Source organism: Sphingobacterium humi, assembly GCF_009768885.1.
GTDB lineage: Bacteria > Bacteroidota > Bacteroidia > Sphingobacteriales > Sphingobacteriaceae > Sphingobacterium > Sphingobacterium humi.
In genome coordinates this window covers 576714-627855 of sequence record NZ_WSQA01000001.1, presented here as the reverse complement: position 1 = coordinate 627855, position 51142 = coordinate 576714, and the positions used below count along the sequence as shown (strand labels likewise).

The following is a 51142-nucleotide window of genomic DNA, read 5'->3' as shown; positions in this document are numbered from 1 at the left end:
CTCTTCCCATTCCGAACAGAGAAGTTAAGCCCGCCAGAGCCGATGGTATTGCCGTAACAGGTGGGAGAGTAGGTCGGCGCCTATTTTTATACGAAAAGCCCGTGATCATTGATCATGGGTTTTTTTGGTTATAAGAAGTTAGGTGATAATATTTGAAAGTGCTGTCATCTTGCTGTCATCGTGTTGTCATCACTTTGTCATGGTGAGCGGAGTCGAACCACGAACCACGAACGACTGGTACGTCAATGCAATCAGCAATACTTAATACACTTGTTAGCGATACTTTTAACAATTATGCTGTTGATAATCAAATGCTTTGCGATTGCGACGGCATTGACGTACCAGTCGTTCGACTCCGCTCACGATGACAATACTTGCCGCAACGATGAACAAAGCGTGCCGAAGTTTACTAGCAAAGCTTAACAAGCAATGCCACTTTATGTCATCACCTTCCAATAAATTTTGCAAACATTTTAACCCCTCACGATGACAGCACGATGACAAACACGATGACAAACACGATGACAGCACGTGGCAACAAAATAAAAAAAACGGCCCACTATAGGTCTAACTACTAACTACTAAATACCATCTACTCCCCACTTCCCCTAGCAATTTTAATTTCAATTAATTACCTTTGTACCCGCATGGCAACTCAATTAGATAACGGTATTAAACCCTATAACCATTATGGGGCTTATTTGAAGGAAAAGTATAACGGGCAGAAGGTTTTTAAAGTTATCGTTGATGGTAATTTTACCTGTCCCAATCGGGATGGATCTAAAGGCTATGGCGGTTGTACTTATTGCAATGTAGATTCTTTTACGCCGGATACGGCGCGTAAAATCCCTTCTATTCGGGAGCAAGTTGAAAACGGTATCGAGCGTGCTAGAAATAGCTATGGCGCCGAGAAGTTTATCATTTACTTCCAACCAAATACCAACACTTATGCACCTACGCATCTCTTAAAGATGATGTATGATGAAGCCCTCAGCATTTGTCCGGAACATACTTTAGGACTTTCCGTTGGTACACGCCCAGATTGTTTGGATTTCGAGAAGATTGCCCTTTTGGAAAGCTATACCGACAGGTACGATGTAGACCTAGAAATGGGCATGGAGTCAATTTATAATGATACCTTAGAGCGTATCAACCGGGGATGCTCGCACGATGAGTTTCTTTCCACCATGAAAATGTTGGAAAACACCTCCTTGGAGCTATGTGTGCATACCATCTTTGGCTTCCCTTGGGAGTCGGAGGAAATGATGCTGCGATACGCCGATGAAATCAACAAGCATCCGCAGATTAAATTTGTGAAATTACACCACCTGCATATCGTCGAGGGATCGATTATGGGGGTAAAATATAAACGCGAGCCTTTCCATCTATTTACGATTGAAGAGTATACGGAGTTCCTAAGTAAGTTTATTCCCTTATTACGTCCGGATATTATTATCCAGCGGATCTTTGGGATTGCCGATCGGGAATTATTGATTGCACCGAATTGGGGTTTCCCGAAATCGGGCATTCAAACAAAGATCGATAAAGGATTGGAAGAAAGGGGCGTGAAACAAGGATCGGCCTATTTGCCAATCTAGGATAAAACAAGAAGAGGAAGCTATTGGCTTCCTCTTCTTGTTTTAGCTATCTTTCTACGATCGACTTGAGGTCGGCCGGGGAGTAGTTTATTGATTTTAGGGTTTTATCATCGCCTTCGCGGAAGACTAAGAATTTCCCATCGATTTCCTTATAATAAGAAGATACCCCTTTCTCCTGGTAATGGGCCTGCGTGGCTTCAGCTTCTTCCACTGTTTTACAGGCTTTGCTCATGTTCGAGCGTTGAACCTCGTTAAACAGATCATTGAATTTTTCCGCCAATCCGAATTCTAGGATAGCACCGGATAGTACATATTGAATATCGGCTAAGGCATCAGCAATTTCTACGATATCTTTCGCATCAATAGCTTCCTGAAGCTCTTTAAGCTCTTCAGCAATTAGGGATACGCGAAGATTGCAACGGTTTTCAGCGGGAATACGAGGGGAATCTAAGATCGGGTGTTGAAAGGTTTTGTGAAACTCAGCAACCGATGTTAAACACTTAGGGTCTGTCATAATGCTTTTTAATTTTGTTAAAATTACGAAACTATACCTACATAAAAAAGACGCGCTAGGCGTCTTCTTCTTATTTCATCAAATGTTTCAATTGAATAATCTCTTTATCCTCCAGGTATCTCCAACGGCCACGTGGAAGGTCTTTCTTCGTTAGGTTCGCATACACTACGCGGTCTAGTTTAATAACCTCATAGCCTAAGGATTCGAAGATACGACGCACGATACGGTTTTTGCCGCTGTGGATCTGGATGCCTACCTCACGTTTAGAGGCACCTACCACAAAGCTGATGTCATCGGGTTTGATGAAACCGTCTTCCAATTCCAATCCAAATTGGATTTTATTGAAATCGCCTTGGGTTAAGTTCTTGCTCAATTCTACTTGGTAGATTTTGCTGATGTTATTACGTGGGTGTGAAAGTTTTTCAGCCAGGTTGCCATCGTTGGTCAATAACAAGAGCCCTGTTGTATTTCTATCTAAACGTCCGATCGGGTAGATGCGCTCTTTGGTAGCTTTGGATACCAATTGCATCACGGTTTTACGCTCTTGCGGATCGTCGGTTGTAGTAATATAGTCTTTTGGTTTGTTCAATAGCACATAAACCATTTTCTCGCGCTTCAAACGCTCGTTGTTGTAGCGGATTTCATCAACTGCAGGATCTACTTTGGAACCTAATTCGGTTACCACTTCACCATTCACTGATATTACGCCGGATTCAATCAGCTCATCAGCTTTACGACGTGAACAAATACCTGCATTCGCGATATAACGGTTCAAACGGATTAAACCATCATCGTTCGCTGGTGCTTGTTGTTTCTTTTCGCTATAAGGTTTTCTGCTTCTGCCATCAGTACGGAAATCGCGGGATTCACGGCGATCACCAAAGTTGCGCTCTTGACCTTCTTCAGAACGACGGAATGGGCGTTTGTCACCGAATCCACGGTCGTCATTGCTTCCGAAACGAGGTTTTCCAAATTTACGGTCGCCTTGTGGCTTTCCGAATTTGCCATCACGTTGGTTTCTGTCGAAATGACCATCACGGGATGAAGAACGATCGAACTTACCGTCTCTGGATGATGAGCGGTCAAATTTACCATCGCGAGATGGACGCTCGAATTGGCCATCACGAGCTCCTCTATCGAATTTATTATCTCTGGAGGATGAACGGTCGAACTTACCGTCTCTAGAAGAAGAGCGGTCAAATTTACCATCTCTGGAAGAGGAACGGTCGAATTTACCATCTCTAGATGAAGAGCGGTCGAATTTGTTATCGCCAAATCGGTTGTCGGATCTTCCCTCACGTGGGAATCGCTCTGATTTGTCTTCGCGGGAAGATGATTTGTCGAACTTATTGAAATTGCGGTCTTGGTCAGGTCTACCTGATTTTGAATCTCGGGAGCTGTTAAAAGATGATCTTTTCCCACCTCTGAAGCTGTCTGAGTTGCTTCTTTGTCTTTTGGAGTTGTCCTCTCGACTGTTCCTGTTGCTACTGAATGGCATAATTTTATAAAAAATTGAGCCACAAAGATAGGTAAATTTTTAATACAGCGTCATGTATTTGTATTTTCTACAGCTAATGTTAGATTAATCAGACATTTAGCGCTGTTTTCGCACTTCAAGACTTGACGCTTGTACGATCCTTGTAACGAAGACCGTAGCTAAAGTCTATCCTTTATGTTACAAAACAGGGAGTCTGAGGATATCCATCTCTATCGTGTTTAAACAGCGATAATTTAGGCTTTTAACTTTTCTTAACGATGGTTGACTTGCTAACTATTTGGTTTAAAGCCCTGTAAAGTGTACCTTTGGAGCTTGTTTTTTAACCAAGCTATTTTTTGATCGATTTTTAATCGTGGATAGGGTAGCAGTAAGGGAATGAATGATAAAAAAAAGAGTGTTATGTAGCAGTGTGATTTTGACAGTATTTATCTTGTCAAACTTATACTCAAGCCCCCAACCAGAATCACTGGCTGACCCTTTTAGAAAGGCTCTTGACCAGTCCATGATCTCGAATGTGCATAGTAACATCGAGACGGCAAAAAAGAATTCCAAGGATGATTTTTATAGTCAATTCTCCTTTGCCAACGAAAGTATTCCTCATGAGCAGGGTTTTGTCAGAAAACGATTAGACAAATACCTCGGTAAATTCGCTTATTTAAAGCGCCCTTCTCATCAAATTCACAAGAAAGCGGATCAATTACTTCCACGAATCGCTAAAATCCTCAAGAGCTACGGTATTCCTGAAGACTTCAAGTATATTGCTGTCGTAGAGAGCAGCTTGAACCCGCAGACCACTTCCCATAAGGGAGCCGGAGGGTATTGGCAATTTATGCCGGCAACGGCACGTTTATACGGGCTACGTGTAAACGGAAATATTGACGAGCGTCTTGATTTAATTAAATCCACACATGCTGCAGCGAAATATCTTAAATCGCTACACAAAGAGTTCGGCGATTGGACCCTTGCTGCTGCTGCCTATAATGTGGGTGGAGGAAGTCTGCGTTCTTCATTAAGAAGACAAAAGAAAGACAACTATTACGACCTGCGTCTGAATGCAGAAACAGCATCGTATGTTTACAAAATCATTTCCATGAAGTCCATTTTGGAAAACAGTTAATTGGGGAGAACCCTCTTTATCACATGGTAAATTATTAAAAGAGCTATTCATCGGAATGGCTCTTTTTTATTGCACTAAACCGTCCCTTTCCCAAAAGCGGCATTTATTTCTTTTTCTGATAATCCACTAAACTAGCCAATTAACTTTTTAACTTGCTTTATTTTAGCTATTTAGCCTTGAACCTTTCTCAAAAATTATTGTTAATATTAAGTGATTAACCCGGGAAAACCTGTTTTCCCTATACTATGAAGAACATTACAGCTAAACAAGTCCTATGCTTGTGCGGCATTACTAACTGATTTAAATAATTTAATAGCCTTAAAATATGATGGATATCACATTTTCTTGCTTCGTTTTATCATTAGAATGTCATGCTGATACCAGTACCTTTGAATCAGGTTAACTTAATATAAAGAATAATGCAGGTAGAGCAATTTAGTTATGACAATAAGATTGTCAGAGATTTTGGAATCGCAACTGTAATTTGGGGGATCATCGGCATGACGGTCGGGCTTATCGCAGCACTTCAGCTGGTATGGCCGGAAATGAACTTTGCCACCCAATTTACAACATTTGGTCGGATCAGACCCTTGCATACCAATGCGGTGATTTTTGCCTTCGTAGGAAATGCCATCTTTATGGGGGCATATTACTCGATGCAGCGCGTATTGAAAGCAAGAATGTTCAGTGATTTACTGAGTAAAATCCATTTTTGGGGATGGCAATTAATCATTGTCGCCTCGGCAATTACCCTTCCGCTAGGTTTAACAAGCTCCCACGAATATGCGGAGATGGAATGGCCAATCGATATCGGGATTGCAGTAATCTGGGTCGTTTTCGGTATCAACATGTTTGGTACTATCATCAAACGTAGAGAAAGACATATGTATGTAGCCGTATGGTTCTACATTGCCACTTTCGTTACGGTAGCTGTTTTACATATTGTAAACTCCATCCAGATGCCAGTAAGCCTTTGGAAAAGTTACTATGTGTATGCCGGCGTTCAGGATGCCTTGGTGCAATGGTGGTATGGCCACAACGCGGTGGCTTTCTTCTTAACCACTCCATTCTTAGGGATGATGTATTACTTCCTTCCGAAAATGGCGAATCGCCCTGTTTATTCCTATAAATTAAGTATTCTACACTTCTGGTCTTTGATCTTTATCTATATCTGGGCCGGACCTCACCACTTATTATATACCTCATTACCGAGTTGGGTACAGTCTTTAGGGGTGGTATTCTCCATCATGCTGATCGCGCCATCTTGGGGAGGTATGATCAACGGTCTATTGACCCTACGTGGTGCCTGGGATAAAGTGCGTACCGAGCCTACCTTGAAATTCATGGTGGTTGCTTTAACCTGTTATGGTATGGCAACATTTGAAGGCCCTATGCTATCTTTGAAACAAGTAAATGCCATTGCCCACTTTACCGACTGGATTCCAGCACACGTGCATGTGGGTGCCTTAGGATGGAACGGCTTCATGGCCTTCGCCATTCTGTACTGGTTAATCCCTAGAATTTACAAAACAGAATTATTCTCGAAAAAATTAGCCACTACCCACTTCTGGATCGGCACCTTAGGCATCTTATTCTACGCAATCCCGATGTACTGGGCAGCGGTAGTACAAGGTTTAATGTGGAAAGAGTTTACTCCAGAAGGCGTATTGCAATACCCTAACTTCTTAGCAACCACCTTGGAGATTTTACCAATGCACATGATGCGTGCTACGGGTGGTGCCTTATACCTATCGGGTGTAATCTTAATGACCTACAACTTAATTAAAACTATTAAGCAAGGGGAATTAGTTCCAAACGAGGCTGCAGAAGCCCCAGCATTAGAACCTATCAAAACTTTAGAGCGTTCTCAACACCGTCGCTTAGAGCGTAAGCCGGTATTGTTCCTGGTATTATCTTTAATCGCTATCCTCGTTGGAGGTATTGTGGAGATGATCCCAACCTTTACGGTGAGCAGTAACGTGCCGAAAATTAGCTCGGTAAAACCATACACTGCTTTAGAATTACAAGGGCGTGATTTATACATCCGTGAGGGCTGTGTGAACTGTCACTCCCAGACGATCCGTCCATTCCGTTCTGAAACGGCGCGCTATGGGGAATACTCGAAAGCTGGAGAGTTTGTTTATGACCGTCCATTCTTATGGGGATCGAAACGTACCGGACCAGATTTGCACCGTATCGGTGGTAAATATCCACACAAATGGCACTTCGACCATATGTTAGATCCAACGATCACTTCCCCAGGAAGTATCATGCCACAGTATCCATGGTTAATTTCTCAGAAGATTGACTACAAATACTTGTCAAGCAAAATGAAGGTGATGCGTAATCTAGGTGTTCCTTATACAGATGATGAAATCTTCAATGCGGTAGACCATGCCAAAGCACAGGCGGCAACTATTGTGAAAGATTTGGAAGCCAACCAAGTAGAGGTTGAAGCGAATAAGGAAATCATCGCCATGATTGCCTACTTACAACGCTTGGGAACGGACATTAAAGCGGCTCCGGAAGCGGAAAGAACAACTGGTGGTAGCAACTAATCGCAAACATAAAAAACAACAAGATTATGTTTAAGCAAATAACAAACTTACATGGTGATGAAATCTACTTGATTATCTCCCTATGTTTCTTCCTCGGATTCTTTATCCTGGTGGGTATCATGCTGTTCATGATGAAAAAGAACTTCGTGGATTACATGAAAAGCTTACCCTTGGAAGACTCCAAAAAAGAATTAGATAAATTACCCGAATAGATAAATATTATGAACTCTATGCTATTATTAGATACTGCTGAAGCAACTGCTACAGTAACACAACAAACATTGGGGACGGGAAATTTATACAACGATATTTTCTATATCATCGTATTTCTAGTACTGGTTGCTGTGTTGTTCGCAGCCATTACCATCAACAAGGCTTTGCGTACCATGCTAAATGTGACCATGCCGGAGGTGATGAAGGAAGAACAGCGCCTAGCAGCCGAGCGGAAGCAACACCGTCAGGGCTCCTGGAAAAGAGCCTGGAATTACATCATGGGCTTGAAACCTATCGAACAGGAGAAGGATATGATGATCGAGGACCACGAATACGATGGTATCGCTGAGTTAAATAACCCGATCCCGGTATGGTTCAACGCCTTATTCTACTCCAGTGTGGTATTCGCTGTGGTCTATTTATTAATCTACCATGTATTTGGTATCGGATTAAACCAAGACCAAGAGTACGATAGAGAGATGGCACAGGCGGAAATCGAAAAACAAGAATTCCTGTCCAAATCTGCCAACTTATTCGATGAAACTACCGTAGAAATCGATGAAACCGGAACCCTAGCCACCAATGGTAAAGCCATCTTTACGGCCAACTGTTCGGCCTGTCACGGCCAAACCGGCGAAGGAACCATCGGTCCGAACTTAACCGATAGACATTGGATTCACGGTGGTGAGATTAAAGACATCTTTAAAACTGTAAAATACGGGGTGCCAGAAAAAGGGATGGTGCCTTGGGAACAAACATTAACGCCTGCCCAAATTGCAGAAGTAAGTAACTACATCATTACCCTAAGGGATACAAAACCAGCCAATCCGAAGGCTGCCGAAGGGATAGAAGTAGCCGCTTACGAATCGGAAGGCGGCGCAGCTGGAGCTCCTGCAGATAGCACGGCAACAGCACAATAAACATCTATAAAAACATCACATCATGGAAATAGCAGTTAAGGGGAGCGGGCAACAGAAACAACCAGATAAATCGAAAAGAAAATGGATATATGCAAAGAAACCAGCAGGGAAGCTATTTAATTATCGACAGGTTGTAGGCTACTCTTTACTGCTATTTCTTTTTACCGGGCCATTTATTAAAATTGATGGCAACCCCTTCTTGATGTTCAACATCGTGGAGCGTAAATTCTCCATCTTTGGCAATATCTTCTATCCACAAGATCTGCATATCTTCTTATTCGGTATGCTGATCATAATGGTCTGTATTGTCTTATTTACGGCCGTCTATGGTCGGGTGTGGTGCGGATGGACCTGTCCGCAAACCATCTTCATGGAGCTGATCTTCCGCCGTATTGAATATTGGATCGAAGGCGATTGGACCAAACAAAAGAAACTAAACGAAGGTCCAGATACCGATGCCAAGGCCTGGAAAAAGCTGCTCAAGCATGCCTTGTTTATTTTGGTCTCCTTCATGATCTCCAACCTCTTTCTGGCTTACATTATCGGGGTGGATGCCTTGTTCAAGATTATGACCGATCCTGTCAATCAGCACATCGTCGGTTTTATCTCCATCTGGGCTTTTACCTTTGTGTTCTACTTTGTATTCGCCTATGTACGTGAGATTGTCTGTACCCGGATTTGTCCTTACGGACGCTTACAAGGTGTATTGTTAGACGACAACTCCGTTACAGTTGCCTATCATGCCGCTCGTGGGGAACCTCGTGGGAAGCTGCGTAAAAACAGCACCGAACCCCTAGGCGATTGTATCGACTGTAATCTATGTGTACATGTTTGTCCTACCGGTATTGATATTCGTAAAGGAACGCAGTTAGAATGCGTATCTTGTACGGCATGTATCGATGCCTGCGATGCTGTGATGGATAAAATCAATAAGCCGAAACGTCTTATCGGATTTTATACCCTAGCAGAAGCCGAAGGAAAGGAGACCATACAAAAAGGCAAAAAAAGAAATACCCGCGCTATCGTATATAGTGGTATCCTTGTCGTTTTGATGAGTATATTTGTTGCGATGATCTTTAGCCGTACCGATGTCGATGGACGCTTGCTACGGGCCAAGGGTAGTACTTACCAATTCCGGGATGATGGAACCGTCACGAACCTGTATTCCTTAGAGTTGATTAATAAAACAAATAAAGATATTGACTACGTGTTGGAATGTGAAGATCCGGCAATCAAGATTCAAGTGGTAAACCCAATCAGCCATTTAGCGCGTGAGGGAAGTGCCAAATTAAGCTTGTTCTTAATTGCAGATAAAGCACATATCAAAGAATATAAAACAAACTTAAAATTGAATGTTGTGGCCGGAGGAGAAGTCATTGAAACCATGAAAACTACCTTTATTGCGCCACCTGCAAAATAAGGAACGATGAACTGGGGATATAGAATTGTATTTGGCTTAGCCGCATTTATGCTGTTTATAATCGGGTCGACGATTTACATGGTCAGCAAGAATAAGGATACCTTGGAAGAGGACGATTATTACGAGCAAAGTTTGCACTACGATGAAACCTATAACAAGAAAGAAAGCTTGCTGCACGACCATGCCAAGCCGCAGGTACGCGTAGATCAAGACACCTTGTATATTCAATTTACAACGAAAAACAACAGTGGCAAGTTGAACTTCAAACGTCCTGATGAGGGGAACCTGGATATTTCTATTCCTTTCAGTACCGCGACAGAGAAATTCAATTTACCCATTAGTACCTTTAAAAAAGGAAACTGGAACTTAGAAATCGATTGGAAGAACGGTGCTAATTCCTATCTTTCCGATCATTCTGTATATCGGCAATAAATATGACTTACCATTATTTAGCATTCTTTATGGGCCTGCTGGGCAGCATTCATTGTGCGGTAATGTGTGGCCCCTTATTAATTGCGGTGCAGGGCGGACAAAGCATCAGCTGGAAAACCACCCTGAATAAACTGCTCTATCAATCGGGACGAATCTTAACCTACGGTCTGTTGGGTTTAGTATTAGGGCTTATTGGTAGTGCCGCCAGCATTCAAGGTTGGCAGCAGTTCTTTAGCCTCTTTACCGGCATTATCCTGTTGGTCATTGGCCTGTTTTACATGTTTGGCAAGCAGTCTAGCCAATTGGCGGCATTTCAAACCAAAGCCATTCAACCCTTTGCCAAGTTTATGGGCAAATGGCTCTATCGCCCCGGCGGTAGTTTTATTGCTGGTATTTTAAACGGTGTCCTTCCATGTGGTATGGTCTATATGGCCTTAGCCTCGGCGGTTAATGCCAGTTCCTTGCAAAATAGCTTCCTGTTTATGGTTCTATTCGGCTTAGGCACTCTGCCTTTGCTGTTGGTCTTTTCCTTTGCAGCAAACTTCCCACGTCGCCTCTTCAAAAAAGGATTTTCAACCGTGCTGCCCGTGTTATTTATTTTGATGGGCGTATGGTTTATTCTGCGCGGTGCCAATTTAGACATCCCTTACTTAAGTCCGCTATTGCAAATAGATGGCGCCATGAACTGCGCCTAGGTCCTGCAAAACCCTCCCTCATAAGGCTTAGTGAAAGCTATTCCCTAGCGAATATTTGGGCTATTCAACTTTGTTTTCTATCTTGTCCTTATCCTTTCCAAACATTTAATCCATTCTTGGGTTATTAAGCATTGGAGACTTTTTAGATGATGCACCATACACTATGAACGAATACCTGCAACCCGTTATACAATTTCTCGAACAATGGGGATGGATTCCTTCCAGTATCATCTACATCGCTGTTATCATCACCATCTTAATTGAAAATCGCAATCCCACCAAAACCATGTCTTGGGTTATGGTTATTGTCTTTCTACCTGTTGTTGGTATTATTTTGTACTACCTCTTCGGGCAGAAGTTCTCCAAGGTGAAGAAGCTCAAGCGCATCAATAAGGAACAATCTCTACGCCTGAAGAAGGAGTTTCAGCGGCTGGAGCCCCTGATGCGTTGGTCTATCCAAAATATACAGAGCAAGATTGGCGATTTCTCGCGGGTGTTTTCCTATTTAAAGAACGAACGATTATCCTCACCAACCCTAAACAACGACGTTACCCTCTTGGTGAACGGCGAGGAGAAATTTCAGCATTTCCTCGAATCCTTAACAGCGGCTACCCATTCCATCCATATGGAATACTATATTTTCGATGTAGATGAAATCGGAACCAAGGTATTGGATATTTTGGAGGCCAAAGCCAATGCCGGAGTAAAGGTGCGATTGATTGTCGATAGCTTTGGTTCACCCGGCCTGGTGCGCCATATGCGCCGCCGGCGCAAGGAAACGAAAATTGAGTTTCAGGCCTTCCTGCCCGTAACATTTACGTCCCTAGCCAATAGCAATTACCGGAACCACCGCAAAATAGCCGTTATCGATGGCTATATCGCCTATGTTGGGGGAATCAATATTTCCGACCGCTATATCAACCCAAATCGATTTGGCCTTTACTGGCGAGATACTTCCGTAAAGATTGTCGGCAATGCGGGAACCATGTTTCAGATTAGCTTCTGGAATTCCTGGAACCAAACCGATGGCGAACCTTTTAATTTAGAAGAAGGCTACCTGCGCGATATGCCTGTTGTGGCCGAACAACTGAGTGCCGTGGCCCTCGCTTCCAGCGACCCCGGATCCATTGGCCCCTTCAATATGGAAGCCCTGCTCATTAGCATTGGCGAGGCCAATGAAAGCATTAAGCTCTGTACGCCTTATTTTATTCCCTCCGAAGAGCTTTCTACTGCCCTGAAAACGGCAGCAGCAGCAGGGGTGAAGGTGGAGCTCATGATTCCTGCAACCTCCGATTCCTGGATTGTGCACCATGCCTCCTTCTCCTTCCTAAAACCACTTCTGGAGCGCGGCGTACATGTTTACTTCTATGAAAAAGGATTTCTACACGCCAAGACCACCGTTATTGATGGCAAGATTGCCTATGTAGGCACGGTGAACCTGGACTTCCGCAGTTTTTATATCAATTACGAAGTGGCGGCTGTTATTTCCAACAAAAGCTTCTGTAAACAGATGGAAGAACAGTTTGAAATCGATAAAACGGCATGCAGCATCATCACCCTGAAAGACTGGAAAAGTAGGAAGCCCTGGAAGCGCGGCATGGACTCTATTTGCCGTTTGTTGGCGCCATTGCTATAGCCAAATATCTGTTAAATTTCCCCATTCTTCGCTTTCTTCCCCAAAAATTAGATATATTTATCTTTTTGATAAATTGATCCATCGATGAATATAATGAATCGCATACTCTTCTCCATTATTACCTTTTTTACGCTATTTTCCATCGCTCATGCTCAAGAAAAACCTGCCATACCGGTAAATACGGCTGTAGAAAATGTACAGAAGTTCTTTACCGTCTATCCCGTAGAAAAGATACACCTGCATTTCGATAAACCTTATTACGCCGTAGGCGACACCCTATGGTTCAAAACCTACCTCAATACCAACCTTTTTAATTACGATCCTTCCAAGGTGGCCTATGTGGAAATCTTAAACAGTAAAGACTCCCTGATGCAGACCTTACGGATTCCCTTAGCGCAAGGGGCCGGAAAAGGACAGTTGGTATTAGATCCACAGTTTTGGTCGCAAGACAATTATCGGTTCCGTGCTTATACCAAATGGATGATGAACTTCGATATGGGCTACTTCTTTAATAAGGTAGTCACTATTGGCGATGCCATCAATAAGAAGCTTGGTACAGATATCACCTTTGAGCCGGATGGCAATAAAACAAAGGCCGTTATGCAGTTTAGAAACCGGAACGGCGAGCTCTTGAGTCGCAAGAAATTATCCTGGGAGGCCAATGATGGTTGGGATCCTTTCGATAAAGGAAAAGGAGAAACCGATGCCTTAGGCCGAGTTACCCTGAACCTGTCGACCAAGGAAAAGGAGAAATTCAAAAACGGAAGGTTAGTCGTGAAACTGGAAGATGGCGAAACCCTGGTAGGGCAATATCCATTGCGGAATGCCATCTGGGAAACCGATGTGCAGTTTTTCCCGGAAGGCGGAGACCTCATCGCCGGTATTGCGAAGAAAGTAGCATTTAAAGCCGTAAGTTCCACGGGAGTCGGACTGCGCGTCAAAGGCAAAGTAATCGATAGTAAAAAACAAGAAGTAGCAAGCTTTGAAGATTTAGGCTTAGGCATGGGTGCATTCTCCATGGTGCCTGTAGCCGGAGAAACCTACAAGGCACAGGTAACCTTTGAAAATGGCCAACAGCAAACGGTAGACCTGCCAGCGGTTGCCGATGAAAAGGTGAATATTGTCTATGTAAAACAAGAAGGCGATTTTATGAACCTAGGCATCGTGACAAACGATAGCTATTTCCAAAAAATACAAAATAAACCCTTTTATGTATTCGGTCAGTTAAACGGCCACCTTATATATGCCGCACAAGCGTCTATGAAAAGTGCTGCTGTTTCTATCCGCATTCCAATAAAAGAATTGCCGAACGGCATTGTACAGCTGTCTTTATTGACACCTGATGGGCAACCCTTATCTGAACGCCTAGTCTTTGTACAGCCGCAAAAACTAATCGATATTCAGGTCGCTACAGACAAGGATGCGTACAGCCGTAAAGACTTAGTAAAAATGAAGCTGAAGGTAAATAACCCGATTGATAGCTCCATCTCTAACCTTTCTGTCGCCGTAATCGATGAAAGTAAGGTGCCTTATAACGACGATAACGACAGAACCATTGTCAGCAGCATGCTGTTAACATCCGATCTTAAGGGCTATGTTGAAAAACCAAATTACTATTTCAACCCAAAACATGAAAACCGCCTGGAGGCGCTGGATGCCTTAATGATGACCCAGGGATACCGTCGTTTTGATTATAAAGAATTGGTGCAAGGCAAATTGCCTGCCTTGCGTTTTATGCCGGAATTAGGCATTAGCTTGTCTGGGGTACTGCGCCAGAATACAGGACGACCGCAAGCAAATGGCGGACTCTTCCTCACCATACCCGGGGCTGCCATTAAAAAAGATACTTACACCGATAAAAACGGCGTGTTTAAATTCGAAAACCTCGTGTTTACTGACTCCTTAAAGGCCACCATCAATGCCCGTGGAAATGATAACTTCCGCAGCTTGGTCATTAATATGGATCAAACCTTCTACCCGGAGATCGACCAGAACAGTCCTTACTTCGGATCGGCTGTGCAGAACATAGACCAAGGGTTGGCCGCCTACCTAGATAACAGTAAGAAGGAATTCCGTACCTCTATATTGATCGATGAGGTTGTGGTTACCGCTACGGTAGAGAAGAAGCAAACCAGTAAAGACTTCTCCGCACTATCGGGCTTATCCATGCCGGAACATCGTATTGAAGGCAGCCGTTTAGCGGGCTGTAATGTGTTGAGCATGTGCTTGAATACCTTATTGACCGGAATTACCTACGATGTAAATACCCAAAAGTATTACATCACCCGTAACTATAACCAGGGTAGCCGCGTACCGGTACAGTTTTTCTTGAACGGGATGCCGATTGATGAACCTGCCTTGAACGCCATTAACGTGCCTGAGATTGAGGGTATCGAGATTTTCTTGCGCGATGATTTAGGAACCGTGCGAAATGTGTATCAGAACGACGGGGTGGTATCCATTATCACCAAGAAAGAGAAGAAACAACCACGCATGACAGCCGCACAGATTGAAGCCATGTTGCCGAAATCGAATGTGGTAGACCTTTATCCGTTGGGCTATGTGAAAGAGAAGAAATTCTACGTACCTAAATATGCGACGCCGGATAGCAAAAATATTAACGATTACCGCACAACCATTTATTGGAACCCGGATATTCAGCTAAATAAAAATGGCGAAATCGACTTGGAATACTATAATGCCGATGGCCAAGGAAAATATAAAGTTGTCGTAGAAGGAAACGATGTACAGGGTAATGTAGGCCGACAGGTCTTCTATTATCAGGTGAAGTAAGCCAAAGACAGGAATAGGAAGAGAGGTTGTATCAACTAGTTGATGCAGCCTCTTTTTTTGTCTTTACTTATTTCTAATATTTAATATCACCGCCAATAATATCATAAAAATCCCCAGCAGCGCGTATTCACTAAAGGTTTCTTGAAAGAGGAAATACCCAAAAACCAGCGCATAGATTACGCCCAAATAATTTAAACTGGCCACCTTTGCCAAATTAGCGCGTTGGTAAGAAAGCGTCATATAATACTGGGCTATTTGGGTAAAGATACCAATCAACAATAACAGCAACCAGTCCCAACCTTGGGGCGTTGTCCAATGCATAATGCTGTAGGCACCAACAAAGGGCAGGGTGATTAAAGGGAAATAAAAGATAATCACCAAGGGATGCTCTGAAGTTTTAAGCTTGGCAATAATATTATAGGCCAGGCCGGCAAATAGGGCAGCTGTTAAGCCAATTATCAAGTCGAGGGTTGAAATACGAGGGTCGAAACCTTTCAGCATAATCACGCCGGCAATGGCCAGGGCGAAGTACAGGTATCGAATAGGTTTAATAGTCTGCTTGACGATAAAAATACCCAACAAAGCCGTGAAAAAAGGAGAGAGGTAATTGATGGTGACAGCGGAAGCCAGCGGAATATGTTGCAGGGTGTAAAACGATCCCACCAAGCCAATACAACCGGCGATTCCCCGTAAAATAAGCAGACGTTTATTATTTCCAAATACTGGAATACGATCGCGCTTCAGGATAATATAGGAAGCAACCAGGCTGAAAACGGAGCGGAAGAAAACGACTTCTACCGTGGGGAGGTGGGCCACATATTTCACACATACATTCATCAGGGCAAAAAATAGCCCTGCTAAAAGCATATATTTAATACTTTCCTTTTCTTCCACTACTGCACGGGTTCATTGTGTTTTTTTACGACTTCACGAATTCCTGTTTCCGGATCGATTTCTAATTCCGTCTGTTTCACCAATACGGCATATGAAGAAGGCTGGATGCCTTTCCCATATTTAACCGCATATTCCTTCGTAAACTCGGCACCAAAATACAGAATAGCAGCCGAATAATAAACCCAAGCCAGTAGGATGATAATAGAACCTGCCGCGCCATAAGAAGAGGCCGTCATGTTCTGGCTCAAATAGAGCGAGATGCCATATTTGCCCAGCATAAATAACAGGGCAGTAAATAAGGCGCCGCCCAATATGTCTTTAAAGCGGACCTTGGCATCCGGAAGAAAGGCATAGATAATACCAAATAGCGTACTGATCACCAGAAAGGTAATGCTGGTGTTTACCCAATCGATCAAGCTGATATCCCAATTATCCATAAATTGGTTGAAATAATCGGTCATGATGCCAATCAAACTACTGATAATAAGGGAGGCCATCAACAGAAAAACCAAACCTAAGATCATGGAAAAGGAAATTAGGCGGTTGATGATGATTTTTAACCAGCCTTTTTTAGGTTTTGGTTTCACCTTCCAGATGCTATTGATGGAGTTTTGAATATCCACAAAAATAGTTGTAGAGGTGAAAATTAAGGTCGCCGTACCAATAATGATTCCGATGTTAGATTTACTATCTAGGGATAGCTTTTGAACGGTAGACTCGAGTGTGGCGGCCAGATCCCGACCCAAGATTTGGCTCAGCTCATCCATCACCTGCTCACGGGCACCCTCTGAACCATCTAAGTGGTTGCCGTAAAAAAAACCTAAGGTCCATGTTAATATCAATAACAATGGACCTATGGAAAATACGGTATAATACGCCAAGGAAGCACTAAGCTTCATGCAATTATCTTCGATAAAACCATTTGCTGCATTAACTAATAATCCCCAAAAGTCCTTTAGTTTGGTCCAAACAGTGTTTATCATAGACGTATTTATTCTGAATATATTTCTTTTATCAATTCTTCGTTTTTCTGGAGGATGACTTTACGTTTTAAACTGAGCTTAGGTGTCAGTTCGCCGTTATCAATGGTCCATTCCTTGGCCAGGAGTTTAAATTTCTTCACTTGCTCCCAATGTCCAAAGTTAGCCATTGCTTGCGATATTATTTGCTCATATTTCGCTAAAATCTCTTTCTCCTGAATCGCCTGTTCTTTGGAACTGTATGGAATTCCTTTATAATTCGCATACTTCTCCAGCTCTTCAAATGCCGGCACAATAATCGCTGCCGGGAAGCGTTGGTTTTCACCAATCACCATCACCTGCGCTATTAACGTCGATTCCATCAATTTGTTTTCCAAAACCTGTGGCGCCACATATTTACCGCCTGCGGTTTTAAACATTTCTTTCTTACGGTCGGTAATGCGAAGGAAGCCATCCGGTGTCAATTCACCAATATCTCCCGTATGCAAGTAGCCTTCAGCATCGAAAGCCTCCTTGGTAGCTTCGTCGTTTTTATAATAGCCGCTAGTTACGCTAGGGCCTTTCACCATAATCTCGCCATCTTTGGCAATCTTAACGTCCAGGTTCTTCAGCACACGACCCACGGTGCCAAATTTCACATCTTCTTCCTTCCAGGAGTTTACAGCGATCACTGGCGAGGTTTCTGTTAAGCCATAGCCTTCCAATACTTTGATGCCTGCTGCCCAGAATACACGTGCCAAGCGCTCTTGCAGCGCAGCACCACCGGAAATAATAATCTTAATATTACCACCCAAAGCTTCCTGCCATTTCGAGAAGATAAGCTTGCGGGCAATGCCCAATTTGAAATTGTAGAACGCTGAGTTTTTCTTCGGCTCCTGGTATTTTAAACCCAGATCCAACGCCCAGAAGAATAGGGATTTTTTAATGCCAGTCAGGTCCTTGCCTTTGGCCACCACCTTGTCATACACCTTCTCCAATACACGTGGAACAGTGGTGAATAAGTCGGGCTTCACCTCATTGATGTCTACCACAATATTATCTAAGTTCTCGGCATAGTAGATTTGCACCCCACACGCGAAGTACATATACACCACCATGCGTTCGAAGATATGGCATAGCGGCAAAAAGCTTAAGGCCTTTTTATATTCAGAAGTAAGCAGGTGCTTACAGGCTTCCACATTGCTGATGATGTTCAGGTGCGATAGATATACGCCTTTCGGCTTGCCTGTGGTTCCGGAAGTATAGATTAAGGTCAATAAATCCTCCGATTGTACTGCATCCCGGTAAGGGGTTAAGTCAACTTCTTGGCCTTGACCAAGGTCTATTAATTCTTTGTAGGAGGTACGCCCGTTAAGGTCGTCGAAGGTATAACTTGCTACCTTCAGGTCGTTCTCTTCCATGGCATGATCTGCCTTTTTCGCCAACTCCTCATTGCTCACAAACAGCATCTTCACATCCGCATCGTTCATGATGTAAATCAAATCTTGATTCGAAAGGGTAGGGTATAAAGGTACGGTGGCAATGCCCAATTGATTACAGGCAAAATCGGTTATATTCCATTCCGGCCGGTTCCCCGACATAATTGCAACACGATCTCCTTTTTTCAGTCCCTTGGCCAACAAACCCTTGCTCAGGTTGTTCACCGAGTCCAAAAACTCATCGGTCGAGTAAGTCTTCCAGGAATCGCCTTTACGCCCGGCAACCATGATGTCCTTGGCGTGTTGTTCCTTATAATTTAATAGAATATCAAATAATCTAGTGAAGTTTTTCATTTTGTTTCTCCCCTTTAAATAACAGTTTACTAAGTTCAATAATTTAGGTTATACCTAAGTTATCAATTTTTAGCTAAAAACTATGCGTGCAGAATAATATTTGTTGTAATTTTTATGGCATCTTACTTAAAGTCAAGAAGATACAATAACCGCAAATTCAGCAGGATGCTTTGTTCATTGCTAAAGATAATATAGCATAATTATTGGAAAACTGGAAGAGATTTTAAATTTTAATGGGGAAGGGTGGGGTGAAAAATAGTAAGTGGGGGGCAGTAGGTTGTTATCAATTGTCATCATTTTGTCATCGATCTGTCATCGTGAGGGGGTAAAATGTTTGCAAAATTTATTGGAAGGTGATGACATGAAGTAGCATTGCTTACAAACTACGGCACGCTATGCTGCTAAACTGCGGCACGCTTTGTGTCGCGTTGTGGCCAGGGTTGTCATGGTGAGCGGAGTCGAACCATTGGTGCGTCAATGCAATCAGCAACATCTATCACACTTGTTAACAGTTAGTTACAACAACATGTCATTGGTAGCGGAGTCGAACGACTGGTGCGTCAGTGCAATCAAACATGCCTAATACACCTATTAACAACATGTTTTAAAAGTATTTCATTGTTGATTGCACTGACGTACCAGTCGTTCGTCCTTCGACTTCGCTCAGGATGACAGCACGACAAGCTCTGTCCCCCCCTCACTCTCCCCCCTTTCTCCTCCCTTTCACTCCCCTTTCACTCCCCTTTCATGCCCCTTTGCAAAGGCTGTTGAAAAGTGAATAAAAAGGTTCTTAAATAAGGTTAAATATGTCCTGCTTCAAAGCAGGGTATGCCCAAATCCAAGCCAGTTGTTTTGGGTCTATTTTCCAAGCACTTAGCGCTATTCTTTAAAGGAATTCTTTATCTTATATACCTAAATGAAGTTTTTACCGTTTAAAAATTAATGTTACATTTGAAGGATTTGATATTTTACATTTTATGAAGAAAACAATACAATTTACATGCGTTCTTTTATTATGCTTATTTGCCGGTATTCACACGGCAGAAGCGCAATTGCCAACTACACATGCTATTGGTGCTCGTTTCGGGTCGGCAACAGGGGTTACTTACCGCTATAGCCTAAACCAAACGAATGCCGTAGAAGGTATTTTAAGCGTACAAAGCAATTCCAAATACAGCAGATTTCGTTTAGTGGGTTTATATGAATACCATATGCCGATTGCAAATGACTTCTCTTGGTTTTGGGGTTTCGGGGGTAGTGTGGGTTCCTATTCTGGAAAAGCCTATACCGATGATAAAGGAAACCGTTTTGATAAGTATTCTGAGCTTGCCTTAAGTGTGGATGGTATTGCTGGGGTGGAATATAAAATCCCTTCGGCGCCAATTGCCTTATCATTAGACATTAAACCATACTTTGATTTCTTGCAAAGTTCTGGATTTAAAATTTTCGATACGTTCGGGTTTTCCGTTCGCTATACGTTTTAAGTAGTACAGGAAACGAATAGAAAAATAAAAAGGGATAGCTGCCTTGGCAGCTATCCCTTTTTTTATGGACTAGTGGGGTACGTGCTTTTACGTCAATAACAAGTATTGCTTGTTATTTTTTAGTTTTTCTGAAAAAAGGCGTTTAGAGAATAATTAAATTAGCTTCAAAATGTTGTAGTATGCCAAAGATATCCATTCAAATAGATCCTTATTTTATTGATTTTATGGAAAGAAAAATAGCAGATGGATCTTATAAAGATACAGAGGAAATAATTAGTGCTGGTCTACGCCTGATAGAAAAAGAAGAAGATAAAATCAATGCATTAAGAAATGCAATTCGAGAAGGAGAAGAATCGGGAATCGCAAAAGATTTTGACGCTGATTCTTACTTGGCTTTATTAAAGACGTTATAATTTTTTAGGCGCTGAGATGGATTTGCCGCAGCACCTAAAAAAATAATTCTTCCTTAATTCCCTTCCTTTAAGCTCAACCAGCGATTGCCTAATCGGCGTTGTTCCTCGCTAGCATTCGCTAAGCGTTCAATAGCATAAGATACTTTATCACTTGCGCGTAGGGTTACGGTCAATTCCCGCATCAGGCCTTCTCTCGACACCAATAGCGTTAATCCATCGCCAATTAGAGAGGCGCTAATGGCCAAATCAAGTTCTCGTCCTTGCGGATCTAAGCGACTGCCATTCACAGCAACAATCTCATCGTCTACATTTAATCCATCTATCCAAGCTGCGGAATTGCGGTCGATGTTTTTGATGATGGTGCGACCATCGTGGTGGGTCACCTTGATGCCTAAACTTGGGGTTTGGCTTTGCGCATTCTGATCGATAAACTGATAGCCTACCAAATTGAAATACGCATTGTAATCTAGTTCTTCGCAGGTATATACTGCCTCAAAGATTGCCTTCAGATTGGTTTGGGTTACTTCCTCGGCTAGGGCTTGGAATTCCTGCTCATTGATGCCGCGGTTCTCGATGAGGTAGAACTGATTGTAGGCCGCACGCAGCACATCATCTAAGCAATAGCTACCTTGGCTTTGCACAATGATGCTGATATCGATCATACAGGCCAGCATAGCCCCTTTGTTATAGTAGGAAATGCTGGAATTTGGCGAGTTCTCATCCGGGCGATACTGCTTAATCCAGGTATCAAAACTGGAGAGCCCTACGGATTGCACCTGATGCCCTGCCCGGTTTAAAACCAGGTTGAATTCGCTGACCAAGGCTTGCAGGTAATCCTGTTCGCTACGGAATCCACAGCGTAGGGTAATTAAATTATCGTAATAGGCCGTAAAGCCTTCAAATATCCACAATAGGGGCGTATAGTTCTCGGTTTCGTAATCAAAAGGCCCTAATCCTTGCGGACGTAAGCGTTTCACGTTCCATAAATGGAAGTACTCATGCGCCACCAGGCTTAGGTAATTCGCATAGCCAATGCTATTGCTGTAGGCATTGCGGGCGGAGGCCAGGACGGTGGAGTTCAAGTGCTCTAAACCGCCATGGGCGCTTTGGTAATTATGGGTAATAATAACGTATCGATCGTTTGGATTGGATCCCCAAATGCGGGTTTCCTCGGCTACAATCTTGCTGATGTCTTGACTTAATTGTTCCTTGTTATAGCTTCCCGTGCCCACCATGGCCATCTCGTGGGGAATACCCTCAGCTTCAAACGTCCAGGTATCCTGATTGCCGATTTCAAAAGGCGAATCGAAGAGGATATCAAAGTCAGGCGCATAATAGCGATGTGCTTGGCCTTCCACCGGTGCCAGACCAGTGGAGATTTTCGCCCAATAAGTTGGTAGGTTGATATGAACATGCACCTCATGATCTAACTGACCTGCAATATAGAAGAAGGTGCCTGCCGGACTTAAGAAAGCATGGTCGGCATCCACAAAATTAGTGCGCACCGATTTCTCAAAGCTGTATACCCGATAATTCACCAGGAAATGGGAGCCGGGTTGCTCGACACGCCAGGTATTTTTGTTGATTTTATAAATCGTTAAGGTTTGACCATCGGCTTGTTGGGCAGTTACTTTTTCAACGTTCTTGGCAAACTCTCGAATCAGGTAGGAGCCAGGGGTCCATACCGGCATCTTGAGATCGACAAAGTCTTGATCAAAACCTTGAACTTCCATCTGCATTTCAACATAATGGGCCTGTGGTTCTACAAAGGATACGTGAAAAAGGATACTGCTTTTCATACTGTTTGATTTAATGGAAAAGGGAAGCCTTGTAGGCCTCCCTTCTTAATTATTTTATTCTTTTGTAAACTTCAAATGTGTAATCGTAGGCGTGTTTTTCATCTTTATGATGCGCTTCTGCGCTGAGCAATTCCCAGCTATCTGCCGGCAATTCCGGGAAATAAGCATCCGCCGCTGCAATACTGGTATGCACGCGGGTCAATAGCACCTTTTGGGCTAGGGGAAGGGATTGCTTATAGATTTGTGCGCCGCCAATAATAAAGATCTCCCGCTCATCGCGGCAGTAGGTCAACACCTCTTGCAAGCTGTTGGCTACATCCACATCCTCGGCCTGGAAATCTAATTGCCTTGTGATCACAATATTGCGGCGGCCAGGCAAGGCTTTCCCGATAGATTCAAAGGTTTTTCGGCCCATTACGATGGAATGATCCATGGTACTGTTTTTAAAATACTTGAAATCGTTAGGTAAATGCCAAAGCATTTTATTGTCTTTGCCGATGGCATTGTTTTCTGCCGCGGCAACAATTAACGTGATGCTAGGTGAACTCATGGATATGCTTGGTAATTATACAGCTACGGGAGCTTTGATATGTGGGTGATGTTCGTAATTAACTAATTCAAAATCTTCGAATTTAAAATCGAAGATATCACTTACTTCCGGGTTGATTTTTAATTGTGGCAATGGCTTCGGATCACGCGATAATTGCAGTTCCGTTTGTTCAAAATGGTTGCTGTAGATATGCGCATCACCTAAGGTGTGGATAAATTCTGCGGCTTCCATATCACATACCTGCGCCACCATCATGGTTAGTAGGGCGTAGGAGGCAATATTGAAAGGTACCCCTAAAAAGATATCGGCACTACGTTGATACAATTGGCAGGAAAGCTGCGGTTTTAAGAGGCCTTTCTCCGGTTGGGCAGGTGCCACATAAAACTGGAAGAAGGCGTGGCATGGCGGCAGTGCCATGTTTTCGATTTCAGCGACATTCCAAGCCGATACAATAATGCGGCGGGAATCGGGGCTTTGTTTCAATTGCTTAATCACCTGGCTGATCTGGTCGATATGACCACCTGCTGGCGTTGGCCAGGAGCGCCATTGCGACCCATAGACAGGGCCTAAATTGCCGTTTTCATCGGCCCATTCGTCCCAAATGCTGACGCCATTTTCCTTCAGGTACTGAATGTTGGTGTCCCCTTTCAGAAACCAGATTAATTCGTGAATAATAGAGCGTAGGTGCAGTTTTTTGGTCGTCACTAAAGGGAAGCCTTCTTTGAGGTTGAAACGCATTTGGTAGCCAAAAACACTCTTCGTCCCGGTTCCTGTACGATCTGTCTTTTCCACACCGGTATCTTTTACATGGGCTAATAAATCCAAATATTGTTTCATAAGCTTGTTCCTTTAAATGTTAGCTACGAAGATACCTTTTTTTAAATCACTGGAATATCACATTTTTTCAACAACTCACATTTTGCGTCTTTTTATGTATTTTTGCAAAATATCATGGGAAAAAAAGTTGCATTCTATACCTTGGGTTGTAAGCTGAATTTTTCAGAAACCTCCTCCATTGGCCGTATCTTTAAAGATGCAGGCTACGAAACGACCGCATTTAACAGTCAGGCCGACGTGTATGTGATTAACACTTGTTCTGTAACAGATCATGCTGATCGTAAATGTAGGAAGGTGGTGAAAGAGGCTTTGAAGTATTCGCCGAACGCTTACATTACTATTGTGGGCTGTTATGCGCAGTTGAAACCGAAGGAGATTGCGGAAATTCCGGGCGTAGATTTAGTGCTGGGGGCTGCCGAGAAGTTTAATATGCTGGAGCATATTCAGGATTTGACCAAGAATGAAAAGGCTATTGTGCGCAATGCGCCAATTGATGAAACGAATCAGTTTGTGTCGGCCTTTTCCATCGGAGATCGGACGCGTACCTTCTTAAAAGTGCAAGATGGTTGTGACTATTCCTGTACCTTCTGTACGATTCCTTTAGCGCGCGGTGCTTCTCGTTCCGGGGAAATTGGCGCCATTGTGAAGCAGGCTGAAGAAATTGCCGCTTCCGGCGTAAAGGAAATTGTATTGACCGGCGTGAATATCGGTGATTTTGGTGTGCGTGATGGGAAACGGCAGGATCGTTTTGTGGATTTGGTAAAAGCACTGGATGAGGTGGAAGGGATCGACAGGATTCGGATTTCCTCCATTGAACCGAATTTATTGACCAATGAAGTGATTGAATTTGTGGCGCAATCCAAACGCTTTGTGCCGCATTTCCATATGCCTCTGCAGTCGGGAAATAATGCGGTATTGGCAAAAATGCGCCGCCGCTATAAAAGAGAATTATACGCCGAGCGCGTAGCAAAAATAAAATCCTTGATGCCGAATTGCTGCATCGGGGTAGATGTGATTGTCGGGTTCCCGGGAGAAAGTAGAGAAGATTTCATCGATACCTATAACTTCCTGAACGATATGGATATTTCATACCTACACGTATTTACCTATTCGGAGCGTGAGAATACCATTGCCGCACAGATGGAAGGTGCTGTTCCCGGAGCGCAACGTAGCGACCGCAGTAAGATGTTGCACATCCTCTCGGAAAAGAAACGCCGCGCTTTCTATGAAGGGCAGCTAGGCGAAACCGATATCGTGCTATTTGAAAGCGACGAGAAAGATGGTTTTATGCATGGCTTCTCTAAGAATTACGTGAAGGTGCGTACGCCATACGATCCGTTATTGGTGAATGAATTGGTACCGGTGAAGTTTATCGCCATTTCCGAAAGCGGCGAAGTGGATATCGAAGAAATTCCGGAACTCTTGGTTCATTAAGGAAAGATAGTAGAAATAAAAAGGGCCGTTCATTTGAGCGGCCCTTTTGCTTTTATTGATTTCTTCGACGGAAGCTTTCAAACTCTTTGTGCAAACGGAGAAGTTTGAACGTGGAGCTTAAGAGCTCGTTTGTTTCTAAGAGGATGGAGAAATACAGTCGGCTGTTTTTCGGACTGTTTTCCGAGGTGCGGATCCGGTCGATCTGCTTGTCCAAAAGGTTGTTGATGTAATCTTGAATACCTTCACGCTCATGGATAATGCTATCTATTTTAGCGAAATCCTGACGCTTATAGGCCATATTGATTTTAGAAAACCACACGCCAATTTGCTCGACCACATATTTAAGGTCTTTCGCCTGGCTAATGCGCAGGTGCTTATGGTTGTTGTCTACGTGGTTGAGGGCATTGGCATTGATAACAGCCACGTTTTCTGCCATATCTTGCAAGTAGCCCAGGGATATGATGTAATAGCGGCTACTTTTCACCGAGCTGTCGTCTAAGCTACGGATGAAATTGTACATCGAGTTGTTGGTGGAATTGAGGTCGTTCATCAGCTTCTTAACGAGTTTTTTATTCATCGTTAAGGCTTCGAGATCTTCCTTGATCAAGGAGTCAATGGCATCCTTATAGAAGATATTGGTCTTCGAGAAGGTCTCGCTGATTTGATTCGCACTGGTTTCGATTACCTGTTGTAGGGACATTATATCGGCCTTTTCCAGATTCAGCTCTTGCAATGCTTTGGCCTTGATTTTTTTGTCGTGGCTTTTCGCGTTGCGGTATAACAAGAGCGCAAGCACCACCAGGGCGATTACAAAAGTGACAATGCCACCGATCTTTAAGAAGAAGGCGAAGACGAAGGCACCCGCAAAGGCACATCCGGCCGTTACAAACCAGCCACCAATCACGTGGAACACGCCAGAGACACGATAAACGGCACTCTCACGCCCCCAAGCACGGTCGGCAAAGGCCGAACCCATGGCCACCATAAAGGTTACATAGGTGGTGGAAAGCGGAAGTTTCATGGAGGTACCCAAAGCGATTAAGCTACTGGCCACCATCAGGTTCACCGATGCCCGAATCATATCGAACATAGGCTCGTCTTTCTTATTGTTTTTAGGCTGGGCGCTGCCCAACATTGGGTTTTCAAATTTCTTATCCAGGCTGGCCTGTAGGGTTTTCGGCATTAAATAGGTCAATCCGGAACCTAAACGGATAAAACCGCGAACGATATTACGGGATAGGTAATTGGATTTGAATTTCTCATTGCCATCACCCTGGCTGGAAAGGCTCATTTCCGTTTCAATAACGGTTTTGGCTTTTTTAGAAGTCCATAAGGTAATCACCATAATAATACCGGCGCATAATAAAATCCATAAAGGCGCAACGATTTCACTGGAGGCTAGGGCATCCATGGTGAAGACGTCAGGATCTGCTCCCGGCACACTTTTAAAGATATCAATAGATTGTATGGCGGCTACTGGAACCCCAATAAAGTTCACTAAGTCGTTACCGGCGAAGGAAAGAGCCAAAGCAAAGGTACCAATCCCGATAATCACCTTCAGGATGTTGATGCCTAATTGGCTAATGATAAAACTGATGATGGTGCAAACCACAAAGCTTCCAGCTAGTAAGAGTAGCTCGTGGGTATTGATCCAATCTTTGAAATCGCTGCCGATAAAGGATACGCCTTTCATCCCTTTAATCAGGATGAAATAGGAGATGGAGGCCATGGCGATACCGCCAAAAAAGACACCCACCGTTTTCAGCTTCTTCTCGAATTGGAAGGTGAATAATACCCGGGAGATGTATTGTACAATCATCCCGATCGTGAAGGAGATGACGACGGATAATAAGATACTATAGACAATTTCAGAGGCTTTCTCTGTATTGATGTAAGACGATAGGGTAGACCAGCTGGCATCGCTCATGGCGATTTTGAAGACGGCCAGGGCAATAGCGGCTCCTAAGAGCTCGAAAACAATGGAAACCGTGGTCGAGGTGGGTAAACCGAAGTAGTTGAAGATATCCAATAAGATGATATCGGTGATCATGACGGCGAGGAATATCGCCATGACATCATCAAAGGTGAATTTGCTGGGGACGTAGATTCCGCTTCGCGCAATTTCCATCATCCCACTGGAAAAGACCGATCCGAAGAGGATACCCAAGCTGGCAATGATCATGATGGTTTTAAACGGGATGGCTTTGGAGCCAATGGCCGAGTTTAAGAAGTTGACTGCGTCATTACTGACGCCTACCATCAGGTCGATTATCGCCAAGACAGCAAGTGTAATAAGGATAAGGTAGAGATAGTTTTCCATCGTGTGTTCCTAAGGAGACTATATGATTTAGTTATATGTTAAGCTAAATAAACTCGCAAATTATTAAATATAAGTGGAATTTGGGGATTTTTGTTTCAGAATATTCTTCCAAACAATCGTCAGTAGAATAAACAATACCCCTAACCATTTTAACCAAGAGACGGGTTCCTGCAGGATGAGGTAGGACATGCAGACCGCCACTGGGAGTTCGACTGCGCTGAGTACAGCACCCAGCGAATAACCGATTTTTGGTAGGCCATAGGCAAAAAGTAAAGGTGGAATAACCGTTCCGAAAACTGCTAACAACAGGCCATAGGGTAAGATTTTTTGGAAAGTATCGACTTGAAATAGGCTGAACGGTTGCAGGCTGATCATGATTAACAAGAAAGCCCCGCTAATCATATAGGCACTTTTCTGCACCGGTGGATAGTCGTTGCCTACACGCCCATTCACAATCATAAATATAGCATAGGCTGCTGCCGCCAAGAGGCCAAATAAAATGCCCATCAGGGAAAAGGAGGTCAGTGGTTCCTCCAATAAACCGGTGGCCAATATAGTGCCGCCTAAGATGAAAATAATCCCTAGGATTTGTTGCCGGGTTGGGCGAACTTTAAAGAATAGAAACTCGATAAGCTGACCAATCCAGATGTATTGCATCAGCAAAACAATCGCCAACGAGGCGGGCACCATCTGCACACATTTGTAATAGAGAATGCTGACCGTGCCGGTGCTAATTCCACTGAGGATGATTTTCCATTTCGGACTTTGCGCCGGATAGGCTTGCTGCGACTTGCTGCGGGAAATTAATAGCCATAAGATCCATAGAAATGCGGCCCCTAAGAAGGCCTGAATGCCGGTGACTTCGCCTAAGCTGAAACCCTGCGCGTAAGCCTTTTTGACAAATGTGGAAAGAATTCCAAAGCTTGCTGCCCCGATGAACACAGCAATTGCCCCCTTGGTTTTATTCATAGCGTGTAAATTAACGCAAAAATGAATAAAATATGCCAAAGATTCATCGCTTATGACATTTAATATACGATACCCAGGGAATTCCAGTTAACGGGATTTTTACCTGAAAGCCTCCATTTTCTCGTTGTAGAAGGCTATATTGCGGGCTTGCAAGCTGCTTTAATCACAGTTGTGGAAAACTATCAATTGGAAAACAGCTTGGATTTCAGATACTTTGAAGAAAATGTGCTCCGTATGAAAATTAATTTTGCCGCTATCCTCGTATTATTATCTGCCCTGCTCTTAAGTTCTTGTGGTGCTCAGAAGAAATCGGCCAAAGGCCCCCTTTATGGTGGAGGCACAAGGCCCAATAAACAAGCACCCATTTCGGATGCCTCTGATGCCAGAGGGAAGGAATATGATGGCAATAAACTAGAGAATTATGCCAGCCTGCTGGGTGTTCGCGAAAAGGACCTGGACAATAAAAGCTTGTACTACATGATTGACGAATGGATGGGAACGCCGCATCGCTTAGGCGGATTGGATAAGCGTGGCGTAGACTGCTCGGCTTTTGTCAGTATGCTTTACCGCAAGGTGTACGGAAAAGACCTGCCGCGTACTTCTCGCGATATGGCCGATCGGATAAAACGCAAATATGACAAGCAATTGAAGGAAGGCGATCTCGTGTTCTTTTCCTTTGGTGGGCGTAATATCGATCATGTGGGGATCTACCTGCATAATGGCAAATTCGTCCATGTATCCACCCGAAAGGGAGTCATCATCTCCAACCTGAGTGATTCCTGGTATGCCAAATACTTCACGCGCTGCGGAACACCAACCGGCTAAATTAAGTGCCCTGCCCGGCTTCTTTGGTAATCGCTATCTCATAATGGAAATAAAGGTGGCTTTAATGCACATAAATCTTTACTTTTGTGCACATTTTAAGAATTTACCATGCAAGATAGAACAAAACGGATTTTTCTAGGCCTTTGTATCATTGTTCCCTTTATTATTTATTGCGTTTATTACTATTCGGCAATGATTAAAAATGCGCCTTTTCGTTTTACAGATTTCGAATCCATTGAATTAAGCTATGGTTTCCCAGATTCCATGCTGAATCAGTATAATTCCAAAACCCATCATTATCAATACCTGACGAAAAGTGGCGATTTAATTCAAGATACCTTGAAGCTGCGCAACGATGATTTATTGTATTTGCACCGCAAAGCCCAAGAAATCGGATTCTGGAACGTGGATAATGACATGACAACCGCTCCGGAGAGTCGTACAAGCCAGGCCAAAGTGCCACGCTACAAATTGACCTTCAACTATAAGGAGAAATCGAAGACAGTAACCCTGGATGCCGATTATCAAGGTGTGCAAAAAATGAAGGATGCCGCAAAAACAACCGTAGATGAAGTGTTGCAAATTATAGCCACGGCAAAGTCTCGTTAATCTTTTTGATTTATTAATTTTTGCTTAATCATAACTTTACAGTATAGCGATACCTTTGAGTCAAGTAATTTGTTTCAATAAATTGTTTGGTGATTTAAAAGGTTATTAGGTAAAAAGAGGTCGTTTCCCCCAGCGGCCTCTTTTGTTTTTTAAGACTTTCCAGCTCAATAAACTTCCCTTCATATTTCAGTTTTCAAGTGATGATTTTCTGAACTTTTTAGTGTAATTATTCAGAAAATTATTAACTTGTTGTAAAAATATAAATTATGGAAACAAAAATCTCTTCAAAATTTATCGCCGAACTGATTGGAACATTTGGTTTGGTGTTGTTTGGATGCGGTGCTGCCGCCGTCGCTGGGGCAGATACCTTAGCCCAAACATCAGGATTGGGGTTATTGGGGATCGCATTGGCTTTTGGGTTTTCGGTTGTCGTCTTTGCCTATGCCATTGGAGGCATATCGGGCTGCCACATCAACCCGGCGGTGACTATCGGGGTGCTAGTTGCCGGAAAAATATCCTTTAAAGATGCGATTGTTTACATCGTTGCACAGTTAATCGGTGCTGTCATTGCTGCCTTTGTGCTTAAAACCGTGCTAAGCGGACAGCTTGCCGGATTTACAGCAGGCGAGTGGGCATTCGGTTCTAACGGCTGGGGAGACGGCTATCAAAATGAATACAGCATGACCTCCGCCTTCATCACCGAAGCCGTATTGACAGCCTTATTCTTATTTGTCATTTTGGCTACTACCTCCAAAGTGGGAAATGCGACCATGGCCGGATTAGCCATCGGTTTTACCTTAGTATTAATACACCTTTTTGCGATTCCTATCACAGGAACTTCCGTAAACCCAGCACGTAGCTTTGGCCCTGCACTCTTTGCAGGCGGACAAGCGTTGTCGCAGCTATGGCTGTTCTTTGCCGCACCTATCGTCGGTGCTATCATTGGTGCAGTCTTGTGGAAAACGGTTTATACGGAGCCCAAAGAAGGTTAACTTATATTTTTTCCTATTCTTAATTATTCTCAAGAGGAGCTGGCAAGTGCGTCAGCTCTTTTTTTATCGATCTACTAGGGCCTCTTGTTGCCTAAACTATGAAAAATGATTATCTTCGCACATGGATAATTTTATTGTTTCTGCCCGAAAATACAGACCGGTTACTTTTGACTCGGTAGTAGGTCAGCAACACATTACAGGGACTTTAAAGAATGCTATTCGCAATAACCAACTTGCACAGGCATTCTTATTCTGCGGTCCTCGTGGTGTGGGGAAAACGACTTGCGCACGTATTCTGGCCAAAACAATAAACTGTGAGCAGATTACGGTAGAGAATGAAGCCTGTGGCTCCTGTGATAGCTGTAAATCTTTCCAGAATGGAAACTCCTTCAGTATCCATGAGCTCGATGCAGCATCCAATAACTCCGTAGATGATATCCGATCCTTAATAGATCAGGTGCGGATTCCACCTCAAACAGGGAAGTATAAAATATACATCATCGATGAGGTGCATATGCTCTCACAACAGGCTTTTAATGCCTTCCTGAAGACCTTAGAGGAACCACCTTCCTATGCTATCTTTATCTTAGCGACGACTGAGAAGCACAAGATTCTTCCAACGATACTCTCACGTTGTCAGATATTCGACTTTAATCGCATTAAGGTAGAGGATATGGCTAATCACTTAGCAAATATCGCCAATAAGGAGGAGATTACCTTTGAAATGGATGGTCTCCATGTGATTGCGCAAAAGGCCGATGGTGGTCTTCGTGATGCACTATCCATGTTTGATCAGATTGTCAGCTTCTCCAACAAGAACCTGACCTACAAGGCTGTCATCGACAACCTCAATATCTTAGATTACGACTATTACTTCCAGCTATTGGATGCTATTGCAAAGCAGGATGCTTCGCAAGCCCTCTTGATTTTTGATTCTATCTTAAACAAAGGATTCGATGGCGGACATTTTATAGCAGGACTTTCCAATCACGTCCGGAACTTATTAGTTACGAAGGATCCAGCAACGCTCAAGTTGTTGGAGGTAAGTGAGAATGTCAAGAAACGTTATTTGGAACAGGCGCAGCAATTGTCTAGCGGCTTATTGCTTTCGGCTTTAAATATTGCCAATCAATGTGAGATCTCTTACCGAAGTAGTAAGAACCAACGCTTGCAAGTAGAGCTTAGCTTACTGAAAATGTGTCACATAGCAAGTGCCATCCAATTAGCCCAAAACGGGATACCAGCGCAAGCTGAACTAAAAAAAAAACTCCCTGAGTCTGGGGGGCTAAATGCTGGGAGTCCAGCTAAAACCACAACCACAAATCTTCCTCATGCTACTGCTGGATTCAGCCAGCCTGTAAGCAAGCCTATCGCGACCACGGAGACCCCTTCGAAGGAAATCCCAGCGGGTTCGGGGAATCCTGCTAATCCTTATGCCGGGCAGCAAGGTTCGACTTCCTCGGCAGCAAGTCCAAGTTCTTTAGCAATGGGTTCAGGTTCTACAGCAATGGGTTCAGGGTCGTCTGCAGCAGGAGCAGGAGCAAGTGGCGCATCGTCGGATGCTAAGCCTGCATTTAAAGGTTGGGGTAGCTTTAAACCGGTTAATTCCCTGCCTAACTTGAATACCATCTTTGAGGAGAAGAAAAAGGGAGACTCCGAAGAGGAGGAGCTTGTTCAGGGTAATGAGTTCTTTGAAGTGACGCAGAACAGCTTCTTAAGCAAGTGGAATATCCTTGCTGAAAAGCTGAAGGCGGAGCACAAGATTACCTTATTTACGCTGATGACGAGCAATACGCCCCGCCTAAATGGCACCTTGATTGAGGTAGAGGTGGAGAACGCCGTGCAGATCGATCAGCTGAAGCTCGGGAAGATTGATATCTTAAACTTCCTGCGTGTAGAGCTGCGCAACTTTGCTTTGGATATGGAAGTCATGATGGTGGAAAAAACCAAGGAGCGCAAGCCTTACACCTCCCAAGAAAAGTATCAGGCCATGGTTGCCAAGAACCCCCTTTTAGAGGAATTACGAAAAACCTTCGATTTAGGCCTTAGTTAAGCAATTAGTTTTCTACTTTTGTACATTCTTTTCTGCCTCATGCAGAAGAGAGGTACTTTTATTAAATATACTTTACATGCAAAATTTTCAACGTAGAGAAAGACCTGAGAAACGGGAAACCAACCAGATGGTATTTGGTATCCGTGCTGTTATGGAAGCCATTGAGAGTGGTCGGGAGATAGAATCCTTATTTGTGCAACGTGGCTTATCGGGCACTTTGTTTGCGGAATTTAAAGCATTGATAAAAGACCATCAGATTGCATATCAGCAAGTGCCGATCGAGAAGTTGAATCGCATTACGCGGAAGAACCATCAGGGAGTTATTGCTGTGATTTCGCCGATTATTTACCAGAATATCGAAGATTTATTACCGGTTATTTTTGAGAAAGGGGAGACCCCTTTATTGCTGATGCTGGATGGGGTAACGGATGTGCGTAATATGGGTGCTATTGCCCGTACGGCAGAATGTGCTGGTGTACATGCGATTATTGTTCCTAAGAAAGGCTCGGCGGAGATTAATCCAGACGCCATCAAGACCTCTGCTGGTGCTTTATTCAAGATTCCAGTATGTCGTCAGGATTCCTTAAGTAAAACCGCGAAATTCCTGATGGAGTCAGGCGTGCAGCTGGTAGTCAGTACCGAGAAAACTAAAGAATCCATTTACGATGTCGATTATACAGGTCCTAGCTGTGTGGTTATGGGAGCGGAAGATGTCGGAGTTTCCGATGACCTGATCCGTATTTCAGATAAGTTGGCCAAGATTCCTATGTTCGGTGAGATCGGCTCCTTAAATGTGTCCGTATCTGCTGCGGTAGTTATCTATGAGGCCATCAGACAACGCAATTTAGGCTAACCTTGGTTCGAAAGCTTAAACATTCCATCAATAGGCAGTACCGGGTTTACCGTTACGTCATGTATAAGGAGACCCTGGTTGATGTGCGCGAGCATATCTGGTCTTTTGTTGGCGCCTTTGTTGGCATTGGTCTCATCGCCTATTTGCAATCCTTGCAGCTTCCGGCACTTGAAAATATTTTCCTGATAGGCTCCTTTGGAGCCTCTGCTGTTTTAGTTTATGGCGCTATCCAGAGCCCTTTAGCGCAGCCACGCAATCTTATTGGTGGTCATGTGGTGTCGGCCATTGTCGGGGTGACGGTGGGGAAGTTGCTACCGGATGTGCTTTGGTTGACAGCACCATTGGCTGTTGCGTCCTCTATTGTGCTCATGCAGGTCACCAAAACCTTACACCCTCCGGGAGGAGCAACCGCATTGATTGCCGTGAGCTCGGGTACTAAAATCGCCAGTATGGGCTATGCCTATGTGCTATCGCCAGTGTTTACGGGTGCTTTCATCTTGTTTGTTGTGGCCTTAGTGTTCAATAACATCACCAAAAAGCGGCATTATCCGGTTCGGGGCTCTCGCTTACGTCGTTCCCGAAGAGATCAGTTGCGACGCAGGTTTAGGGCCTAAGCTGTGGCGCCTTTCGACCAGTCAATAACAAATTGCTTATCCAATTATTTTAAAAAAGAAAAGCCCTCGAAACTAAATTCGAGGGCTTTTTTATTCGATATAGAAAGCGATTAATATCTGCTTCTAGACTCTTTGCGTTTGCCAGAGAAGTCACGGAAACCGCCGTTCGAGCGATCACGATCTCTTCTTCCGTTGCGGCTAGAGCCATTTCTGTCGCCTCTTTCTCTGTCCGAAGATCTACCACGACCACGTCCGTTAGAACCACGGTCAGATGATCTTCCATCTCCAGAAACTTCAATACGTACAGCTCTACCGTTGAATTCAACGCTTTTAAAGCCTTGGAATACTTTTTCTACTTCTGCATCTTCCACTTCGAAGAAGGTGAATACACCTTTCAAGTCGATTTTACCGATTGATTTACCGGAAATCTTACTCTTGTTGCAGATGAAGCCTAACATATCGCCGCGGTTGAACTCGTCTACCGAACCTAAGTTGATAAACAAACGTGTAAATCCTTTGCTAGAACGACGGCCAGGTTCTCTGTCGCGGTCGCGATCGCCTCTGGCATCACGCGCCTCGATATTCAAATCTGGAGCTTCTTTGTAGTAGTCTAAGAAACGGTTGAATTCTAGGGAAGCAAAGCGTTTTACCACTTCTTCTTTCGTTAAATCTTGTAAGCTTTCTAAGATTTGAGGTAAGAAAGCGTTGATTTGCTCTTCCTGAACTTCAACGTTATGTACTTTATCGACCATGGCAAACAATTGTTTCTCACATACTTCCGTACCTTGAGGAACTTGTTTGCGCTCGAAAGATTTACCAATAATCTTTTCGATATGGCGAATCTTGCTCATTTCTTTCACATTCACTAAGGAAATAGAGATCCCTGTTTTTCCGGCACGGGCTGTACGGCCAGAGCGGTGGGTATAGTTTTCTACTTCATCAGGAAGGGAGTAGTTAATAACGTGTGTTACGTCGTTAACATCGATACCGCGGGCAGCAACGTCCGTAGCAATTAATAATTGCAAGTTGCGTTCGCGATAGCGTTTCATCACTTTATCACGTTGTTGTTGCGATAAATCGCCGTGCAGTGAATCTGCATTGTAACCGTCTTTAATTAAGGCTTCCGCAATTTCTTGGGTCTCAATTTTTGTACGGCAGAAAACAATACCGAAAATCTCTGGATAAAAATCTACGATGCGTTTGAAGGCCGCGTATTTATCTTTTGCTTTAATCAAGTAATAGTTATGCTCGATGTTTGCATTTCCGGTGTTCTTTGTGCCTACAGTCAACTCAAAAGGGTCGGTCATGTAGTTTTGTGCAATACGACGTACCTCTTTCGGCATAGTCGCAGAGAACAACCAAGTTTTTTTATCCTCCGGAGTTTCCGATAAGATGTTGTTGATGTCTTCTTGGAAGCCCATGTTCAACATTTCATCAGCTTCATCCAGAACCACGTATTTTACGTTGGAAAAATCGATGGCGTTACGTCCGATAATGTCTAGCATACGACCTGGAGTTGCAACGACGATCTGTACACCACGACGGATCTGACGCAACTGGTCACCAATGTTCGCACCACCATAAACGGCTACGACGTGAACATTGTCCATAAATTTGGCAAATTTTTCTAAGTCTTTCGCAATTTGCAAACAAAGCTCACGCGTTGGACATAAGACCAATGCTTGGGGTTGGTTGAACGAAAAATCTAGTTGTTCTAAAAGAGGAAGACCAAATGCCGCTGTCTTCCCTGTACCTGTTTGGGCTAATCCGACAAAATCGTCGTTACCAGTCAGTAATACAGGAATGGCTTTTTCCTGGATGGGAGAAGGTTTTTCGAAACCTAACTCAGTGATGGCATTAACAATATCATGACGGATCCCCAGTTCTAAAAATGGGTTCATGAAATAAAATATACAATAGGCACAATTGCCTAAGGCGGTGCAAAGGTAGCAATAATTATTGGTTTTTCCTACCTATCAAGGGGTTAAGTAACTAAATGTTTGATTTGTAGCTATATATTTCTTCTTTGTAGCTGCATTTGCTTCATTCTTTATTTTCAACCCTATTTTTAACCTATAGGTGTGATATTATTCTAATTGAGTCTGTTACATAAAACCTTTTAGGCGAAAAACAGTGCTTGCAGTAACTAGTAAACCATTTTGAAAGGCTCTCTTTTCTATCTATAAAATATGGCGAATATGAATAAAATTAGAATATAATTTGGATTGCGGTCTTCTCTTTGATTTTTTTGATATTTTATTTTATTTTTTACCAATTAATTTAAAATTTTTACTGTTTACAGCCTTGAAAAAAGCGGAAATAGGCTGTTTTTTTTATTTTTTTTGTAGGTTTATAGGATTAATCATTTAACTGAATTATGTGGTATAAAAAATCTATTGCAAAGTTAGTCGCCGAAGCAGAGCAGAGTGGCGAAGGCACGCTTAAGCGAACCCTCTCCAGCTCAGGTTTAGTTGCCTTAGGCATCGGTGCTATTATTGGTGCAGGACTTTTCTCCTTAACAGGTATTGCTGCTGCCGACCATGCCGGTCCGGCGGTTATGCTATCTTTTATTATTGCGGCGGTAGGCTGTGCTTTTGCCGGCTTGTGTTATGCTGAATTTGCCTCCATGATACCGGTTGCCGGAAGTGCTTATACGTATTCCTATGCAACCATGGGCGAGTTTATGGCCTGGATCATCGGATGGGATTTGGTCTTGGAATATGCCCTCGCGGCAGCGACCGTGGCGGTAAGCTGGTCGCAATATTTTAATGAACTGCTGCTCATGGTGGGTATACATGTCCCCACGCAGCTGCTTTCAGGGCCGTTTGAAGGCGGGGTTATCAACCTGCCGGCCATTGTTATTGTCTGCTTACTCTCCTTACTGTTAATGCGCGGAACGCAAGAGTCGTCAGCAGTAAATAATATCCTGGTTATTCTTAAAGTGAGCGTTGTTATCCTTTTCATTGTGTTGGGATGGCAATTTATCGATCCGGCAAACCATACACCATTTATTCCGGTAAACGAAGGGGAGGAGATGGTGAAACAAGGACAGATGAGCTTCTGGGATTTCTGGAGTAGTGATTACCGTGGCCATTATGGCTGGTCGGGAATTTTACAAGCTGCAGGTGTGGTTTTCTTTGCCTTTATTGGTTTTGATGCCGTAAGTACGGCCGCGCAGGAAGCCAAGAACCCGAAAAAAGGAATGCCTATCGGAATTATCGGATCCTTGATTATCTGTACCATCCTTTATGTGTTATTCGCCTATGTGATGACTGGTTTAGCGCCATACACTGCCTTCTCGGGCGATGCCAAACCCGTGGCTACGGCATTTGAAAAAACAGGATATCACTTCTTAAATACCGCCATGATCATTACCATTATTGCGGGGTATACCTCCGTTATCTTGGTGATGTTATTAGGACAAAGTCGTGTTTTCTACTCCATGAGTAAAGATGGTTTGTTGCCGAAGTTGTTTTCCGACCTCGGCAAGCGCCAAACACCTTGGAAAACGAATGCTATCTTTATGGTATTCGTGAGTATTTTCGCTGGATTTGTTCCAGTTTCCGATTTAGGCCATATGGTGAGTATCGGTACCTTGTTTGCCTTCTCCTTAGTTTGTATCGGCGTGTTGGTGCTTCGTAAAACCAACCCAGAAATCGAGCGTCCTTTCAAAACACCTTTGGTACCGCTTGTCCCTATCTTAGGTATTTTAGTGTGCGTTGGCTTAATGGCCGGGTTACCTATCGAAAGCTGGGAACGTCTAGGCATCTGGATGGCCATCGGTGTGGCTGTTTACTTTGCATACGGGTATAAGAACTCGGTATTACGGAAGGAAAATGGAAAATAAACTTAGATGTGAGATTTGAGATATGAGATATGAGAGCAGGGCTGATATTTTCAGCCCTGCTTTTTGTGTTTGGTATAATTTGGATAAGAAGGCATATGGCTAATGAGGAGTTATTTTATACCAACTTTTGATTTAGGAAAGGGCTCCTTCTGGGCACTTCTTTTTTATATCCCTTTTACTTCCCTTTCTCAACCCTTTCTCACCCCTTTCAAACCCCTTTGGAGATGGGGATGATAGGCTGTTGAAAAGGAGCTTTATGGCGCTTGCTAGTTTGCTGCGTCAAAGTAATGTTATGGGTGTGAATTTGAGGAGAAGGGGGCGATATTCCCTATACAAACGAAAAATCCCTGCCAAAGTTGGCAGGGATTATTTTGATTAACGTTTAGTATGCTTATACGGCCATTTCCTGTCGGAAAGCTTGGACGCGGTTTTTGAAGTCTGCAAATTCTTGGGTTTGTTGGTTAATGAAGCTATTGTCCTCCAACTTACCGACTACTTCTTCCATTTCTTCCATGCTGTTGTAGACCATGGCGCGGAATGGGTTTTTATAATCTTTCTCGCGGGTATTTCTAATTTCCTCGCAAATCCATTGTTTGGTTTGCAGGGCCTCGTCCAGCAGGTTGTCCCAGAAGGCCATGTCCCAGGTTTGGGCATCGCGTTCGGTTACTTCCTGTAAGGATTGCAGGGCATGCGTCAGCTTATCGCTTAAATAGTCCTCGCTCCAATGGCGATAGCGGGCATGCACGGCATCCCAAGAATCGATGGCGCCGGAACGGAGATCGGAAAGGAGTTCCTCTAGCTTGTCGGCAGGTACCAATTGGCCACCAACATTCACAAAAGACGCACGCTGCGCGGATGGCAGCGCCTGTTGAATTAGCTTGCTGTGGAAGGCATCCCTAGGCAGCAGCTCTAAAACCTGACATACCGAATAGTAGCGAATCAGTTTTTTGAAAAGCTTGTAGGACTCTCGCGGTTTTAATAACAATACCCTACGTTTGGAAAACTCGGTATTGGGCAGATGCACTTCTAGGTTAAGGCTATTGCTGTCCTGTAACCAGTTGCGGCCTTGAATAGCGGGCTCTGCGGCGTTTTTATCTATCGAAGCACCCACAGCCGTCTCCATTTCCGCAAGGGCGTTAAACAGCTCGTTTACCGTGTCTGGTGCTAAGATGTCGTATTCGAAGTATTGATTCTTGAACTGTCGCTTGTCGCGGCTGATGAATTTATTGGTGTTACGCATTAACGCATACATGTTGTACATAAACCAATAGCCCGGAATCAAAACCAATTGATCGTTTTTGACATCGTTGCTCAGCAAGGAAAATGGAATGCGGATATCAAGTTCATTGGGGAAATCGCCCTTTACGATTAAAGTGTAGGAGGCGAATCGGGAATTATGCTTCAGGCTCACGCAGAGTCCGGGCCAGAATCCCCGGCCTGCAATGATTTCGCCATCGGCAGCGCGCGAGTTATGGTTCGAGCCTACGGTAGCACCGGCAGCCATATTCGATTGGCCCATCACCAAGGAAGCACATAAAAAGGAGTTGTTATGGTGCTGCTCGTGGGCCGGGAAAATCAAGGAGTTCAATACCTCACAGCAGGAAATGGTGGAATTGTCGCCTAAAAAGGAGTTGATCAGGCGTGCGCCGTATTTTAACTGCGAGTAGGAGGAAAGGATAAAACGCACCGCTTTCACGCCATAGAACACGCGGCAGCCGTAGCCAATAATGCCGTTTACCAATTCACAGCCTTCCCCAATTTGGGTATAGGCGGTGGAGGTGGAGTTTACGGTGAGGTTTTTCAGCTTGTTCACTCCTTTGATGTAGGCATCGGAACCGATTTTTACATTTTTAATGGTGTGGGAGTTTTTGATGACCGTTCGGTCGCCAATTTCGCTGTAGAAGCCACGCTCGCTGGTAAAGCGTTTGTTGGTCATTTCAAAGAAACGCCTTTGCAGCAGCTTATCCTGCCTGTTGCGGGTCCACAGATAAACGTCGGCGGCCTGCATACCATCAAATGGCAATACCTTGCGGTTGCCATTTTCGTTGCACAGCTCCAGGTAGATGCGGGAAGATTCCGCGTCGCCATCTTTCAGGATGCCATTGCCAAACTTCGCACTGGAACTGGTTTCCATTTCACTGACATTGAGTAAGATGACTTCGTTGCCTATGATGAAATGTGCCATATAGCGCACCTGATGCAAGGCAATGCAATCGCCCAGATCACTGCTGATGATATGCGAGTTGTAGATGCCACAGGGTAGGCGAATATCTCGGTATTCCAGGTATACCTCCTCCATATCACCAATGCGGATAAGGCCAAAAAACTTGGAACGCTTAATTTGCTGGGGCAGGAATTTATCGGTCACCAATACATCGTTCCAATTGGTCGATTCATTGGCATTGGCTTCTAAGATCTGGATCTCCTCGGCGGTAAGATTACGGTAGGTCTTATCGGATTTCTGTTGTTGGAAGCGATGGTAATATTCATCTCTCCCTTCCTTAAGGTATTGGGTAGGAATAAAATCATACCCAATACGGTTTAAGGGGATTTTGTTTACATATCCCATAAGCTATTCTTATTCTACCGTTACAGATTTGGCTAAGTTTCTTGGTTTATCCACGTCTAAGCCCCGATACACACCGATGTAATAGGATAGCAACTGTAAAGGCACTACCGTTAGAATTGGTGCGATGACCTCGTCGATGGCCGGCACTTGCATGATGTCGTCGGCAATACTTTGGGTCATGTCATCACCTTGGGAAACCACGGCAATTACCTTTCCTTTGCGGGCTTTTATTTCCTGCATATTGCTGATTATTTTTTCATGGTAGGCATCCTTGCTGGCAACAAATACCACCGGTAGGGTATCATCAACCAAAGCAATAGGGCCGTGTTTCATTTCGGCAGCCGGATAGCCTTCGGCATGGATATAGGAAATTTCTTTCAGCTTCAAGGCGCCTTCTAAGGCGGTAGGGAAGTTGTAGCCACGACCTAAATAAAGTACATCGTGTGCATCTTTATATTTATAGGCGATCGCTTTGATATTATCGACTTCATTCTTCAATACCCATTCTACTTTTTCAGGTACCTCTTGCAGTTCTTTGGACAGTTCTTGGAAGCGTTCTTCAGAAATTGTGCCTTTCACTTTGGCTAGTTTTAAGGCAAACAGCATCAAAACGGCTAACTGGGCCGTATAGGCTTTGGTGCTGGCCACGCCAATTTCCGGACCGGCATGCGTATAACAACCGGCATGAGAAATGCGCGCAATGGAAGAACCCACCACGTTTACAATGCCAAAAATAGTAGCACCCTGTGCTTTTGCACGCTCTAAGGCCACTAAGGTATCTGCTGTTTCCCCACTTTGGGAAATCGCGATAATCACATCGTCTTCCGATATAATCGGGTTTCTGTAGCGGAATTCAGAGGCATACTCCACCTCTACATTCACGCGGCATAGCTCTTCAATAATATATTCGGCAACCAAACCGGCATGCCAACTGGTGCCACAGGCCACAATAATAATGCGGCGGGCCTGCATGAGTTTATCTTGGATGGCATCGACCCCACTGAGGATAATCTTCGATTCGGGAATCACTAAACGTCCGCGTAGGGAGTCGGCGATGGTAATGGGTTGTTCGAAGATCTCTTTCAACATAAAATGATCGAAGCCCCCTTTTTCTATGGCTGCCAATTCCATGTCCAGTTTTTGCACGAAAGGGGTTATCGTTTCGTTCCCCAAGTTTTTCAAAATCAGTTCATCGGGTTTCACGATGGCCAATTCATAATCGTTGATATACACCACTTCTTTGGTGTAGGCCAGCATCGGAGAGGCATCGGAACCTAGAAAATGCTCGTTGTTGCCAATACCAATCACCAAGGGGCTGCCTTTTCGGGCGGCGATGATGGTGTCGGGTTGGGCGGCATCCACAATCAAGATTACGTAGGCACCCGTAACTCGTTTTAAAGCGATGCGTATAGCCTCTTCTAGGCTGCAGTTGTTGTTTAATTTAATGTCTTCAATAAAGTTCAGTAATACTTCCGAGTCGGTATCACTTTGAAAGCTATAGCCTTCTTTGAGGAGTTCATTCTTTAGGGAGGCATAGTTCTCGATGATTCCGTTGTGGATCATCGCCAAATTGCCAGATTTGGATACATGGGGGTGGGCATTTCGGTCTGAGGGTTCGCCATGTGTTGCCCAGCGTGTATGGCCTATTCCTGTTGTTCCTGCGGTAGATTGGTTGCCGACAAACTCTTCTAAGGCAGCGACCTTTCCTTCTTTTTTGTAAACCTGGAGATGGTCTCCCTGTTGCAGTGCCACTCCGGCACTATCGTAACCGCGGTATTCTAATTTTTTTAGTCCGTCAATGACAATAGGATATGCCTGACGGGTTCCGGTGTATCCGACGATTCCACACATACTTTTTCTCGTTTAATTTAAGTTTGAATTATTAATATTTTTAAATATAGGTATAAAATCGACCTATGCAATCGATTGATTGCGTATAAAAAACAAAAACCAGACCAAGTCTGGTTTTTTATATTTTAAATTATTATTAATTTAATTCAAATTTATAGCCGACCCCTTTTACGGTGGTCACATAGCTGTCTCCGATCTTTTCACGGAGCTTCCGGATATGCACGTCGATGGTCCGGTTTGTAACAACTACCGAGTCTTCCCAAATGGCTTTGAGGATTTGCTCGCGGGTAAATACTTTGTTGGGTTTGGAGGCCAGGAGGTAGAGCAGTTCGAACTCTTTTTTAGCCAGCACAAACTTTTCCTCACCCCGGTATACCAAGAAAGAATCTCGATCAATAATCAAGTCTGCAATTTCCAGCTTATCGGTCGATTGATCGTCTAAGGCCTCAGTGGTGTTTCTGCGCAAGATGGCGTTAATGCGGCTCATCAAAGCTCTTGGCTTAATGGGCTTGGCAATGTAATCGTCGGCCCCTACGTGAAATCCTGCAATTTCAGAATACTCTTCGCTACGTGCGGTTAAGAATACCATAAAGGTTTGCTTGAATTCAGGCATGGAACGCATCAAACGACAAGCTTCAATGCCATCCATTTCTGGCATCATCACATCGAGGATAATAAGATCAGGGTATACTTCCTTAGCAACTTTGATGGCTTCTTTTCCGTTAGAAGCTGTAAATACTTGGTATCCTTCTTTGGTTAAATTATAAGATATTAATTCTACGATGTCCGACTCATCATCAACCACTAGAATCTTTTGCTTATTGGCCATATTACGTGTTTTTTTGCTAAGATATATACTTAATCATAAGGTAAAGTTAACCAAATATTATATAATTGTTAACCCTTAAATATAATTTAACAATGCTTTATTTTTAATTTAAGGTTTTCGTTAAAAATACTTCTAAATCCTTACCTCTTAAGTTCTTAGCGATTATTTTGCCGTTGCCGTCTACCAAGTAGGATGTTGGGATACCCTTAATTTGGAAATCGACAATCAGCGGGGAGCTCCAAGCTTGCAGATCCGAGATGTTGGTCCATGTTAATTTATCTTCTTCGATGGCGCGCATCCAAGAGCCGGGGTTATTGTCTAAAGACACGCCTAAAACGGTGAAGTTCTTGTCCTTAAATTGTTGGTATTGCTTCACAATATTTGGGTTTTCTTCGCGACAAGGCATACACCAGGAAGCCCAGAAATCGATTAATACGATCTTGCCTTTGAAATCGGCGAGTTTTACCAGTTTATTGTCGGCGGTGTAGGCCTGTAGGGCAGGAGCCTGCTGGCCAATGGCTAATTTACGTAGTTTGTCGACTTCGGTTTTAAACTCGTTAACATAGCGGTTCTCCGGGAATTTATCTTTGATTTCATCGGCAAAGGCAATCAGCTCGGCTTCCGCCATCTCCGGATCCAACGTGCTCATCACATAAAAGCCCGCCAGGTCTTGATTTTCTTTGGCAAAGTTCACTGATTTTTGGATGTACTCTTTAAAGAAAGGTTCGAAGTCCTGGATCATTTCCGAGCGGAGGTTCTGGATCTGATTGGCGTCCATATCCGTGCTGGCCTTGGTAAATACCTGCTGCAAGGAATCGCGAACGAAGTCTATTCTTGCTTTGGTTGGCGCAAAGGATTTCAACTTGTTGGAAAGTTCAGAGCCTTCCACACTGTAATTTTCAGGCTGCTGTAAATCGACGGTAAATTGCAGTTCCTTGCCCGGTTCTACAATAATGGGGTATCGATTTTTGCCTACCACCAGCGTTAAGAGGCGTTCTTGCGTTGCAGCGCGTTGGAATTTAAAACGGTTGCCATCGGCAATGAACGTGGAGTCTAACTTTTGGTCGCCTTCGTAGAAGCTTACGACCTTTATATTGCCGGGATTATTGATTGTTCCTTGAATATTGATGTTATCCGCATTGGAACATCCCCAAAAAGCAAGGGATAGCAAGCTGATTACACTTGCTACCCATCCAGACTTTATCATATCTTTTTATTTTACAAATTCACGTGCGCGGTCGATTGCTTGTTGCAATCCGGCGCTGTTCTTACCACCAGCGGTCGCGAAGAAGGGTTGGCCACCACCACCGCCTTGAATGTCTTTGGCGAGGTCGCGAACAATGTTGCTGGCATTTAAATCTTTTGCTTTGGCCAGTTCATCAGAAATCATAACGGTTAAGCTAGGCTTGCCGTCAAAGTCGGCACCTAATACCAAGAATAAATTGCTGATGGCACCTTTCAAGGCAAAAGCAAGGGTTTTTACGGCATCGGCATTCGGTAAATCGACCTTAGTTGCTAAGAAGTTGATGTCGCCAATTTTTTCCAATTTGGCTTCTAATTGCGCCTTCAGTTGCAGGGATTTCTCCTTAATGCTTTGCTCTATTTCTTTACGTAAGGCTGAATTCTCGTCGACAATTTTGCTCATTGCAGATACAAAATCTTTCGGATTGTTCAAGATGCCTTTCATGTTATCGACCAATTCAAAGTACTCGCGAATCACCTGTTGGGCTTTACTACCTGTAATGGCTTCGATACGACGTACGCCTGCAGCGACTGCAGATTCGGAAATAATCTTAAAGAATCCGATCTGTCCGGTGGCATCTACGTGCGTACCGCCACACAGCTCTTTGGAATACTTGTCGTCGAACGTAATCACCCGTACATGGTCGCCATACTTCTCACCGAACAGGGCGGTAACACCTGATTCTATTGCTTTTTGGTAAGGAACATTGCGTTCTTCTTTCAAGCTGATGTTTTCGCGTATTTTGGCATTGACAATATCCTCTACCTGTTTGATTTCCTCGTAGGTCATCTTGGCGAAGTGGGAGATATCGAAACGCAAGATATCCGGAGATACCAGGGATCCTTTTTGGTTCACATGTTCGCCTAACACCTGTTTTAGGGCGGCATGCAACAAGTGGGTTGCCGAGTGGTTTGCCTCGGTATCTTTCCGTTTGCTCGCATTAACTTGGGCTTCGAACGTGCCTGTCAATTCGGAAGGAAGTTGATTGACGAAATGAATAATCAAACCATTTTCCTTCTTGGTATCCAATATGCTGATTTTTTCATTGGAGGCCAAGGAACGTAGGAAACCGGTGTCGCCTACCTGACCACCACCTTCTGCATAAAAAGGCGTGTTGGCCAGTACCAATTGATATTGGTCTTTTCCTTTGGCGGATACTTTACGGTATTTTAAAATTTCGGTTTCAGCGTTCAGCACATCATAGCCTACAAACTCGGTATCCTGTTGTTCATTAACCACAACCCAGTCGCCGGTATCAATGCTGGTTGCCGCACGAGAGCGTTCCTTTTGCGCCAATAGGGCCTGTTGGAAGCCGTTCATGTCTACTGATAAACCTTGCTCGCGAGCTAATAGGTCGGTTAAGTCAATCGGGAAGCCGAAAGTGTCAAAAAGTTCGAAAGCAAAATTGCCGTCGATGGACTCATGATCTGCCACGTAATTCTCAAAACGTTGGATACCGGTAGTTAAGGTACGTAGGAAAGATACTTCCTCTTCCAATACTACTTTCTCTACGAAATCTTGTTGACTGCTTAATTCTTCGAATACACCTTTGAACTGCTCGGCCAAAACGGGAACTAATTCATGGATAAATGGCGATTTGAAGTTTAAGAAGGTGTATGCATAGCGCACCGCTCTGCGTAAGATGCGGCGGATAACATAACCTGCTTTGTTATTCGATGGCAATTGGCCATCGGCAATAGCAAAGCTTACCGCACGGATATGATCGGCCAATACGCGCATGGCGATATCGGTTTTTTCATCTGTGCCGTAGGCAATGCCTGATTTTTTTGCAATAAATTGAATCAGGGGTTGGAACACATCCGTATCATAGTTGGATGTTTTTCCTTGTATACAACGTACAAGGCGTTCGAAACCCATGCCTGTATCCACGTGTTTGGCTGGTAATGGCATCAAAGAGCCATCTTTCAGGCGGTTGAACTGCATAAATACCAGGTTCCAGATTTCAATAACCTGCGGATCGTCGGCATTCACTAAATCCTGGCCTTTTACCTTCGCACGTTCTTCATCCGTACGCATATCGTAGTGGATTTCGGAACAAGGACCACAAGGTCCTGTGTCGCCCATTTCCCAGAAGTTATCTTTTTTATTGCCCAATAAGATGCGGTCTTCGGCAATCAAGGCTTTCCATAAGTCGAAGGCTTCCATATCACGTTGCAATCCTTCGGTGGCATCGCCTTCAAAAATAGTAACATATAAACGGTCTTTATCTAGCTTAAAGACTTCCGTTAATAATTCCCAAGCCCATTCGATGGCTTCTTTTTTAAAGTAGTCACCAAAAGACCAGTTTCCTAACATTTCAAACAAGGTATGGTGGTAGGTGTCAATACCTACTTCTTCCAAGTCGTTATGCTTACCCGAAACGCGCAAACAGCGTTGGGTGTCGGCTACCCTCGGGTATTTCACCGTAGCCTCCCCTAAAAAGAGGTCCTTAAACTGGTTCATTCCAGCATTGGTAAACATAAGTGTCGGGTCGTTTTTCACCACAACTGGTGCGGAAGGGACAATCTGGTGTCCTTTACTTTGGAAAAAATCTAAAAAAGCCTGGCGTATTTCTCTGCTAGTCATTTATTTCGTGGATATTTTGGTTGCAAACTTACTCAAAATCGGCGATTATATTTGCCTTAGTCAGCAAATTTGTCTGAATAACCGATATTTTTAGTAAATTTATCTTCTTAATAAAGTACATCACAATAAATCAAAAAAATGACTATTATCGTCCCTACCGATTTTTCTGAAAACTCGGAATATGCTGCCCTATATGCCTGTGAACTCGCACAGAAAAAGAATGCCGATATTCAATTGTTGCATTGCTATACCAGCGCTTCCGTTGGTGAGGATGATGGCGAGGATGCCGATGATCCCTTATTAAAAGCTGATTTATTGATTCAAGAATTGAAGGATCGCTTGATGGATCGCTTTCCCGGAGTCGATATTTTTATCGAATCCTCGCGTACCTTAATTGTTGATAAGCTCACAGAGATGGCCAACTCAGGCAAATTTGAGTTGATTGTGATGGGTGCCTCAGGAAGCAGTAAAATCAAATCGATTTATTATGGCAGTACGACTTTAGCGGTGGCCTCCAAATCGAACATCCCGGTGATCGTAATTCCAAATCGCGATTATGCCTTCCAGATTAAACATGTGGCTTTATTAACGAACTTTAAGCATGAAGAATTGGATACCTTAAAGGCTTACCTGCGCTTATTGGATGAGGCGGAGTCTTTATCCTTAATTCATGTGTATAAAGCCAACCAAAAGAAAGAGAACATTCAGGATAGCCTGAACAATTGGGTTTACAATATTAAAGAGATGACGCAACTGCAACATGTACAATCCTTTGCAGAACCTGTGCAGAAAGAAGATGAAGAATTGGATTCTGTGCCAGAGATGGTGGATAAGATGATTCAGGAAATCAATCCGGATATGATTCTTGTTACGCCAAGCCGCAAGACCTTCTTCGAGCGTCTCTTTAGTAGTTCAGTTTCCAAAGCCCTAGCCTTGGAATTGAATAAACCTGCATTTTTTGACAAAATATAATTCAACATACCGAATCATGAGTAAATTTTTAATTCCAATAGATTTTTCTGAGTACTCTGCTGTTGCAGTGAACTATGCCTGCCAGATTGCGCAGCAGAATGGTCAATCGATAGATTTAGTACACGTTTTTGCAGATCACTCTAATATTTATTTAAATGCGCAGAATGATACTGAATTAAAAGACCCCCGTGTGCCCTTAGCTGAGCGTGATATGAAAAAAGCTATTGAAGAAATCAATAAAGATTATCCGGGCGTACAGGTGAACCCTATTTTTAAAGATGGGAACCTGTATGAGGAGATTAAGAAGATTACCAATGCTGAGCATTACGATGCGGTGGTTATGGGTACCAAAGGATCTTCAGGCATGGAGTCTATTTTTATTGGAAGTAATACCTACGACACGATCTTAAATACCAAAACGCCTTTGTTGGCCGTTCCTTTGGAGACTGCTGTCCTTAAAAAAGATCGGGTTGGCCTATTGTGTAATTTTAAAGATGCGGAGTTGACCTGCTTAAGCCAGGCAATGCCCTTATTTAATAAAGATTATGAGTTGGTATTGATTCACGTGAATACCAAGGATCGGGAGATCAAAGATATCGATGCGGATTTCAAAGCTTTTATCGCCAGAATTGAGAGCGAGCTTGGCATATCTGACATAACGTACATTATTAAGCCACAATCTTTATTTATGCGTCAGAAAGAGACCATAGCCCAGGCGGTTACCTCGGTGTTAATAGATGAGCAGGTAGATATCTTGCTTTTGACGAAAAGCAAAAAGAGCGTTTTTCGCCAGATAACCGAGTCTAATGTGATCAAAAAGCTTGCTTTTGATATTAAGATTCCTACCTTTTTCGCACGCGTTCTAGCGTAAAAACGAGCTTTCAGCTACATTTCAGCTACAAATTTTACAGCATTTGTTGCCAAGACTTAAGTTTTGGCAACAAATTTGCCTATTCGGATAATAGTGTAAAATAACAGTAAACATGAAAACAAACTACATTAAAAAAGCCAGCCTACTAGCCGTAGTAGGTTTAATTTCTTCAAGCGCATTTGCACAACAAAACAAAACCACCATTGAGGGGACTACGCCACTAGGTTCTGCAACAGAATATAGAACCTGGACAATCGGTGTGAATGCAGGTGTATTGAACCAATCTAACATCTTCGGCTTTAACAGAGCAGGATTTGATAAATTGGATCATAATGTGGGATACAGTGCCTACATCAAAAAACAAATCTCTCCATCTTTTGGCATAAAAGCACAATACTTAGGCGGTAAAGTTTCGGGAACTAACGAGCATGCTGCTGCAGGGGAAGTATCTGCTTTTGAAACCAAGACACCTTGGTCAGCAGCTCTTTCTGGTGAGTTCACTTTAGCAAACACCAACTGGAGATTCTTCAACAGCATTATCAAGCCTTACTTCGCCGTAGGTATTGGTGCATTGAACGCTGAAACGACAACCACCGTAGATGGTACAAATGCTACAGCAGATTCACAAACTAAATTATTCGTACCGGTTGATGCGGGATTGAAATTCGCTGTTGCGAAAGGAATCAACATCGACTTGGGTTACCAACTTAACTGGGCGAACCAGAACTTCGATGGTGTTCGTGGTGGAACATTTAAGAACGACTTGTTCTCTTACGCACATGCAGGTTTAGAAATTGCCTTAGGCGATGGTAACAAACCATACTTAGGAAACAGCAACCCAGTTGCCACCTTAGTAGGTAAATACGACGAGTTGAAAGCAGAGCGTGATGCTTTAGTAGCTTCTAACGAAGCTTTAAAATCTGAATTATCTTCGATCAGCAATGACTTGAAAGATGATGACGGTGATGGCGTTGCGAATAAATTCGATAAATGTCCGAACACGCCTGCTGGAACTAAAGTAGATGGTGCCGGATGTCCACTTCCTGAAATGAAACAAGAGACAAAAGTAATCGAGAAAATCGTGGTAACCGAAGAGGATAAGAAAGTAGTTGATGAGGCGATTAAAAACCTAGAGTTCGATTTAGGAAAAGCAACCATCCGTGCTACTTCTTACGAATCATTAAACCGTGTTGCGGCATTATTGATCGAGAAAAACTTCAGCTTGAAATTAGCAGGTCACACGGATAACACCGGCTCTATGCAAACAAACTTGCGTCTTTCTAAAGAGCGTGCAGAATCGGTAAAAGCTTACTTAGTATCTAAAGGTGCTAATGCTTCCCGTATTGAAGCGACAGGTTATGGTCCAAACCAACCAATTGCGACAAACAGCACAGCAGAAGGTCGTCAGCAAAACAGACGTGTAGAATTCACTTTATATTAATAGAGACTATGCTAAACATAAACAGGGCGCTAAATTTAGCGCCCTGTTGTTTTTTATAGTAAATTCTTGTCTAACCTTCCTTACAGTTCTTTAATTTTGATGCTGCGGAAGGATACGGCGTCGCCATGGTCTTGCAAGAGG

40 protein-coding genes and 1 rRNA gene (1 of these 41 running past the window's edge) are annotated in these 51142 nt (G+C 43.5%); 24 read left to right on the top strand and 17 right to left on the bottom strand.

From position 1 onward, the window contains the following. Positions 1-85: ribosomal RNA gene (gene rrf / locus GQF63_RS02365) — 5S ribosomal RNA — on the top strand; the annotation flags it as partial. 562 nt (positions 86-647) lie between these two features. Continuing rightward, positions 648-1598 (top strand): tRNA modification radical SAM protein MnmL/YtqA, encoded by a 951-nt coding sequence (gene mnmL / locus GQF63_RS02360; protein ID WP_160367478.1) that lies wholly within the window; start codon positions 648-650, stop codon positions 1596-1598. Between the two features lie 46 nt (positions 1599-1644). Here mnmL and GQF63_RS02355 read toward each other — a convergent pair whose 3' ends face one another. Continuing rightward, the gene (locus GQF63_RS02355) at positions 1645-2112 is read right to left on the bottom strand and encodes a pyrophosphohydrolase domain-containing protein (protein ID WP_160367477.1); all 468 of its coding nucleotides are present in this window, start codon (positions 2110-2112) and stop codon (positions 1645-1647) included. Positions 2113-2182: 70 nt separating this feature from the next. Continuing rightward, a complete protein-coding gene (locus GQF63_RS02350; protein WP_160367476.1) occupies positions 2183-3610 on the bottom strand; it encodes a pseudouridine synthase in 1428 nt (475 codons plus the stop codon). Between the two features lie 514 nt (positions 3611-4124). Between GQF63_RS02350 and GQF63_RS02345 the strand changes: the two genes are divergently transcribed. The 9 genes from GQF63_RS02345 (at position 4125) to GQF63_RS02305 (ending at position 15394) form a co-directional block, all read left to right on the top strand. Then, complete coding sequence (locus tag GQF63_RS02345) at positions 4125-4727, top strand: lytic transglycosylase domain-containing protein (RefSeq protein ID WP_212592433.1); 603 nt, start codon at positions 4125-4127, stop codon at positions 4725-4727. Positions 4728-5146: 419 nt separating this feature from the next. After that, positions 5147-7285 carry a cytochrome-c oxidase, cbb3-type subunit I gene (ccoN, locus tag GQF63_RS02340; protein WP_160367474.1) on the top strand — a complete coding sequence of 713 codons (2139 nt, stop codon included), beginning with the start codon at positions 5147-5149 and terminating at the stop codon, positions 7283-7285. Between the two features lie 26 nt (positions 7286-7311). Next, the gene (locus GQF63_RS02335; protein ID WP_160367473.1) at positions 7312-7497 is read left to right on the top strand and encodes a hypothetical protein; all 186 of its coding nucleotides are present in this window, start codon (positions 7312-7314) and stop codon (positions 7495-7497) included. A gap of 9 nt (positions 7498-7506) precedes the next feature. Beyond that, a complete protein-coding gene (locus GQF63_RS02330) occupies positions 7507-8418 on the top strand; it encodes a cbb3-type cytochrome c oxidase N-terminal domain-containing protein (RefSeq protein ID WP_246163229.1) in 912 nt (303 codons plus the stop codon). A 22-nt stretch (positions 8419-8440) separates the two neighbouring features. After that, positions 8441-9838: a cytochrome c oxidase accessory protein CcoG gene (gene ccoG, locus GQF63_RS02325; protein WP_160367471.1), complete on the top strand. Its 1398-nt coding sequence runs from the start codon at positions 8441-8443 to the stop codon at positions 9836-9838. Positions 9839-9844: 6 nt separating this feature from the next. After that, positions 9845-10270, top strand: coding sequence for a FixH family protein (locus tag GQF63_RS02320; protein ID WP_160367470.1), 426 nt, complete (start codon positions 9845-9847; stop codon positions 10268-10270). A gap of 2 nt (positions 10271-10272) precedes the next feature. Next, positions 10273-10965 (top strand): sulfite exporter TauE/SafE family protein, encoded by a 693-nt coding sequence (locus GQF63_RS02315; protein ID WP_160367469.1) that lies wholly within the window; start codon positions 10273-10275, stop codon positions 10963-10965. A 163-nt stretch (positions 10966-11128) separates the two neighbouring features. Next, positions 11129-12601: a cardiolipin synthase gene (cls, locus tag GQF63_RS02310; RefSeq protein ID WP_160367468.1), complete on the top strand. Its 1473-nt coding sequence runs from the start codon at positions 11129-11131 to the stop codon at positions 12599-12601. A 93-nt stretch (positions 12602-12694) separates the two neighbouring features. After that, on the top strand, positions 12695-15394 hold the full coding sequence (locus GQF63_RS02305) for a carboxypeptidase regulatory-like domain-containing protein (RefSeq protein WP_246163227.1): 2700 nt from the start codon (positions 12695-12697) through the stop codon (positions 15392-15394). A gap of 63 nt (positions 15395-15457) precedes the next feature. Here the strand turns inward: GQF63_RS02305 and GQF63_RS02300 are convergent, their stop codons facing one another. Genes GQF63_RS02300 through GQF63_RS02290 form a run of 3 tightly spaced genes read right to left on the bottom strand, consistent with a single transcriptional unit; the run spans position 15458 to position 19040 of the window. Continuing rightward, positions 15458-16288 (bottom strand): DMT family transporter, encoded by an 831-nt coding sequence (locus tag GQF63_RS02300; RefSeq protein ID WP_212592432.1) that lies wholly within the window; start codon positions 16286-16288, stop codon positions 15458-15460. Then, complete coding sequence (locus GQF63_RS02295; RefSeq protein ID WP_160367466.1) at positions 16288-17271, bottom strand: YihY/virulence factor BrkB family protein; 984 nt, start codon at positions 17269-17271, stop codon at positions 16288-16290. The genes GQF63_RS02300 and GQF63_RS02295 overlap by 1 nt, the downstream gene beginning before the upstream one ends. A gap of 8 nt (positions 17272-17279) precedes the next feature. Further along, a complete protein-coding gene (locus tag GQF63_RS02290; protein WP_160367465.1) occupies positions 17280-19040 on the bottom strand; it encodes an AMP-dependent synthetase/ligase in 1761 nt (586 codons plus the stop codon). 977 nt (positions 19041-20017) lie between these two features. On the opposite strand from GQF63_RS02290, the gene GQF63_RS02285 reads away from it, so the two are divergent. Together GQF63_RS02285 and GQF63_RS02280 are read left to right on the top strand one after the other, a co-directional pair. Beyond that, a complete protein-coding gene (locus GQF63_RS02285; protein WP_160367464.1) occupies positions 20018-20524 on the top strand; it encodes an outer membrane beta-barrel protein in 507 nt (168 codons plus the stop codon). Positions 20525-20703: 179 nt separating this feature from the next. After that, the gene (locus tag GQF63_RS02280) at positions 20704-20937 is read left to right on the top strand and encodes a type II toxin-antitoxin system ParD family antitoxin (RefSeq protein ID WP_160367463.1); all 234 of its coding nucleotides are present in this window, start codon (positions 20704-20706) and stop codon (positions 20935-20937) included. Positions 20938-20990: 53 nt separating this feature from the next. Here GQF63_RS02280 and GQF63_RS02275 read toward each other — a convergent pair whose 3' ends face one another. From GQF63_RS02275 to GQF63_RS02265, 3 genes are read right to left on the bottom strand one after another with little or no spacing between them, the layout of a single operon-like run. Next, positions 20991-22736 (bottom strand): M61 family metallopeptidase, encoded by a 1746-nt coding sequence (locus GQF63_RS02275; protein ID WP_160367462.1) that lies wholly within the window; start codon positions 22734-22736, stop codon positions 20991-20993. A gap of 49 nt (positions 22737-22785) precedes the next feature. After that, on the bottom strand, positions 22786-23286 hold the full coding sequence (locus GQF63_RS02270) for a dihydrofolate reductase (RefSeq protein ID WP_160367461.1): 501 nt from the start codon (positions 23284-23286) through the stop codon (positions 22786-22788). 15 nt (positions 23287-23301) lie between these two features. Continuing rightward, on the bottom strand, positions 23302-24123 hold the full coding sequence (locus GQF63_RS02265) for a thymidylate synthase (RefSeq protein ID WP_160367460.1): 822 nt from the start codon (positions 24121-24123) through the stop codon (positions 23302-23304). 114 nt (positions 24124-24237) lie between these two features. Between GQF63_RS02265 and mtaB the strand changes: the two genes are divergently transcribed. Then, positions 24238-25557 carry a tRNA (N(6)-L-threonylcarbamoyladenosine(37)-C(2))-methylthiotransferase MtaB gene (mtaB, locus tag GQF63_RS02260; RefSeq protein ID WP_160367459.1) on the top strand — a complete coding sequence of 440 codons (1320 nt, stop codon included), beginning with the start codon at positions 24238-24240 and terminating at the stop codon, positions 25555-25557. A gap of 52 nt (positions 25558-25609) precedes the next feature. On the opposite strand, the gene GQF63_RS02255 is transcribed toward mtaB, so the two are convergent. Together GQF63_RS02255 and GQF63_RS02250 are read right to left on the bottom strand one after the other, a co-directional pair. Continuing rightward, positions 25610-27877 carry an inorganic phosphate transporter gene (locus tag GQF63_RS02255; protein WP_160367458.1) on the bottom strand — a complete coding sequence of 756 codons (2268 nt, stop codon included), beginning with the start codon at positions 27875-27877 and terminating at the stop codon, positions 25610-25612. 63 nt (positions 27878-27940) lie between these two features. Next, positions 27941-28846, bottom strand: a complete 906-nt coding sequence (locus tag GQF63_RS02250; RefSeq protein WP_160367457.1) for an EamA family transporter — start codon at positions 28844-28846, stop codon at positions 27941-27943. A gap of 234 nt (positions 28847-29080) precedes the next feature. On the opposite strand from GQF63_RS02250, the gene GQF63_RS02245 reads away from it, so the two are divergent. The 6 genes from GQF63_RS02245 to GQF63_RS02220 all read left to right on the top strand — a co-directional run bounded on the left by GQF63_RS02245 (position 29081) and on the right by GQF63_RS02220 (position 34792). Continuing rightward, positions 29081-29671, top strand: a complete 591-nt coding sequence (locus GQF63_RS02245) for a C40 family peptidase (protein ID WP_160367456.1) — start codon at positions 29081-29083, stop codon at positions 29669-29671. Between the two features lie 108 nt (positions 29672-29779). Then, positions 29780-30280: a hypothetical protein gene (locus GQF63_RS02240; protein WP_246163224.1), complete on the top strand. Its 501-nt coding sequence runs from the start codon at positions 29780-29782 to the stop codon at positions 30278-30280. A gap of 266 nt (positions 30281-30546) precedes the next feature. After that, positions 30547-31272 (top strand): aquaporin Z, encoded by a 726-nt coding sequence (aqpZ, locus tag GQF63_RS02235; RefSeq protein WP_160367455.1) that lies wholly within the window; start codon positions 30547-30549, stop codon positions 31270-31272. Positions 31273-31393: 121 nt separating this feature from the next. Next, a complete protein-coding gene (locus GQF63_RS02230; protein ID WP_160367454.1) occupies positions 31394-33325 on the top strand; it encodes a DNA polymerase III subunit gamma/tau in 1932 nt (643 codons plus the stop codon). Between the two features lie 76 nt (positions 33326-33401). After that, complete coding sequence (rlmB, locus tag GQF63_RS02225; protein ID WP_160367453.1) at positions 33402-34178, top strand: 23S rRNA (guanosine(2251)-2'-O)-methyltransferase RlmB; 777 nt, start codon at positions 33402-33404, stop codon at positions 34176-34178. Positions 34179-34237: 59 nt separating this feature from the next. Further along, the gene (locus GQF63_RS02220) at positions 34238-34792 is read left to right on the top strand and encodes an HPP family protein (protein ID WP_160367452.1); all 555 of its coding nucleotides are present in this window, start codon (positions 34238-34240) and stop codon (positions 34790-34792) included. Between the two features lie 110 nt (positions 34793-34902). Here GQF63_RS02220 and GQF63_RS02215 read toward each other — a convergent pair whose 3' ends face one another. Further along, positions 34903-36693 (bottom strand): DEAD/DEAH box helicase, encoded by a 1791-nt coding sequence (locus GQF63_RS02215; protein WP_160367451.1) that lies wholly within the window; start codon positions 36691-36693, stop codon positions 34903-34905. Between the two features lie 476 nt (positions 36694-37169). On the opposite strand from GQF63_RS02215, the gene GQF63_RS02210 reads away from it, so the two are divergent. Next, on the top strand, positions 37170-38639 hold the full coding sequence (locus GQF63_RS02210; protein WP_160367450.1) for an amino acid permease: 1470 nt from the start codon (positions 37170-37172) through the stop codon (positions 38637-38639). A gap of 391 nt (positions 38640-39030) precedes the next feature. Here the strand turns inward: GQF63_RS02210 and GQF63_RS02205 are convergent, their stop codons facing one another. The 5 genes from GQF63_RS02205 to alaS all read right to left on the bottom strand — a co-directional run bounded on the left by GQF63_RS02205 (position 39031) and on the right by alaS (position 47717). Beyond that, positions 39031-41208, bottom strand: a complete 2178-nt coding sequence (locus tag GQF63_RS02205) for a DUF4954 family protein (protein ID WP_160367449.1) — start codon at positions 41206-41208, stop codon at positions 39031-39033. 9 nt (positions 41209-41217) lie between these two features. After that, a complete protein-coding gene (gene glmS, locus GQF63_RS02200) occupies positions 41218-43059 on the bottom strand; it encodes a glutamine--fructose-6-phosphate transaminase (isomerizing) (protein ID WP_160367448.1) in 1842 nt (613 codons plus the stop codon). A 136-nt stretch (positions 43060-43195) separates the two neighbouring features. Beyond that, complete coding sequence (locus tag GQF63_RS02195) at positions 43196-43888, bottom strand: response regulator transcription factor (protein ID WP_160367447.1); 693 nt, start codon at positions 43886-43888, stop codon at positions 43196-43198. Positions 43889-43991: 103 nt separating this feature from the next. Next, positions 43992-45095: a TlpA family protein disulfide reductase gene (locus GQF63_RS02190; RefSeq protein WP_160367446.1), complete on the bottom strand. Its 1104-nt coding sequence runs from the start codon at positions 45093-45095 to the stop codon at positions 43992-43994. Between the two features lie 6 nt (positions 45096-45101). Further along, complete coding sequence (alaS, locus tag GQF63_RS02185; RefSeq protein ID WP_160367445.1) at positions 45102-47717, bottom strand: alanine--tRNA ligase; 2616 nt, start codon at positions 47715-47717, stop codon at positions 45102-45104. Positions 47718-47855: 138 nt separating this feature from the next. On the opposite strand from alaS, the gene GQF63_RS02180 reads away from it, so the two are divergent. From GQF63_RS02180 to GQF63_RS02170, 3 genes are all read left to right on the top strand, one after another. Beyond that, entirely contained in the window at positions 47856-48689 is an 834-nt protein-coding gene (locus GQF63_RS02180; RefSeq protein ID WP_160367444.1) for a universal stress protein, read from the top strand. A gap of 16 nt (positions 48690-48705) precedes the next feature. Continuing rightward, positions 48706-49560, top strand: coding sequence for a universal stress protein (locus tag GQF63_RS02175; RefSeq protein WP_160367443.1), 855 nt, complete (start codon positions 48706-48708; stop codon positions 49558-49560). 112 nt (positions 49561-49672) lie between these two features. After that, positions 49673-51001, top strand: a complete 1329-nt coding sequence (locus tag GQF63_RS02170; RefSeq protein ID WP_160367442.1) for an OmpA family protein — start codon at positions 49673-49675, stop codon at positions 50999-51001. A gap of 80 nt (positions 51002-51081) precedes the next feature. On the opposite strand, the gene GQF63_RS02165 is transcribed toward GQF63_RS02170, so the two are convergent. Then, a protein-coding gene (locus tag GQF63_RS02165; protein WP_160367441.1) for a 3-keto-disaccharide hydrolase crosses the window boundary here: on the bottom strand, positions 51082-51142 show its 3' end. 1340 nt of this gene lie beyond the right edge of the window; 61 of the gene's 1401 nt are visible here — the last part of the coding sequence; the start codon falls outside the window, past its right edge; its stop codon occupies positions 51082-51084.

Coding starts and splice junctions, on each gene's coding strand:
- mnmL (WP_160367478.1), top strand. CDS start 648: ATGGCAACTCAATTAGATAACGGTATTAAACCCTATAACCATTATGGG.
- GQF63_RS02355 (WP_160367477.1), bottom strand. CDS start 2,112: ATGACAGACCCTAAGTGTTTAACATCGGTTGCTGAGTTTCACAAAACC.
- GQF63_RS02350 (WP_160367476.1), bottom strand. CDS start 3,610: ATGCCATTCAGTAGCAACAGGAACAGTCGAGAGGACAACTCCAAAAGA.
- ccoN (WP_160367474.1), top strand. CDS start 5,147: ATGCAGGTAGAGCAATTTAGTTATGACAATAAGATTGTCAGAGATTTT.
- GQF63_RS02335 (WP_160367473.1), top strand. CDS start 7,312: ATGTTTAAGCAAATAACAAACTTACATGGTGATGAAATCTACTTGATT.
- GQF63_RS02330 (WP_246163229.1), top strand. CDS start 7,507: ATGAACTCTATGCTATTATTAGATACTGCTGAAGCAACTGCTACAGTA.
- ccoG (WP_160367471.1), top strand. CDS start 8,441: ATGGAAATAGCAGTTAAGGGGAGCGGGCAACAGAAACAACCAGATAAA.
- GQF63_RS02320 (WP_160367470.1), top strand. CDS start 9,845: ATGAACTGGGGATATAGAATTGTATTTGGCTTAGCCGCATTTATGCTG.
- GQF63_RS02315 (WP_160367469.1), top strand. CDS start 10,273: ATGACTTACCATTATTTAGCATTCTTTATGGGCCTGCTGGGCAGCATT.
- cls (WP_160367468.1), top strand. CDS start 11,129: ATGAACGAATACCTGCAACCCGTTATACAATTTCTCGAACAATGGGGA.
- GQF63_RS02305 (WP_246163227.1), top strand. CDS start 12,695: ATGAATCGCATACTCTTCTCCATTATTACCTTTTTTACGCTATTTTCC.
- GQF63_RS02295 (WP_160367466.1), bottom strand. CDS start 17,271: ATGATAAACACTGTTTGGACCAAACTAAAGGACTTTTGGGGATTATTA.
- GQF63_RS02290 (WP_160367465.1), bottom strand. CDS start 19,040: ATGAAAAACTTCACTAGATTATTTGATATTCTATTAAATTATAAGGAA.
- GQF63_RS02285 (WP_160367464.1), top strand. CDS start 20,018: ATGAAGAAAACAATACAATTTACATGCGTTCTTTTATTATGCTTATTT.
- GQF63_RS02280 (WP_160367463.1), top strand. CDS start 20,704: ATGCCAAAGATATCCATTCAAATAGATCCTTATTTTATTGATTTTATG.
- GQF63_RS02275 (WP_160367462.1), bottom strand. CDS start 22,736: ATGAAAAGCAGTATCCTTTTTCACGTATCCTTTGTAGAACCACAGGCC.
- GQF63_RS02270 (WP_160367461.1), bottom strand. CDS start 23,286: ATGAGTTCACCTAGCATCACGTTAATTGTTGCCGCGGCAGAAAACAAT.
- GQF63_RS02265 (WP_160367460.1), bottom strand. CDS start 24,123: ATGAAACAATATTTGGATTTATTAGCCCATGTAAAAGATACCGGTGTG.
- mtaB (WP_160367459.1), top strand. CDS start 24,238: ATGGGAAAAAAAGTTGCATTCTATACCTTGGGTTGTAAGCTGAATTTT.
- GQF63_RS02255 (WP_160367458.1), bottom strand. CDS start 27,877: ATGGAAAACTATCTCTACCTTATCCTTATTACACTTGCTGTCTTGGCG.
- GQF63_RS02250 (WP_160367457.1), bottom strand. CDS start 28,846: ATGAATAAAACCAAGGGGGCAATTGCTGTGTTCATCGGGGCAGCAAGC.
- GQF63_RS02245 (WP_160367456.1), top strand. CDS start 29,081: ATGAAAATTAATTTTGCCGCTATCCTCGTATTATTATCTGCCCTGCTC.
- GQF63_RS02240 (WP_246163224.1), top strand. CDS start 29,780: ATGCAAGATAGAACAAAACGGATTTTTCTAGGCCTTTGTATCATTGTT.
- aqpZ (WP_160367455.1), top strand. CDS start 30,547: ATGGAAACAAAAATCTCTTCAAAATTTATCGCCGAACTGATTGGAACA.
- GQF63_RS02230 (WP_160367454.1), top strand. CDS start 31,394: ATGGATAATTTTATTGTTTCTGCCCGAAAATACAGACCGGTTACTTTT.
- rlmB (WP_160367453.1), top strand. CDS start 33,402: ATGCAAAATTTTCAACGTAGAGAAAGACCTGAGAAACGGGAAACCAAC.
- GQF63_RS02220 (WP_160367452.1), top strand. CDS start 34,238: ATGTATAAGGAGACCCTGGTTGATGTGCGCGAGCATATCTGGTCTTTT.
- GQF63_RS02215 (WP_160367451.1), bottom strand. CDS start 36,693: ATGAACCCATTTTTAGAACTGGGGATCCGTCATGATATTGTTAATGCC.
- GQF63_RS02210 (WP_160367450.1), top strand. CDS start 37,170: ATGTGGTATAAAAAATCTATTGCAAAGTTAGTCGCCGAAGCAGAGCAG.
- GQF63_RS02205 (WP_160367449.1), bottom strand. CDS start 41,208: ATGGGATATGTAAACAAAATCCCCTTAAACCGTATTGGGTATGATTTT.
- glmS (WP_160367448.1), bottom strand. CDS start 43,059: ATGTGTGGAATCGTCGGATACACCGGAACCCGTCAGGCATATCCTATT.
- GQF63_RS02195 (WP_160367447.1), bottom strand. CDS start 43,888: ATGGCCAATAAGCAAAAGATTCTAGTGGTTGATGATGAGTCGGACATC.
- GQF63_RS02190 (WP_160367446.1), bottom strand. CDS start 45,095: ATGATAAAGTCTGGATGGGTAGCAAGTGTAATCAGCTTGCTATCCCTT.
- alaS (WP_160367445.1), bottom strand. CDS start 47,717: ATGACTAGCAGAGAAATACGCCAGGCTTTTTTAGATTTTTTCCAAAGT.
- GQF63_RS02180 (WP_160367444.1), top strand. CDS start 47,856: ATGACTATTATCGTCCCTACCGATTTTTCTGAAAACTCGGAATATGCT.
- GQF63_RS02175 (WP_160367443.1), top strand. CDS start 48,706: ATGAGTAAATTTTTAATTCCAATAGATTTTTCTGAGTACTCTGCTGTT.
- GQF63_RS02170 (WP_160367442.1), top strand. CDS start 49,673: ATGAAAACAAACTACATTAAAAAAGCCAGCCTACTAGCCGTAGTAGGT.